This window comes from Roseibium sp. (assembly GCF_048260565.1).
GTDB lineage: Bacteria > Pseudomonadota > Alphaproteobacteria > Rhizobiales > Stappiaceae > Roseibium.
This window is the reverse complement of record NZ_JBLXGP010000009.1, coordinates 113,409-168,458: the sequence shown is the minus strand read 5'-3', so window position 1 is coordinate 168,458 and position 55,050 is coordinate 113,409. Positions and strand designations below refer to the sequence as shown.

Sequence of the window (55,050 nt, the reverse complement as noted above, 5' to 3'; positions counted from 1 at the left end):
CATCCTTGCCCGTCGTCAGGTCACGCAGGCGCAGGGTGTAGAATTCCGAGCCCTTGTCGTCGAAGGACCAGGCGAGCATTCCGTGGTCGACGGAATGACTGGCGCCGGCGATCCTGAAATAGGCTTTGCCTTCCGCCTCCTTGTCGCCGTCGAGCAACACCGCTTCGTCCGACCCGTCGCGGCTGGTTCGCACGAACTGCGGATGCTGGCCGCCGGTGACGTATTTGATGCCATAGGCATAGGGGCCGTCGGGAGCAGGAACGGAACTGTCGTCTTCCTTGATCCGCCCGCGCATCTCCGCATAAAGCGTCTCCTGCAGCGCCTCCGTCGGCGCCATCACGGCTTTCTGATACGCGTTTTCCGCCTCCAGATAAGCACGAATGTCGGAATCGAGAACCGACGGGTCGCGCATGACCTCCTGCCAGTTGTCGTCCCGCAGCCAGGCATAGTCGTCCTGACGTTTGATTCCGTGGGTTTCAAGGGTGAGGGGACGCGCATCGGCGCGCGGGGGAGCAGGCTGTTTTGTCATGGATCGGAGGTAGGGGTTTCCTGTGGCGAAGGCAAGAGGAAGGATTTAATCGATGCAACCCGGGACATGAAAAACCCTCCGGGTACCGAAACCGGCTGGTGAATCAGCTATGGTGTTGTCCAGTATTTCATCCGGCCGGGAGGTTTTCGCCCAGATCGACGAAGAGAAGGCCGGCAAGGAGAACCGAATGCGTGTCTTTCTGCCCAGGCTTCGCCGCCTGCTGAAATGGATCCGGAACGAGTGGTACAAGACGCCGCTTCGCTACGCCTTTGGGATCCTGATTCTCGTTCTGATCGGCGGGGCCTTGTTCTATTCCAGGGTTGAAGGCTGGAACTTTCTCGACAGCCTCTATTTCTCGGTAATCACGCTGGCGACCGTCGGTTACGGCGACTTCTCCCCCCAGACCGACGCGGGCAAGATCTTCACCATGGCCTATGTTTTCGTCGGAATCGGGCTTTTCGTTGGCGTGGCGACGGCGATCGCACAACGTTATGACCAGCCGCATCACAAGCCGCGCAAGAATGACGGGAACGACAAAGAGACTTAAGTCCTATGCCACAGCCGTCCTGTCGCTTTATTCCGTGGGATACAAGGGTGACGGGACGCGCATCAGCGCGCGGGGGAGCAGATCATAAAATCTGAGTGCACGCTTTTAAGAATTATTTAGGATTGCATCATAGAAAAAAACAACTTTACAGGGAGTCTTGATGCTTAAATATCCTATCGATTATTTCATGATCGTCGTTGTTGGATTTGCGATTGGCTTTGGGACGATGTTTGTGGTCCGTCCCCTGACGCCAAGCACAGAAATCCCGACTTTTAGTGAATTGCAGGAGAAGATTGCCGCAGGTGAGATCGACCCGGAACCGGAGCCTGCGCAAAGGGGAAGTGTGAGAGCCACCTACACATGGCTTGAGGACACTTCCCAATTCTACGACGAAATCGAGTATCTCATGGAAGCAAATTGTTCTGACCATGCCATGAGGGAATACGGCCGTTTTTTGAGCAGTCTGGACACGGGTGGTTTCGACCCGGAAACAGGCCGTTTGATCGGAGCAGGTGGTCATCCAATCAACTATTTCACCATGAGGAAACTGGTGAATGGGCTACTGCCGCTGCAGCCTCTGGCTTACATGAAGGATGAGTTCGTGCCGGATAATTTCAAGCCGGTGATGCAGAACGTCAGCCGCAAGAAGGACTGGACGACCTGCAAATTCAATATGCCAATGGCCGCCTTGAGGAGCCTCCCGATGAAATAGTTGGTGGGATCAGGCCACGGCCGTTCTTGCCCGTCCCTTGAACAGGATAAAGGTCATGATCGAGATGTTCATGACGTTCCAGGCGATGCCGTTCAGGAAGGCCGCCTGATACGATCCGGTGAGATCGTAGATCCAGCCGGACATCCAGCCGCCGAGCGCCATGCCGAGAATGGTTGCCATGATCACCAGCCCGACCCGCTGGCCGGCTTCGCGGGCCGGCAGGTACTCGCGCACGATGATCGCGTAGGACGGCACGATGCCGCCCTGGGACAGGCCGAAGATCAGGGACACCAGGTAGAGCGACGCGAGCCCGTCGAACGGCAGGAACAGGAACAGGGCAAGGCACTGGGCCACGGAGCTGATCAGAAGGGTTTTAACGCCGCCGATGGCATCGGCCAGGAACCCGGACAAAAGCCGGCTGACAACGCCGCCGCCGACCATGATCGCCAGCATGTCGGCTCCGCGCGCGACCCCGTAGCCGAGGTCGACGCAGTAGGAGACGATATGCACCTGCGGCATGGACATGGCGACGCAGCAGCCGAGCCCGGCACAGATCAGCAGAATCTGGAGCGCACGCGGCGACAGGCCGGTGGAGAGGGTGCCGAATTTTCCCGAGGCAGGCATATCCGACGACTTCGCACTTTCCGGCGCGGGCCGGCGCAGCATGAGCGCCAGCGGGAGCATGCCGACGATGCAGATCGCGGCAATCATGAAATAGGTCGTGCGCCAGTCGTTTGAGCCAAGCGACCATTTGATGAAGGAAGGCCAGAGCGCGCCGGCGAGATAATTGCCGCAGGCCGCCGCAGCGACCGCAATGCCCCGGCGCTTGTTGAACCAGTGGGACAGGTCGGCGATCAATGGCCCGAAGGTCGCGCCCGTCCCGGCGCCGATCAGAACGCCTTGCGCCAGGGAAAATGTCCAGATCCCGGAGGAAAGGCCGGCGAGAGCGAACCCGGCGCTCAGGGCCGCGGCGGAGCCGATCACAGGCCAGAAGATCCCCCACCGGTCGACCAGGCGGCCGACGAAGACATTGCCGGCGGCAAAGCCGAGCATGGTGAATGTGTAGGATATGGACGCATCGGCCCGGTCGACGCCGAAATCGGCCTGAACCGCCGGCAGGACGACCACCACGGCCCAGATGCCCGATCCGCCGAGAGTGGACAACAGGATCGAGATCGCCAGACGGAACCAGGCATAGGCGCCGTCCGGGGCGTAAGGGTCTGCGTGTGCGGATGTCATGAGCGGCTCTTGATGAATGGGTCCTGACCCTAGACATATTTGCCTATCAGGTGCCGTTCTCCCGCACTAATAAAAAACTTTGATACATTCCGCTTTCGGTGGGAATGGATGATTTTTCGTGTGCTGTGTCGCCTATCCCCGGCAGGAGAAGGGCTCCCGCCGGGGCATCAGGGCAGGCGGATCAGCCGACTTGAGCGCGCACGAAATCCTTCAAGGTTTCGCTCGGTCGCCCGATCAGATCCTGAAGGTCCGGACTGTCGCTGTAGAGGGCGCCACCCGCCGCGGCCGTGTCCGAATCGGCCAGGATATCCGCGAAGGCCTGCGGCAGGCCTGCCTGGACCAGAATGCCCGCATAGATGTCTGCCGGCAGGTTGTTGAACGGGATTTCGCGTCCGGTCTGCGCCGAAATTTCGCTTGCCAGGTCGGCCAGCGTAAAGGCGCTGCTACCCGCCAGTTCGTAGGTGCGGGTCGAGGTGTCGTCGCCCGCAAGAACAGCCGCCGCTGCCGCCGCATAGTCGTTCCGGCCGGCCGCTGCGATTTTACCGTCTCCGGCACTGCCGACCACCGCACCGTGCTCCAGCGCGGCGGCGACCGTTCCGGCGTAGTTTTCCAGATACCAGCCATTGCGCAGCAGGACGTACGGTATACCGGAGGCTTTCAGCGCCGCTTCGGTCTCCCGGTGTTCCTTTGCAAGGATCATCGGCGAGGTATCGGCATTCAGGATGCTCGTATAGGCGATGACGGAGACGCCGGCAGTCTTCGCGGCGTCGATCACGGCCTTGTGCTGGCGGGTCCGCTGGCCGATTTCGCTGCCGGAAATGAGCAGCAACTTCTCGACCCCTGCCAGCGCAGGGGCAAGGGTTTCCGGCCTGTCATAGTCGGCTTCCACGACGGAAACCGTCGGGCTGGCAAGATCCTGAGCCTTCTCCGGGCTGCGGACGAGGGCGCGGATACCGGCTGCGCCGGCCTTGTTCAGATGGTCTATCACGAGCCGGCCGAGCTGGCCGTTGGCGCCTGTCAGGGCAATCATGGACGGGATCTCCTTGGTTCGAAAAATGTCCGATGGCCCAGATATGGCTTGAAAACTTACTTTTCGTAAGTACATACAAAAATGTAAGTTTGAAAAAAATCTGGAGACCGACATGACCGGCGACCCGGCAAACACGCCACGGGATGAGGAAAACGGCGGAATTCCGTTATCGGAACGTCTCCACCAGCGCGGCGCTGTTTTCAGCGACAAATGCCCGTCACGGGAAATTCTGAAGCACCTGACCAGCCGTTGGGGCGTGCTGGTGCTGATGGCCCTCCTGGGAGGCCCGCACCGGTTTTCGGCGCTGCGCAGGAAGATTGCAGGCGTCAGCGAGCGCATGCTGGCCCAGACCCTGCAGGTTCTGGAGGCTGACGGCTTTGTCGACCGGCGCGCCTATCCGGTTGTCCCGCCCCATGTGGAGTACACGCTGACCCCGATCGGCCGGGAAGCGGGCGAAAAAGTACGGGACTTTGCCGATTGGATCGAGGTCAACATCGGCCGGATTCTGGAAGCCCGGACGGAACGTGAAGACAACGGTTCGGCAGAGGCCGCCGAATAGCGTCACCGATTAGGGGCTCCTGTCGTCGTCCATTTTGTTGCCGATGGCATGGAAACCAAGTTCGACCGCAAGACCCGGTTTTTGCGGGCGGAGCCGGAAAGTGCCGCCCCAGGCGTCTGCGATCTCCTGAACGATGGCCAGCCCCAGGCCCGCACCGCTGGCCGACTGGTCCAGCCGACCGCCGCGTTCCAGCATTTTTTCGATCTGGTCTTCCGGAACCCCCGGACCGTCGTCCTCGATGCGGATCGTGATGCTGTTGCCGTCGGAAACGGTCCGGACGGACACCCGTGACCGGGCGTGCCGGGCGGCATTCTCCAGAAGGTTGCCCAGGGCTTCTGCCAGATCGTCCGGGTCGATCACCACATTTGCCTGCTCGTCCACATCAAGAGCCCAGTCGAGCGCGGCGCCTGCCGGTGTTCTGGACACGACGGAGATTACCCGGCCGACCGTCGCGCTGATGTTCGACACGGCCTGACCGGTACCGGTTGCCAGCCGTGCGCGCGCCAGTTCACGCTCCACGTGGCGCTGCATGGTATGGGCCACGTTTTCGACATCCTCCGCTATGTCGTTCAGGCCGGCCAGGCGGAGGCGCTCCACGTCGCCGAGAAGGACCTGCAGCGGCGTTTTCAGCCCGTGCGCGAGGTCGCCCGCCCGGGCCCGGGCCTTTTCGATCCGGGTCTGGCGGTCCGTCAGCAACGTGTCGAGTTCGAGCGCCATCGGCTCGATTTCCTGAGGGAAGCCGGCGGTGCCGAAACGGGCATCCGGGTCCTGCCGAATAGCTATGAGCCTCTGGCGGATACGGTGCAGCGGCCTGAGGCCGATGGTAACCTGAATATAGGCCGCGCCAATCAGGAACAGTGCAAGCAGGATCAGGTAGGGCAGCATGTCGAAGGCAAAGTCCCGGGTGGCGGAACGGACATCACCGAGCGAAATGGCGGCGGCGACCCGCACAGTCTGGCCCCCGACGCGCGGAGAAAGCCTTACGCTGCGCTCCAGGGTCAGGAGATCTCCGGAAACAGGGCCGGGAATGACATGCCGGTGCAACGCGCCGTGGGCCAGCTCATCGTCCGGCAATTGCAGCACGTTGTCCCACAGCGACCGGGAGCGCAGCACCGTGTCGTCGAAGGATACCTGCCAGTAGAGGCCGGAAAGCGGCACCTCGAACCTGGGGTCGCTCGGCGTGCGTGTGAGTTCAAGCGCGCCCGTTTCCTTGTTCTGCGCAAGTCCCGAAACAATCTGGTCGAGAAAGACGCCGAGTTCGGTGTCCACACGCCGCTCGACGTGGCGGTAGAACAGGACGGTCAGGCCCGTGGCCGAAAGCGCAAGCGCCAGCAGGATGGAGATGGCTCCCGCCAGCAGCAGCCGGAGGCGCAGGGAGCCTCGCGTCATGGTGCGCTTTCTCCTGCCGCCTCGTCTCCCGCGATTGTATAGCCGAACCCGCGCCTTGTTTCGATGGCGCCCGATCCGAGTTTCTTGCGCAGCCGCGCCATGACCGCTTCCAGGGCGTTCGGGTCGCGCGCGTCGTCGTCGCCGTAAAGATGTTCCAGCAATTCCGTGGGCGGAATGATCCGTTCCTTGTGGTGCATGAGGTAAGTGACGAGCCGATATTCGAGCGGCGTCAGCGCAATGGGCACGCCGTTGCGGGCCAGCCGCATCTGCTTCACGTCGAGGCTGAGAGGCCCGGCTTCTATAACCGGCGTGCTGATGCCGGCCGAGCGCCGGATCAGCGCGCGGGCCCGTGCCAGCAGTTCCTCCATGCGGAAAGGCTTGGGCAGATAATCGTCCGCACCTGCATCGATGCCTTCGACCCGCTCCGACCAGGCGCCGCGCGCGGTCAGCACCAGCACGGGCATATGCCGTCCTTCGGCCCGCCAGCGCTTCAGCACGGTCAGCCCGTCGAGCCCCGGCAGGCCCAGGTCCAGGATGATCAGGTCGTAGGTTTCCGTGTCACCCAGGAACCAGGCTTCTTCACCGTCAGAGACGGTTTCAACGACGTAACCGGCCAGTTCCATGGTGGTGACGATATCGTTCAGGATCCGGGGTTCGTCCTCAACAACCAGAATGCGCATCAGTCGGCCATGCCTTCCACGATCTGTGCGGTCCGGGCATCGACATAAACTTCCTGTATCTGTCCATCCGGCGTCACGGTCTTGATTTCGTAGAAATAGCGCCCGTCTTCCTGCTCGAACTCGATGCCGACGATCCGTCCGCCGAGTCTGGGGCGGATCTGTTCCAGGATCTGCGCCAGCGGCAAGGCCTTGTGCTGCTCCAGTGCCGCCCGGGCCAGGTCGTGGTCGTCATCGTCGTCTGCACGCACGGAGGATGGAAGCTCGGCGACGCCGAGGGCGCAGGCCGTCAGGAGGCTAAGCAGGAGCAGGCGAAATCGGGTTTTCATGGGGCTTATTTATATAGAAATGAAACTGACAAATCCCTGACAATCGATGGAACCGGGCTGTCAGTGGCTATCGGGCATTGTCTCTTCATCGGACGGCGGATCGCCGTTCCGCCCGTGAATGGAGTGACAATATGAAAAAGACCCTGACCGCCCTGTCCCTGGTTGCTGCCCTGTCCGGTTTTGCCGGTGCCGCGCTCGCTTCCGACGGTCATGCCAAGATCGACGCTCCGCGCGATCAGTGGATGTCCGTTGACCAGATCACCCAGAAGCTGACCGGCGAAGGTTACAAGGTGCGCCGCGTCAAGGTGGAAGACGGCGCCTATGAAGTCTATGCGCTGGACGCCAATGGCAAGCGGATCGAGGCCATCGTCCATCCGGTGACCGGCCAGATCCTGGGCAACGAACAGGACGACTGATGTCGGCGCCGGACACATATGCCCGGGCCGGCGGCACCGAGCCGCCGGCCGCCGGGCAAAAGGCCGCGGGCGTCCGGGTCTGGGACCCACTGGTCCGGATCTTCCACTGGTCGCTGGTCGTCCTGTTCGCGGTCGCGTGGCTCACCGGAGACGAGGTCCAGAAAGTCCATGAACCGGCCGGATACGCGATCGCGGGTCTGCTGACGTTCAGGATCCTCTGGGGGCTCGTCGGCACCAGACACGCCCGCTTTACCGATTTCGTCCATCGGCCCTCGACCGTGATTGCCTATCTGCGTGACGCGTTGAAATTTCGCGCCAAGAGGTATCTCGGCCACAATCCGGCCGGGGGCGCGATGGTTCTGACGCTGATTGCCGTCATCGGCGGCACGGCCCTGACCGGCTACATGATGACCACCGACGCCTATTGGGGTGTCGAATGGGTCGAAGAACTTCACGAGCTTTTGGCCAACCTGGCGATCGCCCTGGTCGGCCTGCATGTTCTGGGCGTTGTTTTCGCAAGCATCGAGCATGGCGAAAACCTTGTCCGGGCAATGGTGACGGGAATTAAAGACCCCCAATAGACCGTCACCGCGGACCGGAGGGCAGCTTGCTGTCCTCCGGTTTGCGTTCAGGAGGCCGTGACCTATTTCGGGTCGTGCGTAAAGCTCATGGCATGGCCGTTCAGGCAATAGCGCAGGCCAGTCGGCGGGGGCCCGTCAGGGAAGACGTGACCCAGATGGGCATCGCATTTCGAGCAGCGGATTTCGGTGCGGACCATGCCGTGGGTGCGGTCCTCGATTTCCGTGATCGCCTCCGGCGAAACCGCCTCGAAAAAACTGGGCCAGCCGCATCCGGCGTCGAATTTCGTGTCGGACTTGAACAACGGCTGTCCGCAGCAGATGCAATCGTATTGTCCGTGCTCGAAACTGTTCCAGTAGGGTCCGGTGAACGGCCGCTCCGTTCCGCTCTGGCGCGTGACGTAAAACTGCTCGAGCGTCAGTTGATCGCGCCATTCGTCCTGACTCTTGACGACCTTGCCCGAATTTTCCGCGATCCCCTTGTTTGCTGTATCTGTATCGCCCATGGACATACACTCCCGCTGGCTTTGTCCCGCTGACTTTATCTTGTCCGGACATAAGCCGGGAATGCCAGCTCGGCAAGGGATGGCAGGTCACGACTGGGAGAGGAGGGCGGTTGGCGATGGTTTAAACCGGCTGAGACTTCGTTATTCCGGTTTCTTTCTTCTCCAGCAACAGCATGGAGAATTCCACCCGGTTGCGGCCGGCATTTTTCGCCCTGTAAAGAGCCCGGTCCGCCATGCCGATCAGGGCGTGATGGGTTTCCGGCCGTGTCGGGTCGAGACACAGCGAGGTAGCGGCACCGACTGAGGCAGTAACCACTGCGCCATGGTCCTGGTTCATGACATGCGGTATGCGAAGATCCTCGATTGCCTTGCGGATGTGTTCGGCAATCGATCGGGCGCCTTCGGCGCGGGTTCGCGGCAGGATAATGGCGAGTTCTTCGCCGCCGTAACGCGCGGTCAGGTCAGCCGGGCGGTGGGGCGTCGTTGCGACGACCCTGGCGACCTCCCGCAGACATTCGTCACCGGCCTGATGTCCGTAATAATCGTTCAGAAGCTTGAAATGATCGAGGTCCGCGATCAGCAGGCTCAGGTGGGTCTTCTCGCGCCGGGCGATTGCCCATTCCTGCTCAAGTTTTTCGTCGAACACGCGACGGTTGGCGAGCCCGGTCAGTCCGTCGGTGTGCGCCAGCCGCTCGAGTTCGGCTTCAAGCTGCTTGCGGATTGAAATGTCACGCAGGGAGACAACAAGCCCGTTCGGCCGGCCATTGCCATCGTAGAGCCGTCGTCCGGCTCCTTCGACCCACACCAGGGCGCCTGACTTCGTTCTTACGCGAAAGGAGGATCGGCTTTCCTCGCGATCGCCGGAAATCAGTTGCTGGCTCCTTTCGAGAAGCCACGAGCGGTCTTCTCCGTAAATGAGATCCCAGTGGTGCCCGAACAATTCCTCCTGGCTCCAGCCGAGAAGATCGGTTGCCGAGGGCGAAATATAGAGCAATTCATCGTTCTGCCCGATCTGAAGGACGATGTCCGAGCTGCACTCGGCCAAGGCGCGGAAGTCGATTTCCGGGCATTCCCTTTCGTCAACTGGCTGGTCTTTCTGCGCACGACTGGGGGCAGGCATTGGCGATCTCGGCAATAAGGAACATTAAAAAAGAATAATATGTAAATAAAAACAAATAGTAACCTAACTAGAAATGGTGATTGTATTGATTTTGTATTTAATATTGAGTGAATATAAGTATTTATTACAATGAGAAAGCTTGAATATGAGGTTCACCTAAAGGAAAAATCGCATGGGCCTGATCTCAGATGGGGGGGCGGTGGGGCGTGCCGCGAAGCCGAGGTGTTTGCAGCATGTCGGCGTTCTGGCCGGGCGAATACTTGCGCTGGGAACAATTTTCCAACACTTGCGTGTCGCATAGGATGCACCTAAAAGGCCATCGTTTCCAAGGAATGTATCGAATCATCGAAACTCCTGGATATATCCGTGATTTCCATATCCGGGAGACCGGAAATGAGGCGAGTTCTTGTGGATGTTTCCAAAAGGCCGGGTCTCGGCTTTGTCTCGGACGTCTCTGACACCGGTGGCTTCGGGTGATCGGTTCTTCTGGAACCGGACTGTGTTTCCGGCATGTGGGGGTCAGTTCCGGATCGACAAGAAGGAACCCGATCCGAAAAGGAAGTGCTTGATGAGGTTTTTGTCAGCTTCGGCGGACCCGGTGAACTCAGCGCTGTTAGCGACGGCTCCGGAAGGCACTGGCGATGGCACCGCCGTGACGGTTGTCGGGCTGACCAATTATCCTCTCGCGTGGTTGGTCATCGTCGCGCTGGATATTGCTTGCGTCTTTGTCGTGTGGGGCGAGCAGCACAATCTGGCCTGAGCAATAGCGGTACGGTATCCAACGCGTCCCGGCGGTTTCCGAACTGCTGGCCCTTCCCGTTTCGAAGATGCGGGAGCGTGTTAGGCTGCATTGGCTTTTTTGCGGCAGCGTTCGCTGCTTAGATGATTTTTTTACTGGAAGTTCTATTAAAATGACCGAGGACTAGGATCCCGCCATTATTTTCTCATAATTTTGTTTAATTGGAAAAATACTGTAATTCTCGTTTTTTGGGGGTTGTCCGTCACCAATACCGCGTATATAAAAACGCAACCGTTGCCAGCGAAGTAGAATCATTTTTGATTTTGCGGCACGCAAGTATCTATCTATTTACGATACTGTATGCGTTAAGCAGCTTGCGTGGCTTCAAGAGAGATATTTCCAATTCGGATGAAAATGGGTGAGATATGACTGATAGTCCAGTAGATGCGAACCTTATTGACCTTACGGCCGATATTGTCTCCGCGTATGTAAGCAACAACACGGTTGCTTCGACGGACCTGCCGAACTTGATCAATGAGGTTTATGGTGCGTTGCAGCGGACTTCAACCGCCGCTCAGGAGCCTGAGCCCGAGCCGTTGAAGCCTGCCGTGCCTGTCAAGAAGTCGGTTATGCCCGACTACATTATCTGCCTGGAAGACGGCAAGAAGTTCAAGTCGCTGAAGCGCCACCTGCGCACCCATTACGATATGACCCCGGAAGAATACCGGGAGAAGTGGGATCTGGGGCCGGACTACCCGATGGTTGCACCGAACTACGCAGCCGCCCGCTCCGAGCTCGCCAAGAAGATGGGCCTGGGCCAGCAGCGCAAGCGCGCCAAGTAAAAGCGTCAGACCGGAAGGCGCGCCTTCCGGAGGGTGCCTATGCAAAATGACAAAAGCTGCCTGCTTGCCGGGCAGCTTTTTTCTTGGCTGCGCCGGAGGTTGGAGCAAGCCGCCTTTCGAGCGGGCTGTCCTTCCCCGTTTGTGGTGAAAATTGATGGCGGTAGTCAGGCGGCCGCCAGGGCCTCCCGGGCATCGGACTGGATTCGCGCAACCATGGATTTAAGCCCATTGGACCGCTGCGGCGTCAGATGTTCCTTCAAACCGAGCCTGGCGAAGAAACCGTCCACGTCGGTATCGAGAATCTCCTGGGCCGTCTTGCCCGAGTAAAGGGCAAGGACCACCGCAACCAGTCCCTGAACGATAAGGGCATCGCTGTCGCCGTCATAGGTGATGACCGGCTCTCCGGAAGACGAACGGTTGACGTCGGTCACGAGCCAGACCTGAGACACGCAGCCGCGTACCTTGTTCGCGTCGTTCTTTTGCTCTTCAGGCAGGCCCGGAAGCTCTTTTCCGAGATCGATCAGGTACTTGTAACGGTCTTCCCAATCGTCGAGGAATTCGAAGGACTCAAGGATATCGTCAAGGGATGTGGTCATGGCCCGCCAGCAATAACAGATACTACAAGAGTCATATAGCTTGGCAGAGGAGCGATTTAAACCTGTGCGGTGCAGCAGGCGTGAAAAGTTCTGTCCTTCTGGCCGATTGGAAAGCCATCGGTCGGGGGAAATCGCAAAGCCGGGAAGGAAAAGACGCCGCAGGTGAGTTGGGCAGCTGGTCACCTGCGGCGCAGCGGCAAGAACCGCCTAGTAGAGCCGTCGGTCCGGTCCGGAAAGGGCCTGATGGCCACTGCCGGTCCGGGCAAGCGGGGGCGCAAACAGCCGTTCATTCGTCCCGGAAGCGACCGGAGCGAACAACGGCCCCGTGGTCAGGTTCGAGAACCCGCCCGCGGGTTGGGCCGGGGAACCGGCCCAATCACGGTCTCCTTTGCGGAGACGTTTTTGTCGTGACCCTGCCAAGGCGGGGTCATATCCTGCGCAGTCAGGGTGCCATTGGAAATAGCGCCCGTGATGATTTCGTTGTTCGAATCCGTCCGAAGATGGTCGCCGGCTTCCTTCTCCGCGATCCGGGTATCCAGAAACTCGTAGACGATCCGCGCGCCGTCCCTGGCGCGGGCGCCGATCATCGCAATCGCGTCACCGCCGGTCTCGCAGGCCTGCGGGTTGCGGCTACAGAACCCGCCGATGTCGCTGACCGCTGCCGACGCCGCGGTATAGGCCGCGATCGGATCGACTTTGGTTGTCTCGCCTTCGTCCTTGCTGGATCCGAGCGGGATCAGAACCAGGACGAGTGTCAGCCAAAAGGCCGTTCTCAGTAGAAAGAACATGCTGCTACCCATTTACAGTTCATTCGTGTCTCGCGAACTCGCCCATCCGGACGGCACGCTTTTTGTTATGACTTGCACTGTAACAGCTACATTGAAACGCCCTGTTTCGATGCGCGGGCGCTTTTTCATCAAATGAAACAGATATTTGAGGCAAATTTTCCGAATAATTGATTCAAATTTTATCCTTCGGCCGCCAAGTGCCCGTGCCCCCACATTTTTTTCCGGAAATGTCACTCGACGACTTATCCTTTATCGTTCCTTAAGTGGTCGGCTGGAAAATAAAGTCTCAGACAGGATTCCAATTCGGCCGCGTATCAGGCCTGGCAGTAGTGTAGTGCGTAACTTTCTGATCCAGCTCTCAGATGTGTTGAAAGATTTCTACGGACAGTTGGATGGGATTCTCCATCCTTCCGTGAGCGATGATCCATGGCAACGGCCGCGCCACAAGGCTTTTCTCGCCAGTTGCTTCCTGAGCGGTACGGCCGCTCTGGTCGTTTTGCCGCTGCATCTGGCGCTCGCCGGGCCGACCTCCCTGGGTCTGACATTTCTGCTGGCCTTCATGCTCGGTCAATGGCCGTTGGCTCTCTATCTCATTCAGTCGGGCAACCTTGAACGGGCCTACGGGTTTTCATCGGCGCTGTTTGCGGCATTTCTGACCGGATTTTGCGCTTTTACCGGCGGATTGTCGTCCTTTGCGCTTGTCTGGTTTGCGGTGGTGCCCATGGAAGCGGCTCTGTCGGGGACACGCCGCATCATTCTGGCCGTATGTGCAGCTTGCGCCGGCTTCTTGACGCTTCTGGCTTTTCTTCCTGAAACTCCGGCTCTCAAGGACGTTTCCGACCCCGGTGCCATGCTCATCTCCGCCCTTGCGGCTTGTATCTACATGACAGTCCTTGCGTTGCGTCTGGCGTTCGAACAGCGCCGGGCGCGCGGTATGGTCGCCGCCGGAGAAGGCCGTTGGCGGCAACTGAATGACAGCACGCAGGAAATTGCCTGCCTTTGCCTCGCCGACGGCACGGTCAAGGTTCTCGGCGGTCCTCTGGAAGGCTTGCTGGGTCTGACACCGCGCCAGCTTTCGGGTGATTGGTTGTTTCAGCGCCTGCTTGTGTCCGACCGGCCGCACTATCTCACAGCCCTTGCCGAAGCCCGGGGGGGAACCGCACCGGCTCATCTGGAAGTGCGTCTGAGAAAGGGGGGCAATCGGCCGGGTGAAGAGGGACTGGCCGAATATGTCCGGATGGATTTGCAGGTCAGAAGGCCTGCGTCGTCAACGGCTCGTGACGCCGGAACCCAAACCGATACCGAAAACCTCATCCTGATTTTGAAAGAATGCCCGCCGGCGAACAGTGGGAAAGCGGCCGAAGCCGTCACCGACGACGGTACCGGGAACCGTTGGTCCGGCAATATTGATTCCCTGGAAGGCTCCCTTGCCGACATCGTCAACTACGCGGACCTGCTGCGCAAATCCGCGCGGGGCAGAAGCGATTGGGCGCAGGGGTGCGAATATGCGGACCTGATTCACCGTTCCGGCGTGGAAATGCTGCAGACGGTGCAAAAGCAGGATGGCGCGGTCCGTCTTGCGGCTGGCGCGGGCGCGCTTTCGATCGAACCGGTTGAGATGGAGGGAATACTGGAAAACTGCCGGGCGATGCTCACTCCGGTGGCTGACAGCCGGAATGTTGTCCTGGACATGTGCGGGGATTTCGAATTGCCGCCGGTGCCTGCCGACCGGAAAACGCTTCGGCAGATCGCACTGGACCTTATGACCTATGCCATCCAGTCGGCCGTGCCGGACGGAACGGTTCTGATAACCGGCCAACGGGTACAAGGCGCGATCCTGATTGAGTTTCTCGTCACGCACAAGGACGCGGAACCGGTCTACGGCCCGCAGGACTTCAGTGTCTTGCGCAGGCAGGGAGCCATCGGAACCCGCAAGGAGCGCGCCGAAAACGAGGATCTTTCCATCGCCGAAGGACTTGCCCGGCTCCACGGCGGCAGCCTTTCCTGCGAGACTTGCGCAAAGGGCGGGCTGGTTATCAGCCTCAGGCTGCCGACCGGAGCCGCCAAGAGCCGCGCACAGACGCTGATTGCACAGGCCCGGGATGTTCCGCGGTCCCGGGCGAGCCTATGACGGAGCGGGACGCATGAGCCGGAAACGCCGTCAACAGGACCATGAAGAAGAAAGCTCCGTGACCGGTCGCGTCGGAGGCCTTGCCCGTGACAATCCGGTTGCCGCGGGCGGCACCGTGGTTATGGCGCTGACCGGTTGTCTCATCGTGGCCAACGCCATCGGTTTGCAGTCGGGGCGCCACCCCGCCCCCTTGTTCATGACACGCGACTGGGCCAATGACACGCCGGCGATGATAGAGCCGGATGGCCGCCGCGGCGTGGCAATGCCACAGGCCTCCCAACTCGTGCTCGATCTGCAGACGGCTCTGCGTCGCCGGGACCTCTATAACGGCCCGCTGGACGGGATCAACGGTCCGGCAACCGAACAGGCCATCCGCATGTATCAGCGTGCGCAAGGGCAGGTTGAAACCGGCGAGCCGACGGAAGCCTTGCTGGCACGGATCACATTGCAAGGGGACGCTCCCGTTTCCGGGGCAATTCCGGTCCCGCGGGAAAAGCCGTCCACGAGCACCGACGAAATCCTGGAAACGGTCAAGACAGATCCCGTCGCGGCCGATCCCGCGGCGGATCCGCAGATCATCCAGATCCAGAAACTGCTTTCGGATCTCGGCTACGGCCCCTTGCAGGCCGATGGTGTCATGGGTGAAAATACGGAAATTGCGATCAAGCGCTTCCAGCTCAACTGGGATCTGCCGATTACCGGTAAGGTGTCGCCGGACCTCGTCTCCCGTCTGGAAAGCGTTAGCGGCCGCAAGATCGGAGGCTGATCCTCCATACCGGAGGAGGCCGTCCGTCGCTCGGGGCATAAGGTTCGCATGCGTGTCACATCCGATTTTTTCGTAAGCGCCCTTGTGCGCAAGACCTTCACGGGCAATGGGTTCGCCGCTGTCGCCAAACGCGGATCCGCGGAAGCCGGTGCGATCTTCATTGTCGCGGACCGGCTTGACGGAACATTCGATTTTTACGGACCGGCTCCCCAGGCAATGTTTACAGACCAGCCCCATGGCCGGCTGTTCGAAAGAATCCTGGAACGGACGGACAGGACAGGGATTGACGGCCGCCTTGTCCGCGAAGCGCGCATGGATCCGGACTACTGGGTGGTCGAGATCGAGGCTCGCGACGGATCCGTCGATCTGCCTCTGGCTGACGACGAGGCCGGGCAGGACAAGGAAGATCCGGCGAAAGGGCTGTTCAAGTTCTAGGCAAGGACCAGCGAAATTGGCCGGTGAGCCAAATCGTTGCTAATGTTCGACCACATCAAATGACTCAGAGGGATTGCGGTTGGAGGCCGTCGGCCCGACGTGTCATGTGTATCGGAAGCTGCGAATGGAATTCCAGGGGTTCATCGGCGAAGTACTGTACTGGGTGCGGGCGCTGCTCGACTACCTGCTGACGCCGTGGTTCTTCTACCAGGCGGCCATCATCGCGGTGCTGTTCCTGGTGGCGAAGGTTCTGAGCTGGCGTATCGAGCCGAAGCTGGAAGAACGCGCGCGGCTGATCAAGGGCAACCCCGGTCTGCTGCGAATCGTGATCGCATTGCTTCGGCGCATCGACTGGATCCTGTTTTCCTTTTTCCTTTTCATCGCGCTGTCCGTCATGCGCAGCGTCACCTGGCCGAGCCGCAGCCATTTCATTGCGATCACATTTTCCCTGTCGTTCGCCTGGCTGTTCGTCTCCGTTCTTTCGCGCGTGATCCGCAACCGCCTGCTTGCACGTACGCTCAGCTGGCTTGCGTGGATATACGTTGCGCTCGTCGTTCTGGGGCTGGACGATGAAAGCTTCGCGTTTCTGGACAGCCTGTCCCTGACGCTGGGGCAGATGCGCCTCTCGGTCCTGCTGGTCCTGAAAGCCGCCCTGTTCCTGTTTGTGGCGGTTTGGCTGGCCTTAGGCGTCGGCCGTTTTCTCGATAACCAGGTGCAGAAATCGGACGAACTGACACCGTCGATCCGTGTTCTGATCGGCAAGGTCGTCAAGATCGGCCTGATACTGCTTGCGGGAACCGTGGCCCTGTCCTCGGTCGGCATCGACCTGACCGCGCTGACCGTGTTTTCCGGTGCGGTCGGCCTGGGGCTCGGTTTCGGCCTGCAGAAGGTGATTTCCAACTTCATCTCCGGCATCATCATCCTGCTCGACAAGTCGATCAAACCGGGCGACACGATTTCCCTTGAAGGCACCTTCGGCTGGATCCGGGAGTTAAGGGCGCGGTTTGTCTCCGTCGTTACGCGCGACGGCCGCGAATACCTTATTCCCAACGAGGACTTCATCACCCACCGGGTGATCAACTGGTCGTTCAGCGACGAACTGGTGCGGCTCGACGTTGAATTCGGCGTGTCCTATGACGCCGATCCCCACAAGGTTTCCGAGCTGGCAATCGCGGCCGCCAAAACCGTTTCACGCGTCGATGCCGGCCGGTCGCCGGTCTGCTGGCTGACCGGCTTCGGCGACTCGTCGCTCGATTTCGTCCTGCGCTTCTGGATCGACGATCCTCAGAAAGGCCTGACCAACGTCCGCGGCCAGGTGCTTCTCGCCCTTTGGGACGCCTTCAAGGAAAACGGGATCGGCATTCCGTATCCGCACCGCGAGATCATCATGAAGGACACCGCGATGCACGACGGTCCGAAATCCTGATCGGCCGGAGAAGCCCGCTTACGCCTGCTTTTTGAACTCCGCCATGGTCCCGGCCTCTTCCCGGGCAGGCAGCGAAGCCGGGATGGCGCCTGTCCGTTTCGCATCCTGGTAGACCGGCAGGGGACTGCCCGCGGGAAGGCCGAGGGTGTCGCTGGCAACCCAGCGGCGCACCATCAGGCGGGCGGCGCCGTCGCTGATATTCGAGGCGATCTGTAGCAGGCGCCGGATCTCGGCAAGGGAGTGGGTCTCGCCGATCAGGCGGATCAGCAACGATGCGGTCCGGGCCTCGTCGAAGCCAAGTGCCTTGAAGGCAATGGCGAGCGCTTCGCCGCCATGTTCCAAGAGCATGCGGGCGGCGGTCGCTTCCGGCAGGCCGAGGGTGAAGGAGAGGTCGGTGGCGAACTGACCGGCCGACCCGGTCATGGCCGATTTATGCAGCATGTCCAGGAGATGCGCCTTGAATACCGGTCTGGGCGCACGGCCCGGACCGCGGCTTGCCGATTCGACAAGACTGGCCAGTTCGGCGCAGGCGATGGCCTCGGCTTTCAGTTCGCGGGTCAGATGCGGGAAGTTCGACATCAGCCGGTCGGCATTCAGGGCGCCACGGGCGGCCAGGTCTTCTCCCAGCTCGGCAATGATCTCGCCGCGGCCTTCGACGGCACCGACGAGCTGCCGCTCGAGAGAGACGTCATCACGCTCCATGAGCATGCGGATAATGTCGGGGCCGCCATGGGAGGCGAGGGTATGGACCAGCGATTCGCTTAAGCTGGTCCTGTCCGCGATGGCCCGGCGCAGGCTGTCCGGTCCCCGTTCCGCCTGCATGATGAGGATATCCTCAGGTATCGTGGGGGCATGGCGTAGCACCGGATAGGACGTCAGCGGATCGCGGTCGCCGGCGAGCCGGGCAAGGATGTTGTCGGGCGTATCGGGATGGCGGACCAGCAGGCAGGCGATCCGGCGTCTGTCCCGGTCGGAAGTCTGAGGCAGAAGGTTTTCGCTAAGTTCCTGAAAAACTGTGATTTCTTTCCGGTCGTGCTTTTCAACGCCGACGAAAAGTTCCACTGCGCTGAGCAGCAGACCGTCGCCTGTCGGCGGGGCGGACCTTGCGCGTCGATGATCGGGAGATTGAGGCTCTGCCTCTGAAAGAAACGGCTTGTGTTTCATGATACTCGTCTACGCACAACAAAATGACAAGTCGGCCTTCCGGCTCTGTTTCTGCAAATTAGAATGAAAGCGTTAGCATCCTGTTAACCCTGAGGAACTCCTAATTGATCCGTCAGGAGTAATGCGTCGCCCGTTTGACCCATGCCGGCTCCGTAATATGCCGGCTCGGAACAGAAGGAGTAGACGATGGGCACCTTGTTGGATTTCGCGTCCGCGCCGAGGCCCGCTTCGCGCGTCAGGAGCAATCCCGGCAGCGCCGGCTCGTCCGGGCCGGAACAGCGCGGAGAGGTTATCCTCTTTCCCGGTGTGCGTTACGAGAGGTTGGCACTTGATCTGTCGGCGCGAATCGGGACCATCGGTCATAAGGCCGGACCTGCCGTTCCCGATCGCGATTAACGGATAACAAGTCTCCGGTCGACATCAGGCCGTATTGGCCAACGTGCGGAGACCGCCCGATGGGCATGAAAAATATGGGCCAGGCGGGCTCTGCGCGCCTGACGAAGCGGGAGCCGGTCAGATCCGGGTTCACGCGCTACGCCCATGTGACGGCAGCGCTTCTGTGTGCACTGGCTGCCGGATGCTCCCGGCCGACCGGAGATTTCGACCGGGCGCGGCCATCGGTCATCCATGACAGGGTCATGCCCGAGGCCGGTGAACTGGCGGCGCGCAATCGCGGCGACCCGGTTTCCAAATTCAATTACACCAATGACGAAAAGCTGCTGCGGGATCGCGGCTGGACCCTGATCCGTCCCCCATGGACGAAGGACTGGATCGGCGGAACGGTCGTGGAATTGTCCCGGACGCGTGTTCTGCCCGAGGTGGAGGGCCGTGTTCCGCCGGACCTCTATTACATCTTCCTCAGATCCGACAAGTTCAAGTCGAGCGACGCCCGCTACGACCGGATCACCGCCGACGCCAAGGGCGACACCAAGCTGGTCTGGCCCTTTTGCGAGGTCGCGCTCAGGGTTACCGATGCCGACAGGGAGCGCATTCGCGCTCTGGAGGCCAAGAGACTGACGACCGAGGAGCTGTACGCGGGTGCAAAGGCCCGTGTCTGGGAAAACCAGGTCATGATCAAATGGGTCTCACAGGCCCTTCGGTACCGGATCAAGGCCTACCGGACCGCACTCGACAGCCTGGAAATCGAAACCCCGTCCGGTGACCGTCTCTGGCAGGTCAACACGGCCATCAAGAAGATGGAAACCGAAGTAATCCTGGCCGAAAACGGCTGTCAGGTCGAAAACCGTTACGGCCTGGAGAAGAAGCCGAAAAGATCCAGGATCTATACCGGCTGGGGCACCGAACGTCCGCCGCCGGTGAAGTAGGATAGCGGATCGGTCCAAGGCCATGGACCCATTTATGAGACCGTGACCTACCTCAGCAGTCCGCAGCTTGCGGCCTGGAGCGCCTTGCCGACCTGTTTCGCCTCGCTTGGATGAGGCACGTAGGCGCGCAACAGGGCGAAGCCTTCCGTGTCTTCGGTTTCGATCACGATCAGTTCGTCCAGGTTCTCCGGCGGGTTCTCGCGCAGGATCGACAGCTGTTCCGTTGTCAGGACCAGCATGGACAGGGTTTCGGAGCCGGCGGTGCGATTGTTCAGGCTGTAGACGGTGTCGCCCCGCGTATTGAAAAGCCCCATCGACCAGAATGGAACCGGGATGCTGGCGGTGAACAGGACCGGACCGTCATCGAGCTGGTAGCGGCACAGGGCATGTTTCATGGCCGGGTCCAGTCCCGGCAGAGGCTCCCCGCCGGGAACCACGTCCGGCAGCAGATTGAATGCCCGGTCCGGTCCGAACCGGGCTGCATTGCTGTAGGCGCTGTGAGTGGCGTTTTGCGGGATCGTCAGCACCACAAGGATATGGACGACGGCTGCGAGAGACAGGACCGCCAGAAGTCCGACGATCAGTTTTCCGGAAACGCCACGCCGGGCTCCGCGGAACCTGGCAAAGTCGTATAAGGGGGTATTCGGCCGGGTCAGGCGGGACGGGATCATAGGCAGTCGATCCTGTCGATAATGGGCATGGCAACGCCTCTGAGCGCGGAGCCGGTCGAAACCGGAGCGTCATAGAGCCTCAGATTGAAACGCAGTCCTTCAGTGCTGAAGGGGGCTTCGGCGAGCGGCAGCCAATTGCCAGGTTGGGGTGTGGTGGACGCAATGACCTCGAAACGTCCGTCCGGTTCGCGCAGCAACTGCCGGCTGGTGAGGTTGCTTCTTTCCGGCATGGTTTCCACCAGGCGTCCGGAGCCGTTGGTTGCCGTCAGCGTCCACAGGCGCGCGGTGGGCGTCTGACCGTGAATGCGGTAACGGCACATGGGCCGAAGCGTATCGCCGGCGCTGTCCGTACGGGCGATCAGATCCACGCCTTCCCCAGATGCGAGCGGGATTTTCGCGCCTCGGGTGTAGATGGCGACCGAGTAGGGATCGGCTTCCGCCGTTCCCGCGTAAGGATAGGTTTCCCACGGACCGATCCGGACCGCCATCAGCGGGCGTTCCCGCTCGATGATGAAATAGGCGGAAGAAATCCCGATCAGCGAGCCGGAAAACAGAACCAGGGCAAGGATCGCCAGCGCCCTCAAGGGCCGCGGACGTTGCGGCCTCAGGATCGGCGGCAGGTCGGTTTCGTACCAGTCCGCCTCACTGAATTGCTTCAGGGGAGCCGTCATTGCACGGCCGCCACGCTGGTTGCCGAATGAGCCGCCTTCTGCGGATCGGTGACGGCTGCCACCGGTTCGAGCGCTTTCAGCTCCTTGCCGATCGTCTCCAGGAACTCCTGGGTTTCCCGGTTCAGCAGACGTGGCTGGGCACGCGTGTCATCGTCCTCATTCGTCTTTGCGACCGGTGTGCGCTTCAGGCTTTCCGCATCCACACCCGGCATCGGCGCCAGTTCGATGTTCTCGTGGGCATAGGCCATTAACTTCTGCCAGGCCATGGCAGGGAGGCTGCCGCCGGTTACCCTTCGGGTGGATGTGAAGTCGTCGTTGCCCATCCAGACGGCGGTGGTGAAGTTGCCGGTATAGCCGACGAACCAGGCATCCCTATAGGCGGACGTGGTGCCGGTCTTGCCGGCGGCCACGACACCATCGATTCTGGCTCTACGCCCGGTTCCGGCCTCGACCACATTGACCAGGATCTCGTTCATTTCAGCCACCTTGTCGGCCGGCAGCACACGCTTGGGCGCTGCTTCGTCCTGGTCATGGTCGTAGAGGACTTCGCCCTTGGTGTTTTTGACCTCCAGTATTGCATAGGGCGTTGCCTTGTAGCCGCCATTTGCAAAAACGGAGTAGGCCCCGGCCATATCGACCACCGAAACTTCCGACGATCCGATCGGCAACGTCACCACATTTTCAAGTTCGTGGGTCAGGCCCATCGCATAGGCGGTTTCGATGATCTTCTCGCGGCCGATCGCCTGAGCCAGGCGCACCGGGATGATATTGATCGATTTGGTTAGCGCCAGTTTCAGGCTCACCGCGCCGCGATAGCTGCGGCCGTAGTTACGCGGGCACCAGTTGCCGATACAAAGCGGCGCGTCCGGTACGATGCTGTCCTTGGTGTAGCCGTTCATGAAGGCGGTGATATAGACGAAGGGCTTGAACGACGATCCGGGCTGGCGCAGGGCATAGACGGCCCGGTTGAACTGGCTTTCGCCATAGGAACGCCCGCCGACCATCGCGACCACCGCTCCGTCCGTCTGCATGGCGACCATGGCTGCCTCACCGACATCGCGGGCCTTGCCGTTTTCCCTGAGGACCGTTTCCACGGCGAGATCCGCCTGTTTCTGCAAGGCAGGATCCAGCGTGGTCCGGACGGTGACGATCCGGTCCCGTGCCAGGGCGGGACGGCTGCGGGCGAGCTTCTTCACCTCTTCCAGTCCCCAGTCCAGGAAATACTCCGGCAACTGATCCTGGCTCCGGTCCACGGCGACGGCCGGATGACGCCGCGCTCCGATCACCTGTCCCTCGGTCAGAAAGCTGGCCTGAACCATGTTGGTCAGAACTTCATTGGCGCGCGCGCGCGCCGCGGGCAGGTTGATGTGCGGAGCGTACTTGGCCGGTGCCTTGTAGAGGCCGGCCAGCATGGCGCTTTCCGCTAGCGTCAATTCACGGACGTTCTTGTTGAAATAGAAGTCCGCCGCCGCCGCCACACCGAACACGCCGCCGCCCATATAGGCCCGGTCGAGATAGAGCTTCAGGATGTCCTGCTTTGTCAGGTTCGCCTCCAGCCAGAGCGCCAGATAGGCTTCCTTGATTTTGCGGGCGAGTGTCCGTTCGTTGGACAGAAACAGGTTCTTTGCGAGCTGTTGCGTGATCGTGGATCCACCCTGGACAACACCGCCGGCGCGGGCATTTTCCACCATCGCACGGAAAGTGCCCATGACATCGATGCCGATATGGGAAAAGAAACGCCGGTCTTCGGTGGCAAGCGTCGCCTTGATCAGGCTGTCGGGTATCTCGTCGAGCGGCACCGTATCGTTCAGGACGATGCCGCGCTTGCCGATCTCCTTGCCGAAGCGGTCGAGGAAGGTCACGGCGAAATCGTCGGTCGTGCGCCAGTCCGAATGGCGTGTCGCCTCCATCGCCGGCTGGGCGAACGCCAGCATCACCACCAGCCCGGCCAGGCCGTAAGTGAGGCCGTCGCAGGCAAGTTCGTTGAGCATGCGCCAGATGCCGCGTGCACGAAACCGGCGCAGGAAGACATCATACCGCTCATAGCCGCGGCGGAGGGTGGCCAGAAGGTGCCAGAGAAAGGTGTCGACCCAGGCGTCCGCCGACAGGAAAAACATCGATAGCGACCGTCTGCGCGACGGCCTCGCCGGGTCCGGCAGGCGGTTTTCCTGCCGCCGGTCGCCAGGACGCACCTCCGGAGCCGATGTTCCGTCGGGCAGTTCTTTTCCGGACTTGTCGTCGCTTGCCATCGGATCCTGCTTGCTGGCGCTGTCAAATCAATGGTACTTCGCGCTCAAGGTTTTACCGTAAAGGAACTAGAAACGGCAGATGAAATCAATTGGCTTGCCGCAAAATCCCGAGGAACCGCCGTTCTGGCGAGTGAAGCGTCTGGAAGAAATGAGCCAGGCGGAGTGGGAGTCGCTGTGCGATGGCTGCGCGCGCTGCTGCTTGAACAAGCTGGAAGACTGGGATACCGGCGAGATCGTCTGGACCGACGTCGCCTGCGAACTGCTCGATTGCGACACCTGCCGCTGCAAGGATTACGACAACCGTGCCGAAACGGTGCCGGACTGCATCCAGCTGACGGTGGAGGAAGTCAATACACTGACCTGGTTGCCCCCGACCTGTGCCTACCGTCTCGTGCGGGAGGGCAGGGATCTCTACTGGTGGCACCCGCTGGTTTCGGGCAATCCGGAGACGGTCCACGAAGCGGAAATTTCCGTCCGTGGTCGAGCGATCAGCGAAGCGGGCGTGTCGATTGAAGAATACGAGGATCATGTCGTGACCTGGCCCGACGAGATTCCGGCGCCGGATGGCCGCAGGAACGACGAGGGGTAAAGTCGGCCGCACATCGTTTTTCGTGTGGCAAGTCAGCCGCCCTTCGGGTGGCGGGATCGCAACGGCTGTTGCATTGGATGTCCCCTGGCGTTTGCTTCCGTCCGTTTAAAATTGCCTCGACCTGAAACCGGCCATTCTTGTTCTGATGTCGCTGTGTCCTGAGGCTTCCGTCAGCCTTTATTTTTCTTCCATAGGTTGATTTTACAATAATTCTACTTCTGATAAATGTTTCATATAATTATACATAAGGACCCTCAAATTAAACAAATTTAAACTTAGATATAATTATTAGATACTCTACGTCATGTGCGAGCGAGTATATGTCCCGCGTTAGGTAATCCTCTAGGCGCCGAGGGAATTATGAAATTGAGTTCCATGCTCAGAAGTGAAGTAGATGCTATCTGGAAGGCTTTGGGTCAATCCAATGCGGTAATCGAGTTCAAACCGGACGGGACCATCCTCACGGCCAACGAGAATTTCCTCAAGATCATGGGATATGGCCTGGAAGAGATCCGGGGACAGCAGCACAGTATGTTTGTCGATCCGGAATATGCTGCGAGCCCGGAATATGTTGCCTTTTGGCAAGCTTTGAGACAGGGAAAGCATCAGATCGCGGAGTTCCGACGTATCGCCAAGGGCGGTCGCGACGTCTGGGTGCAGGGTTCGTATAACCCGGTCCTCAATTCGTCCGGAAAAGTGGTCAAGGTGGTGAAGATTGCGGCCGACACGACCGCTGAAAAGGAGCTTGAAGCCGAAATCAAGGGGCAGGTTGATGCCATCGGTCGTTCGCAGGCTGTCATCGAATTCGAACTTGATGGCTCAATCATTACCGCGAATGACAACTTCCTGTCGGCGATGGGGTATCGACTTGATGAAATCAAGGGCAAACACCACAGGATGTTTGTGGATCCCGCCGAGGGTACGGGACAGGAATACGCATCGTTCTGGGAAGAATTGCGAAACGGAAAATTCCAATCCGGCGAATTCAAGCGCATCGGCAAGAATGGCGAGCCGGTCTGGATCCAGGCGACCTACAATCCGATCTTCGACACGAAGGGCAATCCTCGGAAGGTGATCAAATTCGCAATCGACATCACGGACCAGATGAAGGAGCGGTTGCGTCGCCGCGAGGTGCAGAAAGGAATCGACGGGGAACTCGCTTCCATGGCGGACGCCATTACGAAGACCAATGGTCAGGCGGCAAGTGCCTCCAGCGCGTCAACGCAGGCGGCCTCGAGCGTTCAGACGGTTGCGGCAGCCTCCGAGGAACTGGTGGCCTCGATCCAGGAGATCGGCCGGCAGGTGACGCAGGCAATGAAGATTTCCGAAAGTGCGGTCGACAAGGCCGATAGCTCAAGCCGGATCATGTCGAGGCTCGCCGAGGACTCCCAGAAGATCGGCGAGGTGATCGAACTGATCGAAAGCATTGCCAATCAAACCAACCTGCTCGCCCTTAATGCCACCATCGAGGCGGCCCGTGCGGGGGAGGCAGGAAAGGGATTCGCGGTGGTGGCGTCGGAGGTGAAGAGCCTTGCGTCACAGACCAGCAGAGCGACCGAAGACATTCGGGGGCAGATCGAATCCGTGCAGAGTTCCACGTCAAACTCCGAAGAGGCTATTGCCTCCATCCGGGAGATCATCCGGGAACTCCGCGACATTTCCTCCGGGATCGCCAGCGCCGTCGAGGAACAGTCGACGGTAACCCAGGAAATCTCCGGCAACATGCAGATGGCCTCGGAAGGCGTCCAGTCGATCACCCAGAACCTGACGGAGATTTCCGGTTCCACAAACAGCGTCGAACTGGCCATGAACAAGGTCCGTGACGCGTCCAGGACGCTCATATAGGCGAAATGTCGGCGCTGTCGCCTTTGCTCGTGAAGATTAAAATCCGGACCGCCTGACAGGCAGTCCGGATTTTTTGTGGCGTCAGGGAAGCAGCCGGCTAGCCGGTCGTTTTGAACTGGCTGGGCGCCTTGCAGTAAACCTTCACAATTTCGCCGTCGTGAACGATACCGGACGTGGCGGCGTACTGTTGTCCATGGACCATGCAATAAGACAGGGAATGCTGCCCCGGCGCCACCATCCAGTCGAGCGCCGTATTTCGATTGCAGTCCTGGACCGGTACAGATGCAAGGCACACGGCCACGTAGGCAGTGTACAGCATGTGTGGTTTGGTCCTGTTTGTTGTGGCGCCGCATGGGAGGGTGCGGTGCATCACGTAATTGATTTTAAGAAAAAATGAATTCTTGTCGATCCCGCATTCATCAAAAACATGAAAAATTCAGGGAAAAAGGCTGATTTGTTAAAAACATATTGTAAACAAATACGTTTTTCGAAGCCTGGACTGTGGTAATTCTACGAAAGGCAGGTTTTTTTATTTCAATCTGTGGTCGAATTGGCGGCCTGAAGCGACAAGGTCGGAAACGTCTGCAGTGCAAGTAACGGTCCTCGGCTGGGCAAAAAACGGTCAGGTCATCCCGCTGCCTTCTGAGACGGACAGACGAGCCCTTCAGGTAGTCAGTCGTCAGCCTGCTTGATCTGCGAGACCGTCTTGAGCGGATCGAAGCTTTCCGCCTGGGCCATCATCCAGTAGGTGGTGAACCCGGGAATATCGTCGTCTTCAAGCAACTGACCTTCACGCAGCCATGTCAGGGCGGCACTTGCCGGCAGGACCTGGCGGTGGCCTTCCCGCAGATAGATGAATTCGGGCCTGAATTCCTTCGGGTGATGAAGACCTGCGGCGGCGGTGAACTCAGCGACCGCTTTCAGGGTATTGCGGTGAAAGTTGAAGACGCGGGTTGCCTTGTCCGGGACGACGAGCGCCTCCTGCCGCTTCTTGTCCTGGGTCGCGACCCCAGTCGGGCAGCAGTTGGTGTGGCAGCTTTGCGACTGGATACAGCCAAGCGCGAACATGAAGCCGCGGGCGCAGTTGATCCAGTCGGCGCCGAGCGACAGGGCGCCGGCGATGTCGAAGGCGCTGATCAGCTTCCCGCTTGCGCCGATCCGGATATCGCCGCGCAGCCCGGTACCGACCAGAACGTTGTGCACGAAGGTCAGGCCCTGACGCAGCGGCGTGCCGAGCCGGTTGGTGAATTCCACCGGCGCCGCACCGGTACCGCCCTCGGCCCCGTCGACCACGATGAAGTCGGGTTTGATACCGGTTTGGAGCATGGCCTTGGCAATGGCCATGAATTCCCAGCGGTGGCCGAGGCAGAGCTTGAAGCCGATCGGCTTGCCGCCCGAAAGCTTTCTCAAGGTGGCGATGAACTCCAGCAGCTCCAGCGGAGTGGAAAAGGCCGAGTGCCCGGCTGGTGAAATACATTCGACACCGACCGGGATCCCTCTGGCCTCCGCAATCTCTTCGGTAACCTTGGGAGCGGGCAGGACGCCACCATGGCCGGGTTTCGCCCCCTGGCTGAGCTTGATCTCGATCATCTTGATCTGATCGCTCTTGGCCTGTGCCTCGAACTTCTCGGGATCGAAGGTGCCGTCATCGGCGCGGCATCCGAAATAGCCCGAGCCGAGCTCCCAGATCAGGTCGCCTCCGCCCTGCCGGTGATAGCGCGAGACGCTGCCTTCTCCGGTGTCATGGGCAAAGCCGCCCATTTTGGCGCCGGTGTTGAGCGCCAGGATGGCGTTGGCCGACAGAGACCCGAAGCTCATGGCGGAAATATTGAACAGCGACGCCGAATAAGGCCGGGTGCAGTCGGGTCCGCCGACGGTGACCCTAAAATCGCTGTCGTTGTGACCGCTGGGTGCAATCGAGTGGTTCACCCAGGAATAGTCGTCGTCATAGACGTCGTATTCGGTGCCGAAGGGGACATTGCCCTCGATATCCTTGGCCCGGTCGTAGACCAGGGACCGTCTTTCACGTGAGAACGGCCTGCCGTCCTGGTTGCTTTCGAAGAAGTACTGCCGCATTTCCGGCCGGATCGCCTCGAACATGAAGCGGAAGTGGCCGATCACCGGGTAGTTGCGCAGGATCGAGTGACGCGTCTGGACCAGGTCGTGGATGCCGACAACGGAGAGGACCGCAACGAACGCCAACGGCCACAGGAAATGGATATTCACCGCCAGCATCAGGAGAAAGAAGACGGCGGTGAGAACAAGGAGGCCGAAAAAGACGGCATAGCGGGGCTGGAGCATTGAGGCGGGATCCTGGCAATCGGTCTTTGATGATGATTCTAGCGTTAAAGTCTTTCGAAAGTGCAACGGATGAGTTTAGCGACTCTGTTCGGTTGGATTAACCTCCATTCTGGGCGCGATTTCCCATGTACGGCCTTCCTCCGTCACTTTGCCTGAAAATATTTGATCCTAAACCGATCGCAAATACAGAATTAACAACGTAAAAATACATAACATTGATCTTCAAGTTTATTTAGTTTAGATCTGAAGAAAGATTAATCTGAATTGATTGAATTTATTCGGAGTTCATTTTGTCCGAAGAGCAGCCGACTGGAGCAAAGCTTGAATTGTCTAAGGAGGCTGTGCGAAGTGCCTACCTTACAGCTGAATTTAATGCATTGCGACGGGAGATAGAAATTCAAATATCCGAAAGACGCAAGGTAGAAAGTCAAACATTTGTTGGCTTGGCAGCGATATATGCATGGGTATTTACAAGAAATCCACCATTTGATTCATTCTATATGAAGATTACATTGGCCATACCGGTGGTATTTACAATCATTGGATTACTTAGATGGTTGGCAATAATGAGCCGAACCATGGTGCTCGGTGCCTACATTAGAAGCATGGAAGAGAGTATCGTTGGAGGTGAACTTGGTTGGGAGACAATTCTTAAAAAAATCAGAGATAAATACCCATTCAAGGGGCGATTGGAGGGTTGGGTAGAAATATTAACTTGGATTATTTCAATACTAGGGACTATTTCATTGTTCATATTTGGCTATATATTTTTTTAAGAATGCTAATAATGACAATGAAGTAAATATATTTAAAGTATAATAAATTATAATTATTACATAGCATAGGATGAGGAAAATCGTAAGTTATCCGTCGAGTTGAGCGTTATAAGCCAAATTTTGCACAAACTAAGTTCCGACCTGACGCTTTCAAAACCGGGCACGCAAGGGCTTGAACAACACTATGCAGACCGTATTCGCGCTTCAAACCCGTGGGGCAGGCCTCTACGAATTCACCGGGACCGTGGCCGGGTGGCTCGAGGACGAGCGCGCGCGGGACGGTCTGCTCACGCTGTTCGTCCGCCACACGTCCTGTTCCCTGCTGATCCAGGAAAACGCCGATCCGGACGTGCAGCGCGATTTGTCAGCTTTTCTTGAACGTCTCGTTCCACCGGCGGATGATCCGTCCATGGATTATCTGGTCCACACGCTGGAAGGTCCGGACGATATGCCTGCCCATATCAAGGCGGCGTTGCTGCCGGTGTCGCTATCGATCCCGGTCATGAACGGCCGGATGGCACTCGGCACCTGGCAGGGCATCTATCTGTTCGAACACCGTAGCCACCCGCACCAGAGGCAGGTCGCCGCGCATTTCGGCTGAGCGGGCGCATGGAAGTACAGGCGAACAGAACTTTAGCGGATGTCCCGGCCTAGAGCCATATTCCAGTAAGCATCATTCCCGCAAAGAACGCATTTATCCAGGCATAGATAATCGACGCGACCGCCAGAAATACCGCCGGGGGGCGCGCTGCTTTTATCCAGTAGATGAGAAATGCCAGAAAGGCGATTTGAAGAGCCAGAAATGAATAGAGAAAGGGTTCTGCATCAGGAACTTCGTTACGAAAATATCCCGCGTAAATGCCCAAGGGTATGCAGCTCAAAGGCGATATCAGGAACAAAAACAGCTTTTTGTCCGGGTAGCGGAAACATAGTGCGAGTCCAGTGATCAGGCCTATGAGCCCCAGGAGGGGAATCCCGATCATGAGCCTTTCGAAGACAAAATTGGCGGTCATTCAGAACCCGGATGCCGACTTCAGGAGCTTCTGAAAAGTCCTTCATTGAACCATCGAAATCAAGTCTTGGAGGGTATGTGGAAGCCACCTAAGAGCTTAAGGCAGTATGGTGCGGCCATTGCAAATAATTGCTCGTCAAGGCTAGACGAATGGCTTGGCCTTTTATTGTTCGCTCGACGGCGCGACCGGGGCGAGGGCGGCAAAGGCGATGATCGCCGATGTGATGAGGGTGTGGAACATGGGTCTCTCCTCCGTTGATGAAAAGACCCTAGGCGGGATCCGGTTTGCCGGATGTGATGCCGGTCACGCCTTTGGTGTTTCGTTCAATTGGCGATCATGACAGCCCGGAATCGATTGAATCAACGTCTTAACCACTTGAATCGGTTTGCCAGCGCGTTGAATCAGTTTTTCAGGAAATGGGAAAAGGTTCGGGAAATCAGGGAGGTGATCAGGAAAATTAAATCATTTTCCGCTCGACCTGACTCACCGGCACTTGAAGTCGGATCCACAGCGGGCTTCACCTTTTCGGAAAGCGGAGTGTTCCATCTGTCGCTGCGTAAGCTTCGCGTAAGCTGTGGGGTCCATAGTGCAGTCAACACAGCGTTTGTGTTGCCCATGCCTCCCAAGACTAACGCCGGGTTCTTGTTCAAGAGCCCGGCTTTTTTTGCCTGGACCGGCGTTTGTCCCGGCGGACGGGATCGGAAGTGAAATGATGATTCCGGGGATGCGGGCGACTGCGGAATGCCCCCCTTTAAAAAGTGGCCCGCGCCGTCGGACGGGGACGACGCGGGCTCCAACACCGGCCTGAAAAGGAGGGGCTCAGGAGCCGGTGCTCTCGGTCGCTGCCAACAGGGCTGCGATCTCGTCCTTCAGATGTAGACGCTGTTTCTTCAAGTCTTCCAGCGCCTCATCCGAAGCCGGTTCGATGTCGGTTTCGATCCGGTGAATTTCGCGGTTCACGTTGTGATATTCGTCAGAGAGCTTCGCAAAATGGGCGTTGCTTGTCTTCAAGGCATGCAGCGCATCCGCGTGCTCGGGAAATTCCTCATGCAGTTCGTGGGGAACGTGACTCATATACGTTGTCTCCTTTTCGTGTTCCAACATGGCGATGCCGGTGGTGTACCACCTTGAGGCAGATCAAAAAGCAGGTTTTATGGAAAAAAATTTTGAAAATCTCCTGACGGGTTCAATTGGCGAATAGGCATCCTGGACTTCGACCGCTGGTCGTCCTTAAACGAGATCGATCTCAATATTGGTTCTCAAGCGAAAACAAGGATTCGGAGTTTGATTTCAAGTGGTGGAAGATTGAATATTGTTGCACTGATAATTTTTGCAATAAAATAGATTGTCATTAGTATTATTATCAATAATAGTTTATAGGAAGGCTGATTTTTTCTGAAAAATAGAACGTTACATCTTGGATTAACTCTTCTCCCTTTAGGTTATTCGGCAGGGAATGCCGGTGTCTCGGGAGTTCGGAATGTTCACCAATTTGCGTCTGTCCATAAAAGTTCCTTTGCTGGTCGTCTGTGTCGCAGCAATTGTCGCGATCGGGGTCGGAGTTGCGAGCTATTTCACGGCGCGTTTTGAACTGAATTCGCTGACGGAGGCGCGTCTTGAGGCAGCTGCGACCACAGGACGGGATCAGATTACGGATTACCTCCACCGTATTGAAAACGAGCTGATTCTGACCGCGGAACATCCAGGGACGGTTGCGGCGGTAAAGGAGTTCGCCGCGACCTGGCAGTTCTGGGAGCAGATGGGCGGCAAACCGTCAACGGAACTGGTGAAGGCCTACGTCAAGGACAATCCCTACCCGGCAGGCGAGAAACAGAAGCTGGACAGGGGACAGACCGGGTCCGGCTACGATGACATCCATGCGAAATATCACCCCTGGTTTCGCAGGCTCATGCAGGATCAGGGATATTACGACATCTTCCTGTTCGATACGGGCGGCAATCTGGTTTACAGCGTTTTTAAGGAACCGGACTACGCAACCAATTTTATGAAAGGTGGCGGCCAATGGGCTGAGACCGATCTGGGGGCCGTCTACCGGGAAGCGTTGGGCGCCGACGACGCGAACGCCATTTCATTCAAGGATTTTCAGGCCTACGCGCCGAGCGCTGGTGCTCCGGCCGGGTTCATGGCCCATGCGATCCATGACGGAACAGGGAAGGTGGTCGGTGTTCTAGCCTTCCAGATGCCGATTGATCGCTTCAACGGGCTCCTGAAACAGAACTTCGGCCTGGGGAAAACGGGCGAACTTGTCCTCGTCGGCGCGGACTTCCTGATGCGCAATGATTCTCGCTTCACCACCGATGTGAACGACATTCTGAAGACAAGGGTGGATGATGAGGTTGTTAAGACGGCCTTCTCCAACGCATCTGCTTTCGGCAACGGCAAGCTTTTCCGCGATGCCGAACTGGTGATGGACGCTGAAGCCTTCACTTACAGGGGTGTTCCTTATGTCATCGTCGCGGCGCAGACAGTGGAGGAAGCGATCGCGCCGGCACTGGAAACGAGGAACCGGATGTTTCTGGCCGGAACCCTGTTGCTGACCGTATCCGCATTGCTCGGCTTTTTTGCTTCAAGAACCGTCACACGTCCGATCAGGGCTGTCGTTAATGCCATGAACCGTCTGGCGGCCGGAAAGACGGATATCGGGCTGGAAGATAAGGGCGGAACCGATGAAATCGGCGATATGGTTCGCGCGGTCGCCATCTTCCGCGAGAATGCGATCCAGCGGAACAAGCTGGAGATCAGGGCACGTGGCGAAAGGGATAAGGAGCGCCAGCGTCAATCGCATCTCGACAAGTCGATCAGCGGTTTCCGGGAAACCATGTCGAACCGCCTGTCTTCCATGACGTCCCAGACCGACATGATGCGTACCAGCGCAACGGTTCTGGATGACCTCGCCGACAGCCTTGCCGACAAGGCCGCTACCGCGAGCATGTCTTCCTCCAGTGCGTCGGAAAATGTCGGTACGGTGGCGGCTGCGGCAGAGGAGATGGCCGCAATCGTCCGCGATATCGCCCGACAGACCGACACGACCAGCCGTATCGTCACGGACACCGTGGAGGCTGCCGAGACGACCAACCGCAATGTGGCTGCGCTGTCGGAAGCGGCCGAACACATCGGCAGTGTCATCAATCTGATCCGCGACATTGCCGAACAAACCAATCTTCTGGCGCTCAACGCGACCATCGAGGCGGCGCGCGCCGGCGAGGCCGGCCGCGGGTTTGCCGTTGTGGCTTCGGAAGTGAAGCAATTGGCGGAACAGACCTCCCGGGCGACGGATGAAATATCGACCCGGATCGAGGGCATCCAGACCTCGGTCCGCGACGCGGCTTCCTCGATCACGAATATCACCGAAAAGGTCGGTGAAATGCGGGAACTTGCAACGGCGGTTGCCAGCGCCGTCGATCAGCAGCAGGCCGCCACGGTGGAAATCGCCGAAGCGGCCCGCCGGGCATCCGACGGCACGAATAGCGCAGCAACCAACATTGATGTGGTTACGCAAGCCATCCAACAGACACGCGGCGAGTCCGGCACGGTAAACACGGCCACCTTCATGGTTTCGGAGTCGAGCAAGGGTCTGGCTTCCGATGTGGAAAGCTTTCTGGAGGACGTCGCGCGGGATGTCGAGGACCGGCGTCAGGCGCTCCGCATTGCCAGGTCCGGCGACATCGGTATCGCAGATGCTTCGGGCAAAGTCAGGAAGGCTCGGGTGGTCGACACAAGCAGGACCGGCGCGCAAGTCATAGATATCGATGGTATCGGGGTCGGACAGAACGTTACGCTCATCCTGCCCGACAAACGCGAGCTGAAGGCCCGGGTCGTGCGTGAGACAGGCATAGGCGTCGGGGTGGAGTTTATGGAAGCCCTTGCCGAAGACGATCGGTTTCTCGCGGCTTGAGACCAGTTAGCTATTTTGGACGTGCTGACACGCTCCTGACAGAAGGCTGTCAGGAGGGCGGCGGTATCTTTTCCTCGTCGTCATTCGAACGAGGGACCAACAATGACTTTCAAACCCGATAATTTCACCGTCTGGATCGAATTGCCGGTTACCGATCTGGACAAGGCCACCGCCTTCTATAACGATGTCTTCCAGACCGAGTTGATCAGGGAAGATATGGGCCCCAATCCCATGGCCATGTTTCCGACTGCCGACGGCAAGGGGCGTGCCGGGCACCTTTATCCCGGAAAACCGCCGGCGAAGGGAACGGGTCCGACCGTTCATCTGACTTGCCCGGACACCCTTGAAGCGACGATGGAGCGTTTCGTGAAGGCCGGCGGCGAAATCGTTTCCGACCCGATCGCCATCCCCGCCGGACGTTTCGCTTATGGCCTCGACCCCGACGGCAACTCCGTCGGCCTGTTCCAGTCGTAAGGAAGTTCTGATGAGACGTGCCGACCGCCTGTTTCAGATCGTGCAGTATCTGCGCGGCGGCCGGCTCGTCCGCGCCCGGCAGCTGGCCGAATGGCTCGAAGTGTCCGAGCGCACCATCTATCGGGATATCGCAGATCTGCAGTCGTCCGGCGTGCCCATCGATGGTGAAGCCGGGGTCGGCTATATCCTGCGCGACGGCTACGACCTGCCGCCGCTGATGTTTTCCCGCGACGAGATCGTGGCCCTGGTCGCGGGCGCCCGCCTTATTCGCGCCTGGGGGGGAGCAGACATGGCGCGGGCCGCCGAAGAGGCGCTGATCAAGATCGACGCCGTCCTGCCGGACAAGGCGCGTACCCGAAGCAATCAGGTGGAAGTCCACGCATTCGCACCGGAAATGACACCGGAGGTGCGCGAGCGGATCGATCGCCTGGAAGAGGCGGCCGATCTGCGGAAGCGGCTGACCCTGGCTTATCTCGATGCGAGCGAGGCGAGAACGGACCGGACGGTCCGCCCCCTCGGACTGTGGTTCTGGGGCAAGGTGTGGACGCTGGTTGCCTGGTGCGAACTGCGCGAGGATTTCCGCATGTTCCGTCTCGACCGGATCGCCGGCATGACCGAGACCGGCGATACGTTCCGCGCCGAGCCGGGCACAACCCTCAGGGATTTTTACCGGAAGATGGAGGAACGGGGCTACCGCAGGTCGTGACCGGCCGTACCGGGCTGAAGCTCCGTGTAGTAGCTGGTTCCGACTTCCCGCAGCAGCTTGCGTTTCATGGCATCGGCATAATCGTCGAATCCGCTGGCGACCTCGACGAAGGATCCGGGGCCGCGAATGACACTATGGCGATAATAGGCGACCGGATCCGGTTTGGCGCCCTTGATGGCCAGTCCGTTGACGACGATCCCCTCGAAGGGAAAGGCGTGATAGGCACTGGCCGGACCGAAGCCTTCATTGTTGACCCCGTCGCCGGCCACGTCGATGACCTGGCGCGCGCATTTCTCCGGGGCCTTGTTCAGATGAACCGCTGCATATCCGAGAGCGTAGCCGAGGGCCGTCGGGAATTCGTTGAAACCGCGTCTGGACCGGGCGAGTTTGTCTGCCGCCGCTTTCGCGCTTTCCGCGCCGTCCAGAAAGGACCAGTCCACCTGGATGACCTGCTGGTAGCGTCCGCTCCACTCGAAGCTGGAAAACCAGATACCGCCGACGGCGGAAATTGCGTCGACAACCTCCGGATCCTGAAGCGCAAGGGCCAGCCCCTGAAGCTGAAGCGCATGTTCGCGGGCGTCGACGCTGGAGGAACCGTCCATAGCGACGATGAGGGCGAGCGGGCAGGCAGCGGCTGTCTTCGGCGTCATTGTGGACACAAGGCCCGCGACTGCCAACAGGACAAGGGACTTGCCGAAAACTGTACGTCCTTGTCTTTTCCACGAATGCGGCATCGATGGTCTCAAAGCTCCTGTCTGGTCGGCCCTGGCGGTTTCAGCGATAGTCGGCGCTTGTCACGAATTCCGATGGAGAAGCTTAATGCTGTTTTGCCGGCTTCCGCAAATCGGGAAGGATTTTACGTTTGCACGCCGGATGAACCTCGTGTTCATGTTGCATTCAGTTGGCCCTGTTTAAAAAGAAGCCAACATCGCTGGGGAAGTCGTGTCGCCGGCGGACAGAAACCGTAACTGAAGGGATGTGTCCCTTGAAACGTCTAATGATCTTTCTGGTCTTGATGCTTGCCGCTGCGGCGCCGGCAAATGCCCAGTGCCTGTCCCAGGCACAGGCACGCGAAGCCGTGGCAAGCGGAAAGGCCAAGTCGCTCGGATCGGTCGCAGGGGCCGCCGGCGGCGAAATCGTCAAGGCTGAGCTCTGCCAGCAGGGCGGCGGCTATGTCTATCGCCTTTCCGTGAGGATAAACGGCCAGGTGGTGACCAAAACCGTCAACGCCAGCCGCTGACATCCGGAGCGAACTCTGTGGCGGAGATCACATATTTCCGCCACGGCTCCGGCTACAGTTCCTCACGGTTCGAACATTCATGTGAGAAAAGACGATATGCGAATTCTTGTTGTCGAAGATGATGCCGACCTCAACCGCCAGCTCGTCACTGCGCTGACGGAGGCCGGATATGCGGTCGATACCGCCCATGACGGCGAGGAGGGGCATTTCCTGGGGGATACCGAACCCTATGATGCGGTCGTTCTCGATCTCGGCTTGCCGACCCTCGACGGGTTGTCTGTGCTGGAAAACTGGCGCCGGGACGGGCGGGCCATGCCGGTCCTGATCCTGACGGCGCGCGATCGATGGTCCGACAAGGTGGCGGGCATAGATGCCGGTGCCGACGATTATGTCGCCAAGCCCTTTCACATGGAGGAAGTGCTCGCGCGCGTGCGCGCCCTTGTGCGTCGGGCCGCTGGTCATGCCTCCAACGAAATCACCTGCGGCACGGTACGCCTCGATCTGCGCGCCGGGCGTGTCACCGTGGACGGAACACCGATCAAGCTGACCAGTCATGAATACCGGCTCTTGTCCTACCTGATGCATCACCAGGGCAAGGTCATTTCGCGCACCGAACTGACCGAGCATCTCTATGAACAGGATTTCGACAGGGATTCCAACACGGTCGAGGTCTTCGTCGGACGGCTGCGCAAGAAGATCGGATCGGACATGATCGAAACCATCCGCGGTCTCGGCTACCGGCTTGGAGAGGCCGTTGACGGCTGAACCCCAGACCGAGAGTGATGCGCCTGCTTCGGTTCGTCAGCGGTCTCTTGCCGGAAGGCTGGTGCTTGTTGCGGCGGTCTGGTCGACGCTCGCCCTGGTCATTGCGGGCTTCATTCTCGTCGGGCTCTACCGGGCGGCGGGCGAGCGTGCCTTCGATTCGCAGCTGGAAGTCCATCTGAACACGATTATCGGCGAAATGGTGTCGCCCGAAACGACGGGAAGCGCCACACCCGGTGTGAAACGGCCGGAAAACCTGCCCGAACCGCGGTTTTCCCTGCCGCTGTCCGGCTGGTACTGGACCGTTCGCAAGGCGGATGGCACCGATATCCTGTTTGCGTCTCCGTCGCTTGTCGGCGATCCGCTGACCATGCCGCCGCTGGGCGATCGGGAAAGTCTGAGCGGGTTCGCGCAAGGCCCCAGGAACGAGGAAGTTCGTTTTCTTCAAAGCCGGATCACCATCGAAGACGTTCCTTACGTGATCGCCGTCGCCGCTGAAACGGCAGGCTTCCGGGAGGAGGTCAGCCAGTTTGCGCGCCAGGTCGGGCTGACGCTGCTGATCTTCGGTGTGGGCCTCATCGGGGCGATTTTCCTGCAGGTGCGCGTCGGCCTCCGGCCGCTGTCCCGCCTGCGCGCATCCCTGTCCGCGGTGCGTATGGGCGATGCGGAGAGTATCGATGAAAACCTGCCGCGCGAAATCGCGCCGCTGGCCGTGGAACTCAATGCCCTGATCCTGTCGAACCGGGAGATCGTGGAGCGCGCGCGCACCCATGTCGGCAACCTGGCCCATGGTTTGAAGACGCCGCTTTCGGTGATCGCCAACGAGGCGCGGGCCAATCCGGGGCCGCTGGCCGACAAGGTCGGCGAGCAGGCAGCCGTCATGTCGACCCAGATCCAGCATCATCTGGAGCGCGCCCGGATGGCCGCGCAGCGGCGGGTCATCGGCGTTTCCTGCGAGGTCGAGCCTGTCCTGAACCGCCTCGTGCGGGCCATGGACAAGATCTACCAGCGCCGCGGCATCGAGGTGGGGGCGTCCATCTCCGGCGGGATCCGGTTTCGCGGCGAACAACAGGATATGGAGGAAATGGCCGGAAATCTGATCGACAACGCCTGCAAGTGGGCATCCTCGCAAGTGACCGTCAAGGTTCAGGTGCTAAACGAAGGCGGTTCCGCGAGGTCTATGTTCGAACTGGTGGTCGAGGATGACGGTCCGGGGCTGAGCGAGGAGGAGCGGAAGGAAGCGGTCAAGCGCGGACGCCGTCTGGACGAGACGGTACCGGGTACGGGTCTGGGCCTGTCCATCGTGGCCGACCTTGCCGCCCTTTACGGCGGGCGGTTCGAACTGGAGCGGGCCGATATCGGAGGACTGAAGACCCGTCTGGTGCTTCCGGCCCTTTAATCGAAACAGGCTCACGCCTATTTTAATTGCGGCGAAACGAATAATGTGGCGAAAATTTACCATTATGGGCCAAGTTCAGCCATAAACGTCGCCTAAACCATGATCGAGAGTCGGTGATTCTGTAAACCGGCCGCAGATCGACGGAGTGATGCATGCGCCTGCGCAACACATCTGTGCTCGTTCTTATCCTGGCCGGCCTGACTGCCTGCAGCAGCACGCCCGGGACGGGGAGCCATGACCTGGGCTTCTGGAGTTCCGCCACCGGTTCGCCGGGGGCGGTCGGACGGAGCGAAGCAGGTGCGGCGATCGCGCTTTTACAGAGCAACGAATTCGGCCAGTCTCTGGATGCTTCCGACCGAAGGGCGGCTGCCGAAGCCCAGCGGCGCGCATTGCGCGCCAATGGCGTCGGTGTGGCTGTTTCCTGGGAGAATGACAAAACCGGCCGTAGCGGACAGGTTCGTCCCGGACCGGTCTATCAGGTCAACGATACCTCTTGCCGCGAATTTACCCACGAGATGACCCTTAACGGCGCCATGATGACGGCCCGCGGCACGGCCTGTCAGGAAGATGACGGCTCGTGGCGTACCCTGAGCTGAGCCGGCAGGTCCGATAATAACCGCTTGCAATTCCTGTAAAACCATCCGGGTTTGGCAGGATTATCCGTTAAGCTATTGCGCGACAAGCGACTTTCGCTCCCACTTTGGGAAAGTGATAAGAATTCCTTCAACCTTTGTTTAAGCGTTCTGCCTTTAGGGTGCGATGTAATCGGAATAGTCCGACCGATCGCGGATCATGACTGAAACGGAACTGCTGACCAACAAGATCACCACATACCTGCAGGGACTTAGTCCGCAGGCGGTGGAAAATCTTGTCCGCAAGCTGGAGAAATCCCGAGATTCCGGGCTGAAAGACCCTCACCTCGAGCTGATCCTGTCTGCCTCCCTGAAGCTTCTGCGCGATCCGAGAGGGGCCGCGGAGGCAGTCACCCGCGGCGGCGCCCTTCGCCGCAATCAGGTTCAGCGGATGTTTTTCACGCCGCTGGACGAATTCCTGATCAACGAGGATCTTCCCACCCGTCAGGAGGGCCGGGTCTACCGGCCGAATCTGGAGCGGGTCTGGCAATGGATCGGCCGGGATGTGCTTCCGGGCGATGTCCGCCGGGTTCTGGAGGAGGCCGAAAAGGAAACGGTCAGCGAGGAAAGGCTCGACAATTTCGTTCATGCGCTGCGCCGAAGGGCCGTCGATGCCGTCGGATCCGCCCTCGAACGCATCGATTCGTCCGACAAGGAGCGCCGCCGTTTGTCCATCGAGATGGGCGGTGAGCGCGGCATTGCGGATCTGAAGGACATTCACAAGATCCTGGCCGCCGAGCGCTGGCTGATGCCGTTCCTGAACATGGTTCCGGAAACCCTCAGCGAGAACCGTATCAAAATCGATACCGACGTCCTCAATCTGGTCGACAAATGTTCGGCGAAGTATCCCGATCATATTTCGGTCGTGGCAGCGGCTCTTCTGGAGCGGGCGGATACACCGTCGGCGCTATGCACTTTTGCCGGCCGCCTGGCCCGAACCAACGATCCGAAGCTGATCAGCACTTCGCAATTCGCGCCTTTCGTCGACGTCGTCATGAGCGAGGCGGAAAGGCTGAACGTTCTGGCTCTGGAGCACCGGAAAAACAATCCGGACCCGGTCGCCTTTTCCCAGGCGCTTTCCGAATACCACAGCCTCGTGCGCGGCGTGGAACTGGATATGGACCTGACGCAGACGGGCGACTGGCACAAGCGCCTTTCGGGAACGAAGCGCAATATTTCCGAAGTTGTGACCCGCGAACTGAACAATGCCCATGGCGCCGTGCGCCGGGCTCTGCAGGTTCCCAAGTGGACCAAGGAAGGCACGCTGGATCAGGACCAGGTGTCCATCGACGATGCGGTCAGGTCTTTGCGTGTGGTCGTCATGGTGCGCAATGCATCCCAGACCTTTGCTGTCAATGATGTCGGCAAGCGCACGCGCCAGGCGGTTGAGCAGACCCTGGAAATCGTGACCCGGTCCCTGATTACGGATCTGGGGAAGACCGTCGGCAAGCAGAGGAAAGCCCATCTGGCCGCGGTCGATGTGGCGATCATGCTTTCCGAAATCTATTTCGGGACGGACTATGCGGCGCAACTGCGTCGCAGCCGACAGTCAGCCCTGGCGCACACACCGAAAGACGACGGCATCGCAAGCCTGCGCAAGCCCCGGCTCATCACGGCAGGCAGCGGAGCTCAATAGTCTCGACGGGAGGTTTGTGGCAGCCGCGACGGCAGGTCACATAACTGCGCGCTTGCCATTCTGCTCCGGCCAATGTCTATAGTGCCTCTCATGACGCTCTGGATCCTAATCGCCGTAATGACGGCTGTCGCAGCCCTGTCCATCCTCGTGCCGATGTCGAGAAAACGGCTTCACGATGGGGAAGCCGCCGGCCCGACAGCCGACGAAGCCGTTTATCGTCAGCAGCTTGATGAGGTCGATAAAGACCTGGAACGTGGCCTGATCGATGACGAGGCTGCCGGCGCCGCGCGCACGGAAATTGCCCGCCGGCTGTTGGCAGCCCATGAGCGCGCGGAAAAGGTCGAGGCGGCTCCGAAGGCTTCCTGGCCGCTGCGCTTCGGGCAAATTGTCGCCATCGTCTGCCTGCCGCTCCTCGCGCTTGGGACTTATCTGTTCATCGGGTCGCCGGATCTTCCGGACAGTCCGCTCGCCGCCCGCCTGTCCGCGCCGCCGCAGGACCAGTCGGTTGAAGTGCTGGTCGCGCGCGTGGAAAAACATCTGGCTGCAAATCCCCAGGACGGCCAGGGCTGGGATGTGCTGGCTCCGGTCTATATGCGTATCGGCAAGCCGCGGGAGGCTGCGAGAGCCTATCAACATGCCGTCCGGTTGCTCGGCCCGAATGTCAGGCGGATGACCGATCTCGGTGAGGCCTTGACCGTGGCCAACGACGGCATTGTCAGTGCCGACGCCAGAGGCGCCTTCGAGCAGGCCATAAAAATGGACAAAACGGCGGTTAAGCCGCGGTTCTTCATTGCCCTGTCCCTTGGGCAGGAAGGCAAGAAGGACGAAGCGATCGCCGCATGGCAGGATCTGCTGAAGGGTGCCGATCCGCAGGCTCCATGGGTTCCGGTGGCACGGCAGAACCTCGCGGCTCTTGAAGGCTCAGCGCCGCCGATGGCGGAAAATCTGCCTGGCCCGGACCGTGAACAGATGGCCGCGGCGGCCGATATGAGTGCGCAGGACCGCAACCAGATGGTCGCGGGTATGGTGGGCCGGCTCGCCGAACGTCTCAACTCGCAAGGCGGCAGCCCTGCGGAATGGGCTCGGTTGATCCGGGCCTATATGGTGCTGGGCAAGAAAGACGAGGCGGAGGCTGCCTTGAAAAAGGCATCGGACGCATATAGCGGTGATCCGGCTGGCCTTGGACAGATCAGGGACATTGCAGGACAACTCGGCCTGGCCGCATCTGATGGCTCGGCGCCGCCGGCGGCGGAAAACCTGCCCGGCCCCAGCCGCGAACAGATGGCGGCTGCCGCCGATATGAGCGCTGAAGACCGCAATCAGATGGTTGCGGGTATGGTGGGCCGGCTGGCGGAGCGGCTCAATTCGGAGGGGGGAACCCCGGCGGAATGGTCCCGGCTGATCCGGGCCTATACGGTGCTGGGCAAGAAGGACGAGGCACAGGCTGCCTTCAAGCAGGCATCGGCCGCCTTCGCGGGCGATGCGGCCGCCTTGGGCCAGATCAAGGAGACCGCGGGGCAGCTGGGGCTTAAAACCGAATAGGCATGTGCCTGGAATACTAATGGGCCCTTGTCGCTGGAGGGAGCGGCCGGGCTGGGACGGACGAACAAGATATGACGCGGAAACAACGACGCCTTACGCTGATCGGAATTGCCGGCGTGGTTCTGGCCGGTGCGCTTGGATTGATCCTCTTTGCGCTGAACGACCAAATCGTATTCTTTCAATCTCCAACGGATATTGTCGAAAAGGGCGTGCCGCCCGGCCAGCGCATTCGCCTTGGCGGGCTCGTGGAGGACGGCTCCGTCGAGCGCTCCGGCGATGCCAATGTGCGCTTCAAGGTCACGGATACGGCCAATACGGTAACGGTGACCTATATGGGTATCCTGCCGGACCTGTTCCGGGAGGGGCAGGGGGTTGTGACGGAAGGCACCGTCGGACCGGACGGCGTCTTCGTCGCCGACAACGTTCTTGCCAAGCATGATGAGAATTACATGCCCAAGGAAGTCGCCGAGTCGCTGAAGAGGCAGGGTGTCTGGCAGGGCGCGGAAAAATAAGTCAACGAATGCCAATCGGGCCAGGTCGCCTGAGAAACAGTCCTCCAAGGACGCGGGAGAGCACATGATCGTAGAACTCGGACATTACGCCCTGGTACTGACCTTCGCGCTTGCGCTGGTGCAGTCGGTCGTGCCCGTCTGGGGCGCCCTGCGCGGCGATGAACGGCTGATGGCGACCGCGCCGCCTGTTTCCGTCTTGATGTTTCTGTTGGTGCTGGTTTCGTTCGTGGCCCTGACGATTGCGTATGTGACATCCGACTTCTCGGTCGTGAATGTCTGGGAAAACTCGCATTCGGCCAAGCCGCTGCTCTACAAGATCACCGGCGTGTGGGGCAACCACGAGGGCTCGGTCCTGCTGTGGGTGCTGATCCTGGTGTTCTTCGGGGGGCTTGTCGGCTATTTCGGCCGCAATATCCCGGCACCGCTGCGGGCAACCACCTTGAGCGTTCAGGCCTGGATCACCGCCGGCTTTACCCTCTTCATGCTGGCGACCTCAAACCCCTTCGCCCGCATCGCCAATCCGCCGGTCGAGGGCAACGGCCTGAACCCGATCCTTCAGGACATCGGTCTGGCCATTCACCCACCGCTTCTCTATGTCGGCTATGTGGGCTTCTCCATCACCTTTTCCTTTGCCGTCGCGGCCCTGATCCTCGGTCGTCTCGATGCCGCCTGGGCGCGATGGGTCCGGCCGTGGACGCTGCTTGCCTGGGTCTTCCTGACGCTTGGCATCGCCATGGGGTCCTACTGGGCTTACTACGAGCTCGGCTGGGGTGGCTGGTGGTTCTGGGATCCGGTGGAAAACGCCTCCTTCATGCCGTGGCTTGCCGGCACCGCGCTGCTGCATTCGGCCATCGTCATGGAAAAGCGCGATGCACTGAAGGTGTGGACGGTCCTGCTGGCGATCTTCACCTTCTCCCTGTCGCTGTTGGGCACCTTCCTGGTCCGCTCCGGCGTGTTGACCTCGGTCCATGCCTTCGCAACCGATCCGGCGCGCGGCGTGTTTATCCTGGTTCTGCTGTGCCTGTTCATCGGCGGATCGCTGTCGCTTTACGCCTGGCGTGCGCCGGTACTGAAGCAGGGCGGTCTGTTCGCGCCGATCAGCCGGGAGGGAGCGCTGGTCCTCAACAATCTCTTCCTGACGGCGGCAGCCACTGCCGTGTTCGTCGGCACGCTCTATCCGCTGGCGCTCGACATCGTCACCGGCGACAAGATTTCCGTCGGCGCGCCGTTCTTCAATCTGACCTTCGCACCGCTGATGGTGCCGCTGCTGCTCGCCGTGCCTTTCGGTCCCGTTCTCGCCTGGAAACGGGGCGACCTTCTGGCGGCCTCCCAACGCCTCTACGCCGCTTTCGGGCTGGCGCTCCTGGCCGTGCTGTTCACATTCTGGCTGTGGGGAGTGGAGCAGGTCCTCGCACCGCTCGGCGCCGGGCTTGCCGTGTGGATCATGGCCGGATCGGTTTCGGAGATCGTTTCCCGTGTGAGACTGTTCGAGGTCGGCCCGGCCCGAGCGATCAGCCGGCTGTGGGGACTTCCCGGCTCGGCCTGGGGGACCGCGGTCGCCCATTTCGGCGTCGGTATCACCGTGCTCGGCATCGTCACCGCGACCGCCTTTCAGGAGGAGCAGATCCAGACCCTGCATCCCGGAGAGTCGGTCGAAGTACATAATTTTGAAGTCACCTTCGACGGGGCGGCGCCGCGCACGGGGCCGAACTACACCGAGGATGTCGGCCATTTCACCGTCCGTTCCGGCGGCGTCGAAGTCGCGACGATGGACCCGTCCAAGCGGATTTATACCGCGCGCCAGATGCCGACGACGGAAGCGGCGATCCTGACCTCCGGCCTGTCGCAGCTCTATCTGTCTCTTGGCGAGGTTCATCAGGACGGCAGCATGGACGTTCGCGTCTATTTCAAGCCGCTGGTGATCTTGATCTGGGGCGGCTGCATGGTCATGGCATTCGGTGGATTGCTGTCGATTGCGGACCGCCGTTTGCGGGTCGGTGCGCCGAAGCCGGCGGCGGGACGCAAGATGCCGTCTGCGCCGGCACCGGCGGAGTGAGCCCATGTCCCTGAGATCCCTACCGATGAAGGTCTTCGCCGGATTGATGCTTCTCGTCGCGCTGATAGGGCCCGCCCTTGCGGTCGCACCTGACGAGATACTGGACGATCCGGCGCTGGAAACCCGTGCCCGCGCGCTGTCGGCCCACCTGCGCTGCATGGTGTGTCAGAACCAGTCCATCGACGACAGCGATGCGCCTCTTGCCAAGGACCTCCGGATTCTGCTGCGCGAGCGTCTGGTCGCCGGCGACACGGATGAGGAAGTGATCGACTACCTCGTCGACCGCTACGGCGAATTCGTGCTTCTGAAGCCGCGTTTCGCGCTTCACAACCTCATCCTCTGGGCGGCGGCACCTGTCGCGTTGATTGCAGGGGTGATCGGGATATTCCTGGCCGTGAGGAGGCGGAAGGCGGCGCCAGGCGTGCTGGCTTCCCGGCCGCTGAGCAAGGATGAGAAAGCCCGGCTCGACGCGCTTTTGGAAGAAGGCAGTTCCGACAAGGCCTGATCGGACGACCAAAGCACCGCGCTTTAGAGCAGCGGGCGATAGCTTTGAACCATTTGACCGCTGCTCTAAGCCGCAACGGCCCGACGGTTCTGCAGCTTGATCTTCAAAAGCCCGAGCAGGCGTTTCGCTTCGGCGGGGTCGAGAACATGGTAGTTCGTGACCCACTTGCTGCCCGTCGACTCCGGGAATTTCAGGTGATTGCAGCGCGCCTTGCAAATCAGGGCATATTCGCCGTCCGGAATGCCGACTGCGCGGCACAAGGTGGCAATTCCCGTCGAATCGTAGCGGATCATCATGTTGACCACATGCGCGTGATTCAGGCCCGAAGCTATGCCGAGAAGAACCGTGATGTCATAGAGGTTCTTTTCGAAAGCCAGCTGGGAAATCGCCTTGTTGAGCGTGACGTGCCCCTCGCGAATTCCAGCGATCCACTGGCGTACGTCGATGCGCGTTTCCTTTTTCTCCAGCGGGTCGCCCGCCATGATCTCCGCCGGGTCGCGAAACAGGTCCTGTATAAGTTCCTCGTTGGACTTGCGCAGGTGACGGATCCGTTCGCCCATCTGTTTCGGCAGTTCCTTGATGACCTTTTCCAGGTCTTCCGGGGAAATATCCGCCCCCAGATTGCTTGCCAGGGATCTCCTGACTTCCTTGCTGCCGCGCTCGGCAAGCTTCTTCGAGACCTTGGCGTCCAGATGCTCTCTTTTGGATAGCGCGAGCAGATGTCCCTGGCTCTGGGTCGACGCGATCTCAAGCAGGTGAGCGTCCTTCAATGCCTGCGAGCGCTCCAGGAACGGTTGTGCAATGCTTAGGTCTTCCTTGGCCAGCTTGAAGGCCAGATTGGCGGAGGTTGCCGTTACATTCGACAGGCGTTCGGAAATTTTCTGCTTGGCGCTGTCATCAAGCGTGTCGAAAACCCCTTCAAGAAGCTCGTTGAACGTGGCGATTTCTTCGGCCCGGTTCTTGTGTGCCCGCGCTGCGAAGAGTTCCGTGACATGGTCCACGAGTTGATGGCGCTTCGTCGAGGAGCTGTCCTTTGCAAGTTCAATCAAAGTGTCGAGCATTGTCAGGCCATTTCCGGGTTTTTCTGAGTATGTCGCCGAAAGTCTTCACATTCAGCTAATAATGGGAAATTTATGCATGTTGTTTGTGCGGATATGTGTCCGCACAACTTCCCCAGCGTCATCAAGCGCCGGCGGTTTCACCGATTGCGGGACGCTCACCGCGACCTATCTATTCACGTGTACCTTTATTCATGAAGGTCCCGTCAGGAGGAGATCGAATGCCCGAACGCGCGTTGAAGGTTGAATTCGAGGGCGCACAGGGCGCCAGGCTGGCGGCTCGCCTTGATCTGCCCGCCGGGAAAATCCGGGCCTTCGCGCTCTTCGCCCATTGCTTTACCTGTTCCAAGGACATTGCCGCCGCGCGTAACATCGCCGGCGCCCTGACCGAACAGGCCATCGCCGTGCTGCGTTTCGATTTTACCGGGCTTGGCGGCAGTGGCGGCGACTTCGCCTCCACCGGTTTCTCGACCAATATCGAGGATCTGAAACGGGCTGCCGCCTATCTGTCGGACCATTTTGAGGCCCCCCAGTTGCTGATCGGCCATTCCCTGGGCGGAGCCGCGGTCCTTTCGGTGGCTGGCGCGTTGCCGGAGGTCCGGGCCATTGCCACCATCGGTGCGCCCGGCGATGCCGCCCACGTCCTGAAAAGTTTTCATGGCGATCTGGAGACGATTCGCAAGGACGGGCAGGGCACCGTAGAGCTTGCCGGCAGAAGCTTTCAGGTCCGCAAGGAATTCGTCGACGAACTCGAGGAACATGCTCTGCACGAGAAAGTGCGGCAACTGAAGAAGGCGCTGCTGATCATGCATGCGCCGCGCGACGAGGTCGTGGGCATCGACAATGCAACCGAGATTTTCGTCGCGGCGCGGCATCCGAAGAGCTTCGTGTCTCTGGACAACGCCGATCATCTGCTGACCAGGCCGGAAGATGCGGCCTATGCCGCACGGGTCATCGCCGCCTGGGCGAGCGGCTATCTCGACGCCGTCCCGGAAGCGGAAACGCCGTCGGAAAGCGAACATGTAGAGGTGGTTGAGACCGGGCTTGGGAAATACCAGGCCATGATCGCCAGTGGAAGGCACCGGCTGCTTGCCGACGAGCCGGAAGATGTCGGTGGATTGAATTCCGGACCGTCTCCCTACGACTATCTGTCCGCGGCGCTGGGCGCTTGCACGGTCATGACGTTACGCATGTATGCGGACCGCAAGAACCTGCCGGTCACGAAGATCGCGTCGACGGTCAGCCACGGCAAGGTCCATGCCGCCGATTGCGAGGATTGCGGCGAGGAGATGAGGAAGAACGGCGGTCGGATCGACCGGTTCGAACGCAGGATTGCCATTGAGGGCGACCTCGACGAGGCGACGCGCGCAAGACTGCTCGAAATCGCCGACAAATGCCCGGTCCACAAGACGTTGAAGAGCGGGGCAGCGATCGTCACCAGGGCGCGAGAATAACCGCCTTTGCGGTTTCCGGCCGCGGTTTTCCTTACGCCGCGTGTTGTTCCATGGCTTTCAGGCGCACCATGATAAACCTGAGTGCCCTTTGGGCGTCGGCGACGGTCAACACGCAATAATCGCTCAGCCATTTCTCCGCGACATTGGCAGGAAGGCCGAGGATTGAGCAGCGCGCCTTGCAGAACGTGGAAAATTCCGTTTCACCCACGTCCAGAGCCCGGCACACAATCGCAATGCCGTCGATTTCGGACCTCAGGATCGCGTTGAGGACGTATTTCTGTTCCAGGCCGGCAAGTTCCGCCAGGAGATAGGATAGATCCAGGAGCCGGTTGGAGAGCGTGTGCTCGACAAAGACCTTGTCCAGCGACTTTGTGCCGTTTTTGATCTCTCTTATGGACCCCTTGGTATCGATCCTGGTATTTTTCCGGTCCAGCTTGCTTTTCGCCACCAGGTTACCGGCTTCGTGGAACAGCTCTTCGGCAAGTTTCTCGTTACTGGTATAGAGGTGGCGCATTTTCTTGCCCTGCTCCTCGGGCAGTTGCTTGATCAGCCGGTCGAAATGTTCAGGCTTGAGATCGCTGCGGTTGATCATGCTTTCCCGCAAGACCGGGTCTTTCTCCGCAATCTTGACCAGGAACTTGGTCCCCCAATGAGAAAGTTCCGCGCCCGGATTGGCGGCTACAGACCGCCGGACGGGCTGCTCGCCGCGCTCGATCAGCACATCGGTCAACCGGGCTTCCAGCCTTTCGCGTTTGGAAATCGCCAACAAGTGCCCCTGGCCCTTGATCTTGGCCAGCTGCATCAGGTCATCCAGGGTCAGGACCGTGGAGTACTGCAGCATGTATTTGGATATGACGAGATCTTCATTTGCCAGCTTCAGGACCAGTTCGCGCGGCGTGGTCCGGACTTCGCACAGCTTTTCGGAAAGCTCTTCCTTGTCCGTGTCTTCCACGAGATCGACAAGGCGTTTGAGAACGCCATTGAACAAGGCGATTTCTTCGTTGTTGTATTTTTCCGCGCCCATGACGAACAGAGACACGACGTGCCCCATGAGTTCGCGCCGCTTATCGCTGCTGCTTTCTTTGGCGAGGTCAACAAGTGAAGTAAGCATGGAGTTCCTGCCTGAAAATCGGGTGATTAAGTATTTCAAGAATACCTTTAATTTGGCCTAACGTAAGAAATTAAAAGTCTGAGTAGTTTTGCTTGTATTAGGTGTTGCAGGAAAAATTAATGTAAAAATTACGGATATTCGAAACGGTTATTTTGAAAGCTGGTGGTTTTCTGTCTGGCGACGTCGAGTTGCGGTTTGGCATTGCATTTGCTTCGTATTTCGACGTGGCAGGGTAAGTATGGGCGGAGGAAGCATGTCCGTAGCATCGGCAATTGAATTCATGAGCGGGCTTTCGGTCGGCCATTCAGGCAGAAACAGACAAGCGTCCGCCGGCGAGAGCGGCTCGGCTGGCTCAGCCGGCTCTGCCGGGGCGGCAAAAACAACCCCTTACTCGGAAATTCATGCCGGTGTGAACGGAAACAGGCAGGCCGATCAGCCTGACCTGGACGCGATTGCCGCCCGATACGATCCGAAATCCATATCGCCACGTGAAATCGACCAGCTTGCGGAGGAGTTGAAAGCCGCCGGCTATGTGCCCCTGGCCGACATCATGATGCTGGAGACGCATGGAGAGGATTTCCGAATGCACATGCGGGAAACGTCCGCGCGGATATCGGGGACCGACCCGGGGCCCTTCGACCCGAACCGGAAGACCGATCTGACGGCGGTGATTGCCGGGCAGCGGGACATGGCGGAAGCCCGCGGAGAGCCGACAAGGGGGCTTGATGCCGTCGAACATCTGTTTGCCGTATTGGATGAAGCCCGCGGCGAAGCGGACGGAAGCGATCCGGCGCGCGCACGGAAGACCGGCTCCCTGAGTCTGGAAAATCTGCTTGCCCTGCAGTCGGAGTGATTTCCGCACTTGACGGTTGGCCAGGCGATGGTCGACACCGGTGCCATGTCCGCTCTTCCGGTCCTTTATTCTTTCCGACGCTGTCCTTACGCCATGCGCGCGCGCCTGGCTGTGCTTTCAAGCGGCTCGGCTGTGGAATTGCGCGAAATCGTCCTTCGTGACAAGGCGCCGGAATTTCTGGCCGCCTCGCCTTCGGCGACGGTGCCTTGTCTGGTCACCGGACAGGGAGATGTCATCGATGAAAGCCTGGACATCATGCTCTGGGCGCTCCGGCAGCACGATCCGGAAAGCTGGCTGGCTCCCGAAGCGGCCTCAATGGAGGATATGCTGGCGCTGATCGGTCGGATCGACGGCCCCTTCAAACGTCATCTCGATCGTTACAAATACGACACCCGGTACGAGGACGCGGATCGCGAAGACGAAAGGGCTGCGGCGTCCCGATATCTGTTCGATCTGAACGGCCGGCTTTCCGGATCGCACTGGCTGTTCGGATCCCGAGCCTCCCTTGCAGACTTTGCGATTCTTCCTTTCGTTCGCCAGTTCGCCAATACCGACCGCACGTGGTTCGAGGCCCAGGACTGGCCCTCCCTGTTACGCTGGCTGAGCGCCTTTGAGGCTTCGGACCGTTTCGCGGCCATCATGCCGAAGGTCTCCAGATGGCAGGCAGGCGCGGAGCCGGTGGTCTTCGGCGGTACGTCTGCCAACCTTACGAAAGCTTAATCTCCCCGACAGGCGTCTGTAAGGCTGGCATTCCTATCTTCCATCATGAAGCGGCAGGGGAGTACCCCGCGTTCCTGCCGGAAATCTGATCCGTCAGTCATGAGAGGAAGAACACAGATGCAAAATCAGACCCCCAAGAGAGGCAAGGTAATCTCCCTGCGCGGACGCCGTGCCGGCCTGCTGGCAGGTGCCATGGCTCTCGGCGTTGCCGGTATCCTCACCGCCCAGACCGTTATTCCGAACCAGGCCGCTCTGGCGGATCCGGTCAAGGTCGAAAGTGCCGGTCCGGTCGACTTCACCAATGTCGTCAAGTCCGTTCAGCCGGCAGTTGTCAGTGTGCGGGTCAAAGAAGAACTCGAGCCCCGCATGATGGGTTTCAACGGCAACGGCGACAACGGCAGCTTCAACGACTTCTTCAACGGTCTGCCGAAGGATTCCCCTCTGCGCCGTTTCTTCAGGGATTTCGGCGGCCAGGGTCAAAGTGAAGGCGCCACGCCGCCGCGCAAGCACCGCTATGGCATGGCCCAGGGCTCCGGCTTCTTTATCACTGAAGACGGCTACCTGGTGACCAACCACCACGTGATCGACAAGGGTACCGAATTCACTGTCATCGACGACAATGGTAAGGAATACAGCGCCAAGCTGGTCGGCGCCGACAAGCGCACCGATCTGGCGCTCCTGAAGGTGGATGCGGACAAGAAGTTTACCTATGTGAAGTTCGCGGACGATGCGCCGCAAGTGGGTGAATGGGTCGTCGCCATCGGCAACCCGTTCGGCCTCGGCGGCAGTGTGACCGCAGGGATCGTCTCTGCCCGCGGCCGGGATATCGGTGCAGGTCCTTACGATGATTTCATCCAGATCGACGCCCCTGTGAACCGCGGCAACTCTGGCGGTCCGGCCTTCAACATGAAGGGTGAGGTGATCGGCGTGAACGCGGCGATCTACTCGCCGTCGGGCGGCAATGTGGGCATCGCCTTCGCGATCCCCGCGTCCACGGCAAGTGACGTTATTATGGACCTGGAGCACGGCGGAAAGGTTGTCCGCGGCTGGCTCGGTGTCCAGATCCAGCCTGTGACCGACGATATCGCCGAAAGCCTCGACCTTGAGGACACCCGCGGCGCCCTGGTTGCCCAGGTTCAGGACGACAGCCCGGCGCAGGCCGCCGGCCTGAAAACGGGCGATACCATTCTCGCCGTTGACGGCAAGAGCATCAAGGATCCGCGCGAACTGTCCCGCGTGATCGCAGCCTACGATCCGGATACGGAAGTGAAGGTGTCCCTGTGGCGCGATGGCAAGGAACAGGACGTCGAGGTCAAGCTTGGCCGCCTGTCCGATACGACCGCCAGCGCCGACACCCCGGACAGCCAGATCGAGCCGTCCAAGGCAACCCTTGACGATCTGGGCCTTGCCCTGACGACCGCCAAGGAAGCCGGCATGGATGGCGACGGTGTGGTCATTGCCGATGTCGACCCGGATGGTCCGGCTGCCGAAAAGCAGTTGAGCCAGGGCGACCGGATCCTCGAAGTGGCCGGCACGAAGGTCTCCACACCGGAGGATGTCGCCAAGGCGGTCGATGCCGCGAAAAAGGATGGCCGCAAGGCAGTTCTGTTCCGCGTGGAGCGCGGCGACAACTCCCGCTTTGTCGCCCTGCCGATGAAAAAGGTAGGCTGAGCGAAGCAAGGTTCCCAGTTAGACACGGCCGGCTGATCCCCCCTCTGCCCCCCGCACTCGGCCGTGTCGCACCAGCTGGCGGCAGCCCGGATCTTCCGGACTTGCCGCCAGCCGCGTCTTTGGGAATTGCCACTACATCCTTGTGTCATTCTTCTGTAAAAGGAGGTTATGTTGCGGATTCTCATTATCGAAGACGACGCCGAGGCCTCGGCCTATCTGGCCAAGGGTCTTAAGGAACTGGGTCATCTGGCGGATCAGGCCCCGGATGGCGATGCCGGCCTGGAGCTGGCCACGTCGAGCACCTATGATGTCCTGATCGTCGACCGGATGTTGCCCAAACGCGATGGACTGTCAGTGATCGAGACCCTGCGCAAGGCCGGAAACCACACCCCGGTGCTGATCCTGTCCGCGCTCGGACAGGTGGATGACCGGGTCAAGGGCCTGAAGGCGGGCGGCGACGACTATCTGCCCAAGCCCTATGCCTTTACCGAGCTGCTGGCGCGGGTCGAGGCGTTGTCCCGGCGCCCGAAGGCGGGCGCGGAGGTGGAGACGACCTACAAGGTGGGGGATCTGGTTCTCGACCGTCTGTCCCATACCTGCAGGCGCGGCGACACGGACATTCCGCTGCAGCCGCGGGAATTCCGCCTGCTGGAATACCTCATGCAGCATGCCGGACAGGTCGTGACCCGCACCATGCTTCTGGAAAACGTATGGGAATATCATTTCGATCCCCAGACCAATGTCATCGATGTGCATATCTCGCGGCTGAGGGGGAAGATCGACAAGGGCTTCGACGTGCCGCTGCTGCATACCATCCGCGGTGCCGGGTACACGATCCGTGACGCGTCTCACTAGGATTATCCGAACGACGGCTTTCAAGCTGTCGGTGCTTTATATCGCCGTGTTCACCGGCTTGTCCGGCTTTCTGCTGGTCTATATTTCCCGCAACACCAACCAACTGATGGCAGGCCAGGTCGTGCAGACCGTGGACGCGGAGATTTCCGGCCTGGCCGACGAATATGTCCGCGGCGGCGTCCGCTCCGTGGTCGAAAGCATCGACCGCCGGGCGCGCCGTCCCGATGCAAGTCTCTATCTCCTGACCGATTTCGCCGGAGTGACCATTGCCGGCAACATCGCGCGACTGCCGACGGTCGTTCTCGATGAGGCGGACGGGGATATCCGCCGGGTGAAATATGCCCGCGTGGAACCCGGCGGCGACGTGGAACGCGAAGCGCTGGTGCGCACGTTCGAGCTGCGTGGCGGATACCGGCTTCTGGTCGGCCGCGATCTGGGCGAGCAGCAGCGGTTCTCCGCTCTTCTGGGCGAGGCTCTGCGCCTGTGGCTCGCCGTCGTCGTGGTCATGGCCGTGATCACCTGGCTGTTCGTCAGCCGCCGCGTGCTGAAGCGGATCGACGGCATTGCCGCGACCAGTCAGACCATCATGCACGGCAATCTGTCCGGACGTCTGCCGGTTGCCGGAAACGGTGACGAGTTCGACCGGCTGGCGACCAATCTGAACGAGATGCTCGACCGTATCGAACTGCTGATGCAGGGTATGAAGGACGTTTCCGACAACATCGCCCACGACCTGAAGACACCGCTGACGCGCCTGCGCACACGCGTGGAAACCACTCTGCGCGAGGCGAAGTCGGACGGGGAATACCGGTCCGCGCTCGAGGCTACCCTTGATGACAGCGACACTCTGATCCGGATCTTCGATGCGTTGTTGCGCATCGCCCGCGTCGAGGCCATGGCGCCGGAATCGGGCATGGACGATGTCGATCTGAAGGCCGTGGTCGAGGAGATGGCCGATCTTTACGAACCCGTGGTGGAGGATGAAGGCGGGCGCCTGGATATTCAGGTGTCTGAAACCGTCATGGCCCGCTGCAACCGGGAACTCGTCGCCCAGGCCCTCGTCAACCTGATCGAAAACGCGCTTAAATACGGAAAGCCCGCCGATGGCGATCTCGTGATCTCCATCAAGGCCGAACGGCATGAGGATCGTATTCTCCTCAACGTGTCGGACAACGGGCCGGGGATTCCGGCGGAAGATGCCGACCGGGTGCGGCGCCGGTTCGTCCGTCTCGATGCCAGCCGGAGTGCGCCGGGTTACGGATTGGGCCTCAGCCTGGTCAATGCGGTTGCCCGCTTGCACGGCGGTTCGCTTGTCCTGCAGGATGCGAACCCGGGCCTGTCGGCCGTCATCGATTTGAAATGGGCCAAGGACGAGGGCGCCGGAGGCCAGGGGGACAAGAACGCGCATGACGAGCAACCAGGAATCCAGGAAGACTGAAGAGAACGCGGCGATCCTCTCCGACCGGTTGACGGTTATCCCGCGGGCGCTGGAGCCCGAGCGGGCCGGCCTGTTTCTGGATGATCTTCTGGAGAAGGCCGACCGGAGCGAAGAGGCTGCCGGTCTGCGGGCGTTCCTGGAGGCCCGGGACAGCGTTCGCAACTGTATCCTCGGCATTTTCGCAAATTCCACCTATCTGCGCGACCTGATGCTTGCCGATCCGGCCCGGCTGATCCGGATCCTGAACGATCCGCCGGAAGCGCGAATCCGCCGTCTGATCGAAGACGCCCGTATCGCAGCGGCGGAAACGGAAGCCGATTTGATGCGCGACCTGCGCCTCCTGAAACATGACCTTGCCCTGACGCTCGGGATCGCCGACATCGGCGGCGCCATCGATCTCGATCAGGTCACCGGAGCCCTGGCCGGGTTTGCCGATGCGGCCCTGAACGCCTGCATCCGTTTCTGCCTGACCGATCTCGCCGCCAAGGGCAAATTCGAACCGAAAGATCTCGAAAACCCGGAAGTGGACTCCGGTTTCTTCGCGCTCGCCAT

At 59.9% G+C, this 55,050-nt stretch carries 57 protein-coding genes (2 of these 57 running past the window's edge); 36 read left to right on the top strand and 21 right to left on the bottom strand.

The features are described from left to right. On the bottom strand, window positions 1-529 hold the beginning of the coding sequence (locus ACN0SO_RS18610) for a S9 family peptidase (RefSeq protein ID WP_417680224.1). The gene continues 1,556 nt to the left of window position 1, outside the view; 529 of the gene's 2,085 nt are visible here — the first part of the coding sequence; it begins with the start codon at window positions 527-529; its stop codon lies off the left edge, out of view. A gap of 187 nt (window positions 530-716) precedes the next feature. Between ACN0SO_RS18610 and ACN0SO_RS18605 the strand changes: the two genes are divergently transcribed. Next, complete coding sequence (locus ACN0SO_RS18605; protein ID WP_417680223.1) at window positions 717-1,076, top strand: potassium channel family protein; 360 nt, start codon at window positions 717-719, stop codon at window positions 1,074-1,076. Between the two features lie 160 nt (window positions 1,077-1,236). Beyond that, window positions 1,237-1,788 (top strand): hypothetical protein, encoded by a 552-nt coding sequence (locus ACN0SO_RS18600; protein WP_417680222.1) that lies wholly within the window; start codon window positions 1,237-1,239, stop codon window positions 1,786-1,788. Between the two features lie 9 nt (window positions 1,789-1,797). Here ACN0SO_RS18600 and ACN0SO_RS18595 read toward each other — a convergent pair whose 3' ends face one another. Both ACN0SO_RS18595 and ACN0SO_RS18590 read right to left on the bottom strand, forming a co-directional pair. After that, window positions 1,798-3,027, bottom strand: coding sequence for an MFS transporter (locus tag ACN0SO_RS18595; RefSeq protein ID WP_417680221.1), 1,230 nt, complete (start codon window positions 3,025-3,027; stop codon window positions 1,798-1,800). A gap of 181 nt (window positions 3,028-3,208) precedes the next feature. Next, window positions 3,209-4,057 carry an SDR family oxidoreductase gene (locus ACN0SO_RS18590; protein WP_417680220.1) on the bottom strand — a complete coding sequence of 283 codons (849 nt, stop codon included), beginning with the start codon at window positions 4,055-4,057 and terminating at the stop codon, window positions 3,209-3,211. 112 nt (window positions 4,058-4,169) lie between these two features. Between ACN0SO_RS18590 and ACN0SO_RS18585 the strand changes: the two genes are divergently transcribed. Beyond that, complete coding sequence (locus ACN0SO_RS18585; protein WP_417680219.1) at window positions 4,170-4,616, top strand: winged helix-turn-helix transcriptional regulator; 447 nt, start codon at window positions 4,170-4,172, stop codon at window positions 4,614-4,616. A 9-nt stretch (window positions 4,617-4,625) separates the two neighbouring features. On the opposite strand, the gene ACN0SO_RS18580 is transcribed toward ACN0SO_RS18585, so the two are convergent. The 3 genes from ACN0SO_RS18580 to ACN0SO_RS18570 are packed head-to-tail and all read right to left on the bottom strand — an operon-like array spanning window position 4,626 to window position 7,011. Beyond that, entirely contained in the window at window positions 4,626-6,005 is a 1,380-nt protein-coding gene (locus ACN0SO_RS18580) for a sensor histidine kinase (RefSeq protein WP_417680218.1), read from the bottom strand. Then, complete coding sequence (locus ACN0SO_RS18575; RefSeq protein ID WP_417680217.1) at window positions 6,002-6,685, bottom strand: response regulator transcription factor; 684 nt, start codon at window positions 6,683-6,685, stop codon at window positions 6,002-6,004. The genes ACN0SO_RS18580 and ACN0SO_RS18575 overlap by 4 nt, the downstream gene beginning before the upstream one ends. After that, on the bottom strand, window positions 6,685-7,011 hold the full coding sequence (locus ACN0SO_RS18570; protein WP_417680216.1) for a PepSY domain-containing protein: 327 nt from the start codon (window positions 7,009-7,011) through the stop codon (window positions 6,685-6,687). Before ACN0SO_RS18570 ends, ACN0SO_RS18575 begins: the two co-directional genes overlap by 1 nt. 131 nt (window positions 7,012-7,142) lie before the next feature. Here ACN0SO_RS18570 and ACN0SO_RS18565 point away from each other — a divergent pair, with 131 nt between their 5' ends. Together ACN0SO_RS18565 and ACN0SO_RS18560 are read left to right on the top strand one after the other, a co-directional pair. Beyond that, window positions 7,143-7,427 (top strand): PepSY domain-containing protein, encoded by a 285-nt coding sequence (locus ACN0SO_RS18565; protein ID WP_417680215.1) that lies wholly within the window; start codon window positions 7,143-7,145, stop codon window positions 7,425-7,427. Further along, window positions 7,427-8,008, top strand: coding sequence for a cytochrome b/b6 domain-containing protein (locus tag ACN0SO_RS18560; RefSeq protein ID WP_417680214.1), 582 nt, complete (start codon window positions 7,427-7,429; stop codon window positions 8,006-8,008). The genes ACN0SO_RS18565 and ACN0SO_RS18560 overlap by 1 nt, the downstream gene beginning before the upstream one ends. A 62-nt stretch (window positions 8,009-8,070) precedes the next feature. On the opposite strand, the gene msrB is transcribed toward ACN0SO_RS18560, so the two are convergent. After that, window positions 8,071-8,511 carry a peptide-methionine (R)-S-oxide reductase MsrB gene (msrB, locus tag ACN0SO_RS18555; RefSeq protein ID WP_417680213.1) on the bottom strand — a complete coding sequence of 147 codons (441 nt, stop codon included), beginning with the start codon at window positions 8,509-8,511 and terminating at the stop codon, window positions 8,071-8,073. A 121-nt stretch (window positions 8,512-8,632) separates the two neighbouring features. Next, complete coding sequence (locus ACN0SO_RS18550; protein ID WP_417680212.1) at window positions 8,633-9,631, bottom strand: GGDEF domain-containing protein; 999 nt, start codon at window positions 9,629-9,631, stop codon at window positions 8,633-8,635. Between the two features lie 568 nt (window positions 9,632-10,199). On the opposite strand from ACN0SO_RS18550, the gene ACN0SO_RS18545 reads away from it, so the two are divergent. Together ACN0SO_RS18545 and ACN0SO_RS18540 are read left to right on the top strand one after the other, a co-directional pair. Next, window positions 10,200-10,391 carry a hypothetical protein gene (locus tag ACN0SO_RS18545; RefSeq protein ID WP_417680211.1) on the top strand — a complete coding sequence of 64 codons (192 nt, stop codon included), beginning with the start codon at window positions 10,200-10,202 and terminating at the stop codon, window positions 10,389-10,391. A 404-nt stretch (window positions 10,392-10,795) separates the two neighbouring features. Next, window positions 10,796-11,212, top strand: coding sequence for a MucR family transcriptional regulator (locus ACN0SO_RS18540; protein ID WP_417680210.1), 417 nt, complete (start codon window positions 10,796-10,798; stop codon window positions 11,210-11,212). 164 nt (window positions 11,213-11,376) lie between these two features. Here the strand turns inward: ACN0SO_RS18540 and ACN0SO_RS18535 are convergent, their stop codons facing one another. Together ACN0SO_RS18535 and ACN0SO_RS18530 are read right to left on the bottom strand one after the other, a co-directional pair. Continuing rightward, complete coding sequence (locus ACN0SO_RS18535) at window positions 11,377-11,808, bottom strand: SufE family protein (RefSeq protein WP_417680209.1); 432 nt, start codon at window positions 11,806-11,808, stop codon at window positions 11,377-11,379. A 329-nt stretch (window positions 11,809-12,137) separates the two neighbouring features. After that, window positions 12,138-12,596, bottom strand: a complete 459-nt coding sequence (locus tag ACN0SO_RS18530; protein WP_417680208.1) for a DUF5330 domain-containing protein — start codon at window positions 12,594-12,596, stop codon at window positions 12,138-12,140. A gap of 412 nt (window positions 12,597-13,008) precedes the next feature. Here ACN0SO_RS18530 and ACN0SO_RS18525 point away from each other — a divergent pair, with 412 nt between their 5' ends. From ACN0SO_RS18525 to ACN0SO_RS18510, 4 genes are all read left to right on the top strand, one after another. Then, window positions 13,009-14,727 (top strand): sensor histidine kinase, encoded by a 1,719-nt coding sequence (locus tag ACN0SO_RS18525; RefSeq protein ID WP_417680207.1) that lies wholly within the window; start codon window positions 13,009-13,011, stop codon window positions 14,725-14,727. A 13-nt stretch (window positions 14,728-14,740) separates the two neighbouring features. Beyond that, window positions 14,741-15,493: a peptidoglycan-binding protein gene (locus ACN0SO_RS18520; protein ID WP_417680206.1), complete on the top strand. Its 753-nt coding sequence runs from the start codon at window positions 14,741-14,743 to the stop codon at window positions 15,491-15,493. 48 nt (window positions 15,494-15,541) lie between these two features. Continuing rightward, window positions 15,542-15,928, top strand: a complete 387-nt coding sequence (locus ACN0SO_RS18515; protein ID WP_417680205.1) for a DUF1491 family protein — start codon at window positions 15,542-15,544, stop codon at window positions 15,926-15,928. A 124-nt stretch (window positions 15,929-16,052) separates the two neighbouring features. Continuing rightward, window positions 16,053-17,354 (top strand): mechanosensitive ion channel family protein, encoded by a 1,302-nt coding sequence (locus ACN0SO_RS18510; protein WP_417680204.1) that lies wholly within the window; start codon window positions 16,053-16,055, stop codon window positions 17,352-17,354. A gap of 18 nt (window positions 17,355-17,372) precedes the next feature. On the opposite strand, the gene ACN0SO_RS18505 is transcribed toward ACN0SO_RS18510, so the two are convergent. Next, entirely contained in the window at window positions 17,373-18,518 is a 1,146-nt protein-coding gene (locus tag ACN0SO_RS18505) for a DUF2336 domain-containing protein (protein WP_417680203.1), read from the bottom strand. 186 nt (window positions 18,519-18,704) lie between these two features. Here ACN0SO_RS18505 and ACN0SO_RS18500 point away from each other — a divergent pair, with 186 nt between their 5' ends. Together ACN0SO_RS18500 and ACN0SO_RS18495 are read left to right on the top strand one after the other, a co-directional pair. After that, entirely contained in the window at window positions 18,705-18,914 is a 210-nt protein-coding gene (locus tag ACN0SO_RS18500) for a hypothetical protein (protein WP_417680202.1), read from the top strand. 59 nt (window positions 18,915-18,973) lie between these two features. Next, the gene (locus ACN0SO_RS18495) at window positions 18,974-19,843 is read left to right on the top strand and encodes a hypothetical protein (protein ID WP_417680201.1); all 870 of its coding nucleotides are present in this window, start codon (window positions 18,974-18,976) and stop codon (window positions 19,841-19,843) included. A gap of 47 nt (window positions 19,844-19,890) precedes the next feature. Here the strand turns inward: ACN0SO_RS18495 and ACN0SO_RS18490 are convergent, their stop codons facing one another. The 3 genes from ACN0SO_RS18490 to ACN0SO_RS18480 are packed head-to-tail and all read right to left on the bottom strand — an operon-like array spanning window position 19,891 to window position 23,434. Continuing rightward, the gene (locus tag ACN0SO_RS18490) at window positions 19,891-20,514 is read right to left on the bottom strand and encodes a DUF1254 domain-containing protein (RefSeq protein ID WP_417680200.1); all 624 of its coding nucleotides are present in this window, start codon (window positions 20,512-20,514) and stop codon (window positions 19,891-19,893) included. Then, window positions 20,511-21,185, bottom strand: a complete 675-nt coding sequence (locus tag ACN0SO_RS18485; RefSeq protein ID WP_417680199.1) for a DUF1214 domain-containing protein — start codon at window positions 21,183-21,185, stop codon at window positions 20,511-20,513. The genes ACN0SO_RS18490 and ACN0SO_RS18485 overlap by 4 nt, the downstream gene beginning before the upstream one ends. Next, window positions 21,182-23,434, bottom strand: coding sequence for a transglycosylase domain-containing protein (locus ACN0SO_RS18480; RefSeq protein WP_417680198.1), 2,253 nt, complete (start codon window positions 23,432-23,434; stop codon window positions 21,182-21,184). Before ACN0SO_RS18480 ends, ACN0SO_RS18485 begins: the two co-directional genes overlap by 4 nt. Before the next feature lie 79 nt (window positions 23,435-23,513). On the opposite strand from ACN0SO_RS18480, the gene ACN0SO_RS18475 reads away from it, so the two are divergent. Together ACN0SO_RS18475 and ACN0SO_RS18470 are read left to right on the top strand one after the other, a co-directional pair. Continuing rightward, complete coding sequence (locus ACN0SO_RS18475) at window positions 23,514-24,023, top strand: YcgN family cysteine cluster protein (RefSeq protein ID WP_417680197.1); 510 nt, start codon at window positions 23,514-23,516, stop codon at window positions 24,021-24,023. Between the two features lie 360 nt (window positions 24,024-24,383). After that, entirely contained in the window at window positions 24,384-25,868 is a 1,485-nt protein-coding gene (locus ACN0SO_RS18470; RefSeq protein ID WP_417680196.1) for a methyl-accepting chemotaxis protein, read from the top strand. A 97-nt stretch (window positions 25,869-25,965) separates the two neighbouring features. On the opposite strand, the gene ACN0SO_RS18465 is transcribed toward ACN0SO_RS18470, so the two are convergent. Together ACN0SO_RS18465 and ACN0SO_RS18460 are read right to left on the bottom strand one after the other, a co-directional pair. Further along, window positions 25,966-26,187, bottom strand: a complete 222-nt coding sequence (locus ACN0SO_RS18465) for a hypothetical protein (RefSeq protein ID WP_417680195.1) — start codon at window positions 26,185-26,187, stop codon at window positions 25,966-25,968. A 353-nt stretch (window positions 26,188-26,540) separates the two neighbouring features. Then, window positions 26,541-28,169: an FMN-binding glutamate synthase family protein gene (locus ACN0SO_RS18460; RefSeq protein WP_417680194.1), complete on the bottom strand. Its 1,629-nt coding sequence runs from the start codon at window positions 28,167-28,169 to the stop codon at window positions 26,541-26,543. A gap of 290 nt (window positions 28,170-28,459) precedes the next feature. On the opposite strand from ACN0SO_RS18460, the gene ACN0SO_RS18455 reads away from it, so the two are divergent. Next, window positions 28,460-28,945, top strand: coding sequence for a hypothetical protein (locus ACN0SO_RS18455; RefSeq protein WP_417680193.1), 486 nt, complete (start codon window positions 28,460-28,462; stop codon window positions 28,943-28,945). A 184-nt stretch (window positions 28,946-29,129) separates the two neighbouring features. After that, window positions 29,130-29,546: a secondary thiamine-phosphate synthase enzyme YjbQ gene (locus ACN0SO_RS18450; RefSeq protein ID WP_417680192.1), complete on the top strand. Its 417-nt coding sequence runs from the start codon at window positions 29,130-29,132 to the stop codon at window positions 29,544-29,546. 49 nt (window positions 29,547-29,595) lie between these two features. On the opposite strand, the gene ACN0SO_RS18445 is transcribed toward ACN0SO_RS18450, so the two are convergent. Together ACN0SO_RS18445 and ACN0SO_RS18440 are read right to left on the bottom strand one after the other, a co-directional pair. Then, complete coding sequence (locus tag ACN0SO_RS18445; protein ID WP_417680191.1) at window positions 29,596-29,958, bottom strand: hypothetical protein; 363 nt, start codon at window positions 29,956-29,958, stop codon at window positions 29,596-29,598. An 819-nt stretch (window positions 29,959-30,777) separates the two neighbouring features. Then, window positions 30,778-31,032: a YdcH family protein gene (locus ACN0SO_RS18440; protein WP_417680190.1), complete on the bottom strand. Its 255-nt coding sequence runs from the start codon at window positions 31,030-31,032 to the stop codon at window positions 30,778-30,780. Between the two features lie 406 nt (window positions 31,033-31,438). On the opposite strand from ACN0SO_RS18440, the gene ACN0SO_RS18435 reads away from it, so the two are divergent. The 3 genes from ACN0SO_RS18435 (at window position 31,439) to ACN0SO_RS18425 (ending at window position 35,054) form a co-directional block, all read left to right on the top strand. Next, a complete protein-coding gene (locus tag ACN0SO_RS18435) occupies window positions 31,439-33,874 on the top strand; it encodes a methyl-accepting chemotaxis protein (protein WP_417680189.1) in 2,436 nt (811 codons plus the stop codon). Between the two features lie 102 nt (window positions 33,875-33,976). After that, window positions 33,977-34,348, top strand: coding sequence for a VOC family protein (locus ACN0SO_RS18430; protein ID WP_417680188.1), 372 nt, complete (start codon window positions 33,977-33,979; stop codon window positions 34,346-34,348). Window positions 34,349-34,358: 10 nt separating this feature from the next. Continuing rightward, complete coding sequence (locus tag ACN0SO_RS18425) at window positions 34,359-35,054, top strand: helix-turn-helix transcriptional regulator (RefSeq protein ID WP_417680187.1); 696 nt, start codon at window positions 34,359-34,361, stop codon at window positions 35,052-35,054. Here the strand turns inward: ACN0SO_RS18425 and ACN0SO_RS18420 are convergent. Further along, complete coding sequence (locus tag ACN0SO_RS18420; RefSeq protein WP_417680186.1) at window positions 35,039-35,704, bottom strand: DUF1194 domain-containing protein; 666 nt, start codon at window positions 35,702-35,704, stop codon at window positions 35,039-35,041. The two genes, ACN0SO_RS18425 and ACN0SO_RS18420, sit on opposite strands and share 16 nt — an antisense overlap. Before the next feature lie 335 nt (window positions 35,705-36,039). Between ACN0SO_RS18420 and ACN0SO_RS18415 the strand changes: the two genes are divergently transcribed. The 9 genes from ACN0SO_RS18415 to ACN0SO_RS18375 all read left to right on the top strand — a co-directional run bounded on the left by ACN0SO_RS18415 (window position 36,040) and on the right by ACN0SO_RS18375 (window position 45,338). Further along, window positions 36,040-36,294, top strand: a complete 255-nt coding sequence (locus ACN0SO_RS18415; RefSeq protein WP_417680185.1) for a PepSY domain-containing protein — start codon at window positions 36,040-36,042, stop codon at window positions 36,292-36,294. Between the two features lie 96 nt (window positions 36,295-36,390). Beyond that, window positions 36,391-37,059, top strand: a complete 669-nt coding sequence (locus ACN0SO_RS18410; RefSeq protein WP_417680184.1) for a response regulator transcription factor — start codon at window positions 36,391-36,393, stop codon at window positions 37,057-37,059. Further along, window positions 37,049-38,455, top strand: a complete 1,407-nt coding sequence (locus tag ACN0SO_RS18405) for an ATP-binding protein (RefSeq protein ID WP_417680183.1) — start codon at window positions 37,049-37,051, stop codon at window positions 38,453-38,455. Before ACN0SO_RS18410 ends, ACN0SO_RS18405 begins: the two co-directional genes overlap by 11 nt. 152 nt (window positions 38,456-38,607) lie before the next feature. Further along, entirely contained in the window at window positions 38,608-39,051 is a 444-nt protein-coding gene (locus ACN0SO_RS18400; RefSeq protein WP_417680182.1) for an RT0821/Lpp0805 family surface protein, read from the top strand. A gap of 196 nt (window positions 39,052-39,247) precedes the next feature. Next, complete coding sequence (locus ACN0SO_RS18395) at window positions 39,248-40,723, top strand: hypothetical protein (protein WP_417680181.1); 1,476 nt, start codon at window positions 39,248-39,250, stop codon at window positions 40,721-40,723. Window positions 40,724-40,795: 72 nt separating this feature from the next. Then, on the top strand, window positions 40,796-42,265 hold the full coding sequence (gene ccmI, locus ACN0SO_RS18390) for a c-type cytochrome biogenesis protein CcmI (protein ID WP_417680180.1): 1,470 nt from the start codon (window positions 40,796-40,798) through the stop codon (window positions 42,263-42,265). Window positions 42,266-42,336: 71 nt separating this feature from the next. Continuing rightward, a complete protein-coding gene (gene ccmE, locus ACN0SO_RS18385) occupies window positions 42,337-42,777 on the top strand; it encodes a cytochrome c maturation protein CcmE (protein ID WP_417680179.1) in 441 nt (146 codons plus the stop codon). A gap of 64 nt (window positions 42,778-42,841) precedes the next feature. Beyond that, window positions 42,842-44,833: a heme lyase CcmF/NrfE family subunit gene (locus ACN0SO_RS18380; RefSeq protein WP_417680178.1), complete on the top strand. Its 1,992-nt coding sequence runs from the start codon at window positions 42,842-42,844 to the stop codon at window positions 44,831-44,833. A gap of 4 nt (window positions 44,834-44,837) precedes the next feature. Then, a complete protein-coding gene (locus ACN0SO_RS18375; RefSeq protein WP_417680177.1) occupies window positions 44,838-45,338 on the top strand; it encodes a cytochrome c-type biogenesis protein in 501 nt (166 codons plus the stop codon). 65 nt (window positions 45,339-45,403) lie between these two features. Here ACN0SO_RS18375 and ACN0SO_RS18370 read toward each other — a convergent pair whose 3' ends face one another. Then, window positions 45,404-46,399 carry a DUF2336 domain-containing protein gene (locus ACN0SO_RS18370; RefSeq protein WP_417680176.1) on the bottom strand — a complete coding sequence of 332 codons (996 nt, stop codon included), beginning with the start codon at window positions 46,397-46,399 and terminating at the stop codon, window positions 45,404-45,406. A gap of 218 nt (window positions 46,400-46,617) precedes the next feature. Here ACN0SO_RS18370 and ACN0SO_RS18365 point away from each other — a divergent pair, with 218 nt between their 5' ends. Beyond that, the gene (locus tag ACN0SO_RS18365) at window positions 46,618-47,850 is read left to right on the top strand and encodes an alpha/beta fold hydrolase (RefSeq protein WP_417680175.1); all 1,233 of its coding nucleotides are present in this window, start codon (window positions 46,618-46,620) and stop codon (window positions 47,848-47,850) included. 31 nt (window positions 47,851-47,881) lie between these two features. On the opposite strand, the gene ACN0SO_RS18360 is transcribed toward ACN0SO_RS18365, so the two are convergent. Further along, window positions 47,882-48,961 (bottom strand): DUF2336 domain-containing protein, encoded by a 1,080-nt coding sequence (locus tag ACN0SO_RS18360; protein ID WP_417680174.1) that lies wholly within the window; start codon window positions 48,959-48,961, stop codon window positions 47,882-47,884. A gap of 253 nt (window positions 48,962-49,214) precedes the next feature. On the opposite strand from ACN0SO_RS18360, the gene ACN0SO_RS18355 reads away from it, so the two are divergent. The 6 genes from ACN0SO_RS18355 to ACN0SO_RS18330 all read left to right on the top strand — a co-directional run. After that, a complete protein-coding gene (locus tag ACN0SO_RS18355) occupies window positions 49,215-49,814 on the top strand; it encodes a hypothetical protein (RefSeq protein ID WP_417680173.1) in 600 nt (199 codons plus the stop codon). A gap of 9 nt (window positions 49,815-49,823) precedes the next feature. Beyond that, window positions 49,824-50,534, top strand: a complete 711-nt coding sequence (locus ACN0SO_RS18350) for a glutathione S-transferase (RefSeq protein WP_417680172.1) — start codon at window positions 49,824-49,826, stop codon at window positions 50,532-50,534. 117 nt (window positions 50,535-50,651) lie between these two features. Beyond that, on the top strand, window positions 50,652-52,205 hold the full coding sequence (locus tag ACN0SO_RS18345) for a Do family serine endopeptidase (RefSeq protein ID WP_417680171.1): 1,554 nt from the start codon (window positions 50,652-50,654) through the stop codon (window positions 52,203-52,205). A gap of 168 nt (window positions 52,206-52,373) precedes the next feature. Further along, a complete protein-coding gene (locus ACN0SO_RS18340) occupies window positions 52,374-53,060 on the top strand; it encodes a response regulator transcription factor (RefSeq protein WP_417680170.1) in 687 nt (228 codons plus the stop codon). Next, window positions 53,044-54,498, top strand: a complete 1,455-nt coding sequence (locus tag ACN0SO_RS18335; protein WP_417680169.1) for an ATP-binding protein — start codon at window positions 53,044-53,046, stop codon at window positions 54,496-54,498. The genes ACN0SO_RS18340 and ACN0SO_RS18335 overlap by 17 nt, the downstream gene beginning before the upstream one ends. Next, window positions 54,467-55,050 carry the 5' end (the start) of a bifunctional [glutamine synthetase] adenylyltransferase/[glutamine synthetase]-adenylyl-L-tyrosine phosphorylase gene (locus ACN0SO_RS18330; protein WP_417680168.1) on the top strand. Its footprint extends 2,407 nt past the window's final position, so only the first 584 of its 2,991 coding nucleotides appear in the window; its start codon is at window positions 54,467-54,469; its stop codon lies off the right edge, out of view. The genes ACN0SO_RS18335 and ACN0SO_RS18330 overlap by 32 nt, the downstream gene beginning before the upstream one ends.

Bases quoted from the DNA above. Each gene is read 5' to 3' on its own strand.
- ACN0SO_RS18360 (WP_417680174.1), bottom strand. From the start codon at position 48,961: ATGCTTACTTCACTTGTTGACCTCGCCAAAGAAAGCAGCAGCGATAAG.
- ACN0SO_RS18420 (WP_417680186.1), bottom strand. From the start codon at position 35,704: ATGACGCCGAAGACAGCCGCTGCCTGCCCGCTCGCCCTCATCGTCGCT.
- ACN0SO_RS18485 (WP_417680199.1), bottom strand. From the start codon at position 21,185: ATGACGGCTCCCCTGAAGCAATTCAGTGAGGCGGACTGGTACGAAACC.
- ACN0SO_RS18545 (WP_417680211.1), top strand. From the start codon at position 10,200: ATGAGGTTTTTGTCAGCTTCGGCGGACCCGGTGAACTCAGCGCTGTTA.
- ACN0SO_RS18495 (WP_417680201.1), top strand. From the start codon at position 18,974: ATGGGCATGAAAAATATGGGCCAGGCGGGCTCTGCGCGCCTGACGAAG.
- ACN0SO_RS18395 (WP_417680181.1), top strand. From the start codon at position 39,248: ATGACTGAAACGGAACTGCTGACCAACAAGATCACCACATACCTGCAG.
- ACN0SO_RS18375 (WP_417680177.1), top strand. From the start codon at position 44,838: ATGTCCCTGAGATCCCTACCGATGAAGGTCTTCGCCGGATTGATGCTT.
- ccmI (WP_417680180.1), top strand. From the start codon at position 40,796: ATGTCTATAGTGCCTCTCATGACGCTCTGGATCCTAATCGCCGTAATG.
- ACN0SO_RS18535 (WP_417680209.1), bottom strand. From the start codon at position 11,808: ATGACCACATCCCTTGACGATATCCTTGAGTCCTTCGAATTCCTCGAC.
- ACN0SO_RS18575 (WP_417680217.1), bottom strand. From the start codon at position 6,685: ATGCGCATTCTGGTTGTTGAGGACGAACCCCGGATCCTGAACGATATC.
- ACN0SO_RS18595 (WP_417680221.1), bottom strand. From the start codon at position 3,027: ATGACATCCGCACACGCAGACCCTTACGCCCCGGACGGCGCCTATGCC.
- ccmE (WP_417680179.1), top strand. From the start codon at position 42,337: ATGACGCGGAAACAACGACGCCTTACGCTGATCGGAATTGCCGGCGTG.
- ACN0SO_RS18435 (WP_417680189.1), top strand. From the start codon at position 31,439: ATGTTCACCAATTTGCGTCTGTCCATAAAAGTTCCTTTGCTGGTCGTC.
- ACN0SO_RS18410 (WP_417680184.1), top strand. From the start codon at position 36,391: ATGCGAATTCTTGTTGTCGAAGATGATGCCGACCTCAACCGCCAGCTC.
- ACN0SO_RS18600 (WP_417680222.1), top strand. From the start codon at position 1,237: ATGCTTAAATATCCTATCGATTATTTCATGATCGTCGTTGTTGGATTT.
- ACN0SO_RS18520 (WP_417680206.1), top strand. From the start codon at position 14,741: ATGAGCCGGAAACGCCGTCAACAGGACCATGAAGAAGAAAGCTCCGTG.
- ACN0SO_RS18440 (WP_417680190.1), bottom strand. From the start codon at position 31,032: ATGAGTCACGTTCCCCACGAACTGCATGAGGAATTTCCCGAGCACGCG.
- ACN0SO_RS18560 (WP_417680214.1), top strand. From the start codon at position 7,427: ATGTCGGCGCCGGACACATATGCCCGGGCCGGCGGCACCGAGCCGCCG.
- ACN0SO_RS18345 (WP_417680171.1), top strand. From the start codon at position 50,652: ATGCAAAATCAGACCCCCAAGAGAGGCAAGGTAATCTCCCTGCGCGGA.
- msrB (WP_417680213.1), bottom strand. From the start codon at position 8,511: ATGGGCGATACAGATACAGCAAACAAGGGGATCGCGGAAAATTCGGGC.
- ACN0SO_RS18365 (WP_417680175.1), top strand. From the start codon at position 46,618: ATGCCCGAACGCGCGTTGAAGGTTGAATTCGAGGGCGCACAGGGCGCC.
- ACN0SO_RS18475 (WP_417680197.1), top strand. From the start codon at position 23,514: ATGAAATCAATTGGCTTGCCGCAAAATCCCGAGGAACCGCCGTTCTGG.
- ACN0SO_RS18540 (WP_417680210.1), top strand. From the start codon at position 10,796: ATGACTGATAGTCCAGTAGATGCGAACCTTATTGACCTTACGGCCGAT.
- ACN0SO_RS18355 (WP_417680173.1), top strand. From the start codon at position 49,215: ATGTCCGTAGCATCGGCAATTGAATTCATGAGCGGGCTTTCGGTCGGC.
- ACN0SO_RS18460 (WP_417680194.1), bottom strand. From the start codon at position 28,169: ATGCTCCAGCCCCGCTATGCCGTCTTTTTCGGCCTCCTTGTTCTCACC.
- ACN0SO_RS18515 (WP_417680205.1), top strand. From the start codon at position 15,542: ATGCGTGTCACATCCGATTTTTTCGTAAGCGCCCTTGTGCGCAAGACC.
- ACN0SO_RS18465 (WP_417680195.1), bottom strand. From the start codon at position 26,187: ATGCTGTACACTGCCTACGTGGCCGTGTGCCTTGCATCTGTACCGGTC.
- ACN0SO_RS18470 (WP_417680196.1), top strand. From the start codon at position 24,384: ATGAAATTGAGTTCCATGCTCAGAAGTGAAGTAGATGCTATCTGGAAG.
- ACN0SO_RS18605 (WP_417680223.1), top strand. From the start codon at position 717: ATGCGTGTCTTTCTGCCCAGGCTTCGCCGCCTGCTGAAATGGATCCGG.
- ACN0SO_RS18505 (WP_417680203.1), bottom strand. From the start codon at position 18,518: ATGAAACACAAGCCGTTTCTTTCAGAGGCAGAGCCTCAATCTCCCGAT.
- ACN0SO_RS18510 (WP_417680204.1), top strand. From the start codon at position 16,053: ATGGAATTCCAGGGGTTCATCGGCGAAGTACTGTACTGGGTGCGGGCG.
- ACN0SO_RS18530 (WP_417680208.1), bottom strand. From the start codon at position 12,596: ATGTTCTTTCTACTGAGAACGGCCTTTTGGCTGACACTCGTCCTGGTT.
- ACN0SO_RS18580 (WP_417680218.1), bottom strand. From the start codon at position 6,005: ATGACGCGAGGCTCCCTGCGCCTCCGGCTGCTGCTGGCGGGAGCCATC.
- ACN0SO_RS18570 (WP_417680216.1), bottom strand. From the start codon at position 7,011: ATGAAAACCCGATTTCGCCTGCTCCTGCTTAGCCTCCTGACGGCCTGC.
- ACN0SO_RS18585 (WP_417680219.1), top strand. From the start codon at position 4,170: ATGACCGGCGACCCGGCAAACACGCCACGGGATGAGGAAAACGGCGGA.
- ACN0SO_RS18450 (WP_417680192.1), top strand. From the start codon at position 29,130: ATGCAGACCGTATTCGCGCTTCAAACCCGTGGGGCAGGCCTCTACGAA.
- ACN0SO_RS18380 (WP_417680178.1), top strand. From the start codon at position 42,842: ATGATCGTAGAACTCGGACATTACGCCCTGGTACTGACCTTCGCGCTT.
- ACN0SO_RS18480 (WP_417680198.1), bottom strand. From the start codon at position 23,434: ATGGCAAGCGACGACAAGTCCGGAAAAGAACTGCCCGACGGAACATCG.
- ACN0SO_RS18550 (WP_417680212.1), bottom strand. From the start codon at position 9,631: ATGCCTGCCCCCAGTCGTGCGCAGAAAGACCAGCCAGTTGACGAAAGG.
- ACN0SO_RS18565 (WP_417680215.1), top strand. From the start codon at position 7,143: ATGAAAAAGACCCTGACCGCCCTGTCCCTGGTTGCTGCCCTGTCCGGT.
- ACN0SO_RS18370 (WP_417680176.1), bottom strand. From the start codon at position 46,399: ATGCTCGACACTTTGATTGAACTTGCAAAGGACAGCTCCTCGACGAAG.
- ACN0SO_RS18500 (WP_417680202.1), top strand. From the start codon at position 18,705: ATGGGCACCTTGTTGGATTTCGCGTCCGCGCCGAGGCCCGCTTCGCGC.
- ACN0SO_RS18425 (WP_417680187.1), top strand. From the start codon at position 34,359: ATGAGACGTGCCGACCGCCTGTTTCAGATCGTGCAGTATCTGCGCGGC.
- ACN0SO_RS18340 (WP_417680170.1), top strand. From the start codon at position 52,374: ATGTTGCGGATTCTCATTATCGAAGACGACGCCGAGGCCTCGGCCTAT.
- ACN0SO_RS18490 (WP_417680200.1), bottom strand. From the start codon at position 20,514: ATGATCCCGTCCCGCCTGACCCGGCCGAATACCCCCTTATACGACTTT.
- ACN0SO_RS18445 (WP_417680191.1), bottom strand. From the start codon at position 29,958: ATGACCGCCAATTTTGTCTTCGAAAGGCTCATGATCGGGATTCCCCTC.
- ACN0SO_RS18590 (WP_417680220.1), bottom strand. From the start codon at position 4,057: ATGATTGCCCTGACAGGCGCCAACGGCCAGCTCGGCCGGCTCGTGATA.
- ACN0SO_RS18430 (WP_417680188.1), top strand. From the start codon at position 33,977: ATGACTTTCAAACCCGATAATTTCACCGTCTGGATCGAATTGCCGGTT.
- ACN0SO_RS18400 (WP_417680182.1), top strand. From the start codon at position 38,608: ATGCGCCTGCGCAACACATCTGTGCTCGTTCTTATCCTGGCCGGCCTG.